The 56480-nt window shown below is 53.5% G+C and carries 61 protein-coding genes (1 of these 61 only partly in view); 22 read left to right on the top strand and 39 right to left on the bottom strand.

Features of this window, described 5'->3' with window-relative positions:
- The 4 genes in view from mrdA to ychF are tightly spaced (at most 12 nt apart) and all read left to right on the top strand, a layout consistent with a single transcriptional unit that may run on beyond the window.
- Positions 1-1428: the 3' portion of a penicillin-binding protein 2 gene (gene mrdA, locus BLW97_RS03500; RefSeq protein ID WP_075322332.1), read on the top strand. 513 nt of this gene lie to the left of the window's left edge; only the last 1428 of its 1941 coding nucleotides appear in the window; its start codon lies off the left edge, out of view; its stop codon occupies positions 1426-1428.
- Positions 1429-1440: 12 nt separating this feature from the next.
- Entirely contained in the window at positions 1441-2049 is a 609-nt protein-coding gene (locus BLW97_RS03495) for a 50S ribosomal protein L25/general stress protein Ctc (protein ID WP_010636923.1), read from the top strand.
- A gap of 6 nt (positions 2050-2055) precedes the next feature.
- Complete coding sequence (pth, locus tag BLW97_RS03490) at positions 2056-2625, top strand: aminoacyl-tRNA hydrolase (RefSeq protein WP_010636924.1); 570 nt, start codon at positions 2056-2058, stop codon at positions 2623-2625.
- A 9-nt stretch (positions 2626-2634) separates the two neighbouring features.
- The gene (ychF, locus tag BLW97_RS03485; protein ID WP_075322331.1) at positions 2635-3726 is read left to right on the top strand and encodes a redox-regulated ATPase YchF; all 1092 of its coding nucleotides are present in this window, start codon (positions 2635-2637) and stop codon (positions 3724-3726) included.
- 25 nt (positions 3727-3751) lie between these two features.
- On the opposite strand, the gene BLW97_RS03480 is transcribed toward ychF, so the two are convergent.
- The 3 genes from BLW97_RS03480 to BLW97_RS03470 are packed head-to-tail and all read right to left on the bottom strand — an operon-like array spanning position 3752 to position 5488.
- Positions 3752-4273 (bottom strand): RNA pyrophosphohydrolase, encoded by a 522-nt coding sequence (locus BLW97_RS03480; RefSeq protein WP_024894112.1) that lies wholly within the window; start codon positions 4271-4273, stop codon positions 3752-3754.
- Between the two features lie 55 nt (positions 4274-4328).
- Positions 4329-4778 carry an NUDIX hydrolase gene (locus BLW97_RS03475; RefSeq protein ID WP_075322330.1) on the bottom strand — a complete coding sequence of 150 codons (450 nt, stop codon included), beginning with the start codon at positions 4776-4778 and terminating at the stop codon, positions 4329-4331.
- A 2-nt stretch (positions 4779-4780) separates the two neighbouring features.
- A complete protein-coding gene (locus tag BLW97_RS03470) occupies positions 4781-5488 on the bottom strand; it encodes a pseudouridine synthase (RefSeq protein ID WP_075322329.1) in 708 nt (235 codons plus the stop codon).
- Between the two features lie 84 nt (positions 5489-5572).
- Here BLW97_RS03470 and BLW97_RS03465 point away from each other — a divergent pair, with 84 nt between their 5' ends.
- Positions 5573-6604 carry an agmatine deiminase family protein gene (locus BLW97_RS03465; protein ID WP_075322328.1) on the top strand — a complete coding sequence of 344 codons (1032 nt, stop codon included), beginning with the start codon at positions 5573-5575 and terminating at the stop codon, positions 6602-6604.
- Positions 6605-6659: 55 nt separating this feature from the next.
- On the opposite strand, the gene BLW97_RS03460 is transcribed toward BLW97_RS03465, so the two are convergent.
- The 10 genes from BLW97_RS03460 to BLW97_RS03415 form a co-directional block, all read right to left on the bottom strand.
- Positions 6660-7364: a hypothetical protein gene (locus tag BLW97_RS03460; RefSeq protein WP_143214832.1), complete on the bottom strand. Its 705-nt coding sequence runs from the start codon at positions 7362-7364 to the stop codon at positions 6660-6662.
- A 309-nt stretch (positions 7365-7673) separates the two neighbouring features.
- On the bottom strand, positions 7674-8903 hold the full coding sequence (locus BLW97_RS03455; protein ID WP_075322326.1) for a pesticin C-terminus-like muramidase: 1230 nt from the start codon (positions 8901-8903) through the stop codon (positions 7674-7676).
- A gap of 158 nt (positions 8904-9061) precedes the next feature.
- Positions 9062-9463, bottom strand: coding sequence for a lysozyme inhibitor LprI family protein (locus tag BLW97_RS03450; RefSeq protein WP_075322325.1), 402 nt, complete (start codon positions 9461-9463; stop codon positions 9062-9064).
- 159 nt (positions 9464-9622) lie between these two features.
- Entirely contained in the window at positions 9623-10048 is a 426-nt protein-coding gene (locus BLW97_RS03445) for a universal stress protein (protein ID WP_075322324.1), read from the bottom strand.
- Positions 10048-11586 (bottom strand): DHA2 family efflux MFS transporter permease subunit, encoded by a 1539-nt coding sequence (locus BLW97_RS03440; protein WP_075322323.1) that lies wholly within the window; start codon positions 11584-11586, stop codon positions 10048-10050. The genes BLW97_RS03445 and BLW97_RS03440 overlap by 1 nt, the downstream gene beginning before the upstream one ends.
- Complete coding sequence (locus BLW97_RS03435) at positions 11583-12026, bottom strand: MarR family winged helix-turn-helix transcriptional regulator (protein WP_075322322.1); 444 nt, start codon at positions 12024-12026, stop codon at positions 11583-11585. The genes BLW97_RS03440 and BLW97_RS03435 overlap by 4 nt, the downstream gene beginning before the upstream one ends.
- 135 nt (positions 12027-12161) lie before the next feature.
- Positions 12162-12836, bottom strand: coding sequence for a YceI family protein (locus tag BLW97_RS03430; protein ID WP_075322321.1), 675 nt, complete (start codon positions 12834-12836; stop codon positions 12162-12164).
- A gap of 90 nt (positions 12837-12926) precedes the next feature.
- Positions 12927-13646 (bottom strand): M48 family metallopeptidase, encoded by a 720-nt coding sequence (locus BLW97_RS03425; RefSeq protein ID WP_226860458.1) that lies wholly within the window; start codon positions 13644-13646, stop codon positions 12927-12929.
- An 8-nt stretch (positions 13647-13654) separates the two neighbouring features.
- Positions 13655-14131, bottom strand: a complete 477-nt coding sequence (locus tag BLW97_RS03420) for a TspO/MBR family protein (RefSeq protein WP_075322320.1) — start codon at positions 14129-14131, stop codon at positions 13655-13657.
- 57 nt (positions 14132-14188) lie between these two features.
- Complete coding sequence (locus tag BLW97_RS03415; RefSeq protein WP_075322319.1) at positions 14189-14935, bottom strand: hypothetical protein; 747 nt, start codon at positions 14933-14935, stop codon at positions 14189-14191.
- Between the two features lie 236 nt (positions 14936-15171).
- Here BLW97_RS03415 and carA point away from each other — a divergent pair, with 236 nt between their 5' ends.
- Genes carA through BLW97_RS03395 form a run of 4 tightly spaced genes read left to right on the top strand, consistent with a single transcriptional unit; the run spans position 15172 to position 20875 of the window.
- Positions 15172-16314, top strand: a complete 1143-nt coding sequence (gene carA / locus BLW97_RS03410) for a glutamine-hydrolyzing carbamoyl-phosphate synthase small subunit (RefSeq protein ID WP_075322318.1) — start codon at positions 15172-15174, stop codon at positions 16312-16314.
- The gene (gene carB / locus BLW97_RS03405) at positions 16307-19525 is read left to right on the top strand and encodes a carbamoyl-phosphate synthase large subunit (protein ID WP_075322317.1); all 3219 of its coding nucleotides are present in this window, start codon (positions 16307-16309) and stop codon (positions 19523-19525) included. The genes carA and carB overlap by 8 nt, the downstream gene beginning before the upstream one ends.
- 18 nt (positions 19526-19543) lie before the next feature.
- Positions 19544-20020 (top strand): transcription elongation factor GreA, encoded by a 477-nt coding sequence (greA, locus tag BLW97_RS03400; protein ID WP_024894126.1) that lies wholly within the window; start codon positions 19544-19546, stop codon positions 20018-20020.
- A 24-nt stretch (positions 20021-20044) separates the two neighbouring features.
- Positions 20045-20875 carry an undecaprenyl-diphosphate phosphatase gene (locus BLW97_RS03395; protein WP_075322316.1) on the top strand — a complete coding sequence of 277 codons (831 nt, stop codon included), beginning with the start codon at positions 20045-20047 and terminating at the stop codon, positions 20873-20875.
- A gap of 31 nt (positions 20876-20906) precedes the next feature.
- On the opposite strand, the gene BLW97_RS03390 is transcribed toward BLW97_RS03395, so the two are convergent.
- The 7 genes from BLW97_RS03390 to BLW97_RS03360 form a co-directional block, all read right to left on the bottom strand.
- Complete coding sequence (locus BLW97_RS03390) at positions 20907-22094, bottom strand: MFS transporter (protein ID WP_075323549.1); 1188 nt, start codon at positions 22092-22094, stop codon at positions 20907-20909.
- 31 nt (positions 22095-22125) lie between these two features.
- The gene (locus BLW97_RS03385) at positions 22126-23106 is read right to left on the bottom strand and encodes a heme o synthase (RefSeq protein WP_075322315.1); all 981 of its coding nucleotides are present in this window, start codon (positions 23104-23106) and stop codon (positions 22126-22128) included.
- A gap of 21 nt (positions 23107-23127) precedes the next feature.
- Positions 23128-24066: a hypothetical protein gene (locus BLW97_RS03380; protein ID WP_024893971.1), complete on the bottom strand. Its 939-nt coding sequence runs from the start codon at positions 24064-24066 to the stop codon at positions 23128-23130.
- A gap of 11 nt (positions 24067-24077) precedes the next feature.
- The gene (locus tag BLW97_RS03375; RefSeq protein WP_075322314.1) at positions 24078-24518 is read right to left on the bottom strand and encodes a cytochrome o ubiquinol oxidase subunit IV; all 441 of its coding nucleotides are present in this window, start codon (positions 24516-24518) and stop codon (positions 24078-24080) included.
- On the bottom strand, positions 24515-25150 hold the full coding sequence (locus BLW97_RS03370) for a cytochrome c oxidase subunit 3 (RefSeq protein ID WP_010636936.1): 636 nt from the start codon (positions 25148-25150) through the stop codon (positions 24515-24517). Before BLW97_RS03370 ends, BLW97_RS03375 begins: the two co-directional genes overlap by 4 nt.
- Positions 25151-25242: 92 nt before the next feature.
- Positions 25243-27351 (bottom strand): cbb3-type cytochrome c oxidase subunit I, encoded by a 2109-nt coding sequence (locus BLW97_RS03365; RefSeq protein ID WP_075322313.1) that lies wholly within the window; start codon positions 27349-27351, stop codon positions 25243-25245.
- Between the two features lie 15 nt (positions 27352-27366).
- Positions 27367-28332, bottom strand: coding sequence for a COX aromatic rich motif-containing protein (locus BLW97_RS03360; RefSeq protein ID WP_010636938.1), 966 nt, complete (start codon positions 28330-28332; stop codon positions 27367-27369).
- Between the two features lie 518 nt (positions 28333-28850).
- On the opposite strand from BLW97_RS03360, the gene BLW97_RS03355 reads away from it, so the two are divergent.
- From BLW97_RS03355 to pdxH, 3 genes are read left to right on the top strand one after another with little or no spacing between them, the layout of a single operon-like run.
- Positions 28851-29612, top strand: coding sequence for a type 1 glutamine amidotransferase domain-containing protein (locus BLW97_RS03355; protein ID WP_226831571.1), 762 nt, complete (start codon positions 28851-28853; stop codon positions 29610-29612).
- Complete coding sequence (gene rpiA, locus BLW97_RS03350; RefSeq protein ID WP_075322311.1) at positions 29609-30268, top strand: ribose-5-phosphate isomerase RpiA; 660 nt, start codon at positions 29609-29611, stop codon at positions 30266-30268. Before BLW97_RS03355 ends, rpiA begins: the two co-directional genes overlap by 4 nt.
- A 24-nt stretch (positions 30269-30292) precedes the next feature.
- Positions 30293-30949, top strand: a complete 657-nt coding sequence (pdxH, locus tag BLW97_RS03345) for a pyridoxamine 5'-phosphate oxidase (RefSeq protein ID WP_075322310.1) — start codon at positions 30293-30295, stop codon at positions 30947-30949.
- A gap of 11 nt (positions 30950-30960) precedes the next feature.
- Here the strand turns inward: pdxH and BLW97_RS03340 are convergent, their stop codons facing one another.
- The 5 genes from BLW97_RS03340 to BLW97_RS03325 are packed head-to-tail and all read right to left on the bottom strand — an operon-like array spanning position 30961 to position 34283.
- Complete coding sequence (locus BLW97_RS03340) at positions 30961-31272, bottom strand: hypothetical protein (RefSeq protein ID WP_010636945.1); 312 nt, start codon at positions 31270-31272, stop codon at positions 30961-30963.
- Positions 31273-31287: 15 nt separating this feature from the next.
- The gene (gene leuD / locus BLW97_RS03335; RefSeq protein ID WP_075322309.1) at positions 31288-31917 is read right to left on the bottom strand and encodes a 3-isopropylmalate dehydratase small subunit; all 630 of its coding nucleotides are present in this window, start codon (positions 31915-31917) and stop codon (positions 31288-31290) included.
- On the bottom strand, positions 31917-32084 hold the full coding sequence (locus BLW97_RS19355; RefSeq protein ID WP_010636949.1) for a hypothetical protein: 168 nt from the start codon (positions 32082-32084) through the stop codon (positions 31917-31919). Before BLW97_RS19355 ends, leuD begins: the two co-directional genes overlap by 1 nt.
- A complete protein-coding gene (gene leuC, locus BLW97_RS03330; protein ID WP_075322308.1) occupies positions 32065-33477 on the bottom strand; it encodes a 3-isopropylmalate dehydratase large subunit in 1413 nt (470 codons plus the stop codon). Before leuC ends, BLW97_RS19355 begins: the two co-directional genes overlap by 20 nt.
- A gap of 44 nt (positions 33478-33521) precedes the next feature.
- On the bottom strand, positions 33522-34283 hold the full coding sequence (locus BLW97_RS03325) for a class I SAM-dependent methyltransferase (RefSeq protein ID WP_075322307.1): 762 nt from the start codon (positions 34281-34283) through the stop codon (positions 33522-33524).
- 120 nt (positions 34284-34403) lie between these two features.
- Here BLW97_RS03325 and BLW97_RS03320 point away from each other — a divergent pair, with 120 nt between their 5' ends.
- The 3 genes from BLW97_RS03320 (at position 34404) to BLW97_RS03310 (ending at position 36791) form a co-directional block, all read left to right on the top strand.
- A complete protein-coding gene (locus BLW97_RS03320) occupies positions 34404-35207 on the top strand; it encodes a helix-turn-helix transcriptional regulator (protein WP_075322306.1) in 804 nt (267 codons plus the stop codon).
- 256 nt (positions 35208-35463) lie between these two features.
- Positions 35464-35910 (top strand): phosphate-starvation-inducible PsiE family protein, encoded by a 447-nt coding sequence (locus BLW97_RS03315; protein WP_024893979.1) that lies wholly within the window; start codon positions 35464-35466, stop codon positions 35908-35910.
- 254 nt (positions 35911-36164) lie between these two features.
- The gene (locus BLW97_RS03310) at positions 36165-36791 is read left to right on the top strand and encodes a trimeric intracellular cation channel family protein (protein WP_010636957.1); all 627 of its coding nucleotides are present in this window, start codon (positions 36165-36167) and stop codon (positions 36789-36791) included.
- A 62-nt stretch (positions 36792-36853) separates the two neighbouring features.
- Here BLW97_RS03310 and BLW97_RS03305 read toward each other — a convergent pair whose 3' ends face one another.
- The 5 genes from BLW97_RS03305 to BLW97_RS03280 all read right to left on the bottom strand — a co-directional run bounded on the left by BLW97_RS03305 (position 36854) and on the right by BLW97_RS03280 (position 41295).
- Entirely contained in the window at positions 36854-37282 is a 429-nt protein-coding gene (locus BLW97_RS03305; protein WP_075322305.1) for a GNAT family N-acetyltransferase, read from the bottom strand.
- A gap of 523 nt (positions 37283-37805) precedes the next feature.
- Positions 37806-38624 carry a metal ABC transporter permease gene (locus tag BLW97_RS03295; RefSeq protein WP_075322304.1) on the bottom strand — a complete coding sequence of 273 codons (819 nt, stop codon included), beginning with the start codon at positions 38622-38624 and terminating at the stop codon, positions 37806-37808.
- A gap of 2 nt (positions 38625-38626) precedes the next feature.
- Complete coding sequence (locus BLW97_RS03290) at positions 38627-39508, bottom strand: metal ABC transporter permease (protein WP_031569033.1); 882 nt, start codon at positions 39506-39508, stop codon at positions 38627-38629.
- Between the two features lie 4 nt (positions 39509-39512).
- Positions 39513-40334: a metal ABC transporter ATP-binding protein gene (locus tag BLW97_RS03285; RefSeq protein WP_010636964.1), complete on the bottom strand. Its 822-nt coding sequence runs from the start codon at positions 40332-40334 to the stop codon at positions 39513-39515.
- A 4-nt stretch (positions 40335-40338) separates the two neighbouring features.
- Positions 40339-41295, bottom strand: a complete 957-nt coding sequence (locus BLW97_RS03280) for a metal ABC transporter solute-binding protein, Zn/Mn family (RefSeq protein ID WP_143214831.1) — start codon at positions 41293-41295, stop codon at positions 40339-40341.
- A gap of 186 nt (positions 41296-41481) precedes the next feature.
- Between BLW97_RS03280 and BLW97_RS03275 the strand changes: the two genes are divergently transcribed.
- Positions 41482-42687: a carbohydrate porin gene (locus tag BLW97_RS03275; RefSeq protein WP_158025104.1), complete on the top strand. Its 1206-nt coding sequence runs from the start codon at positions 41482-41484 to the stop codon at positions 42685-42687.
- Between the two features lie 37 nt (positions 42688-42724).
- On the opposite strand, the gene BLW97_RS03270 is transcribed toward BLW97_RS03275, so the two are convergent.
- On the bottom strand, positions 42725-42916 hold the full coding sequence (locus tag BLW97_RS03270) for a hypothetical protein (protein ID WP_024893984.1): 192 nt from the start codon (positions 42914-42916) through the stop codon (positions 42725-42727).
- Positions 42917-43351: 435 nt separating this feature from the next.
- Positions 43352-43621, bottom strand: coding sequence for a hypothetical protein (locus BLW97_RS03260; protein ID WP_024893985.1), 270 nt, complete (start codon positions 43619-43621; stop codon positions 43352-43354).
- Positions 43622-43891: 270 nt separating this feature from the next.
- Here BLW97_RS03260 and zigA point away from each other — a divergent pair, with 270 nt between their 5' ends.
- Entirely contained in the window at positions 43892-45091 is a 1200-nt protein-coding gene (zigA, locus tag BLW97_RS03255; RefSeq protein ID WP_075322302.1) for a zinc metallochaperone GTPase ZigA, read from the top strand.
- Between the two features lie 39 nt (positions 45092-45130).
- Here zigA and bfr read toward each other — a convergent pair whose 3' ends face one another.
- Positions 45131-45619: a bacterioferritin gene (bfr, locus tag BLW97_RS03250; protein WP_075322301.1), complete on the bottom strand. Its 489-nt coding sequence runs from the start codon at positions 45617-45619 to the stop codon at positions 45131-45133.
- A gap of 49 nt (positions 45620-45668) precedes the next feature.
- A complete protein-coding gene (locus BLW97_RS03245) occupies positions 45669-45896 on the bottom strand; it encodes a bacterioferritin-associated ferredoxin (RefSeq protein ID WP_024893987.1) in 228 nt (75 codons plus the stop codon).
- 365 nt (positions 45897-46261) lie between these two features.
- Between BLW97_RS03245 and pmbA the strand changes: the two genes are divergently transcribed.
- Positions 46262-47608, top strand: coding sequence for a metalloprotease PmbA (pmbA, locus tag BLW97_RS03240; RefSeq protein WP_075322300.1), 1347 nt, complete (start codon positions 46262-46264; stop codon positions 47606-47608).
- Here pmbA and lnt read toward each other — a convergent pair.
- From lnt to miaB, 5 genes are read right to left on the bottom strand one after another with little or no spacing between them, the layout of a single operon-like run.
- The gene (gene lnt / locus BLW97_RS03235) at positions 47577-49097 is read right to left on the bottom strand and encodes an apolipoprotein N-acyltransferase (RefSeq protein ID WP_075322299.1); all 1521 of its coding nucleotides are present in this window, start codon (positions 49095-49097) and stop codon (positions 47577-47579) included. The two genes, pmbA and lnt, sit on opposite strands and share 32 nt — an antisense overlap.
- Positions 49094-49969 carry an HlyC/CorC family transporter gene (locus tag BLW97_RS03230; RefSeq protein ID WP_010641994.1) on the bottom strand — a complete coding sequence of 292 codons (876 nt, stop codon included), beginning with the start codon at positions 49967-49969 and terminating at the stop codon, positions 49094-49096. Before BLW97_RS03230 ends, lnt begins: the two co-directional genes overlap by 4 nt.
- Entirely contained in the window at positions 49962-50459 is a 498-nt protein-coding gene (ybeY, locus tag BLW97_RS03225; RefSeq protein ID WP_075322298.1) for an rRNA maturation RNase YbeY, read from the bottom strand. The genes BLW97_RS03230 and ybeY overlap by 8 nt, the downstream gene beginning before the upstream one ends.
- Positions 50456-51442, bottom strand: coding sequence for a PhoH family protein (locus tag BLW97_RS03220; RefSeq protein WP_077218182.1), 987 nt, complete (start codon positions 51440-51442; stop codon positions 50456-50458). The genes ybeY and BLW97_RS03220 overlap by 4 nt, the downstream gene beginning before the upstream one ends.
- Before the next feature lie 4 nt (positions 51443-51446).
- The gene (gene miaB / locus BLW97_RS03215) at positions 51447-52802 is read right to left on the bottom strand and encodes a tRNA (N6-isopentenyl adenosine(37)-C2)-methylthiotransferase MiaB (protein ID WP_075323546.1); all 1356 of its coding nucleotides are present in this window, start codon (positions 52800-52802) and stop codon (positions 51447-51449) included.
- Between the two features lie 171 nt (positions 52803-52973).
- Between miaB and BLW97_RS03210 the strand changes: the two genes are divergently transcribed.
- The 4 genes from BLW97_RS03210 to priA form a co-directional block, all read left to right on the top strand.
- Positions 52974-53558, top strand: a complete 585-nt coding sequence (locus BLW97_RS03210; RefSeq protein ID WP_024893993.1) for a class I SAM-dependent methyltransferase — start codon at positions 52974-52976, stop codon at positions 53556-53558.
- 1 nt (position 53559) lies between these two features.
- A complete protein-coding gene (locus tag BLW97_RS03205) occupies positions 53560-54084 on the top strand; it encodes a chorismate--pyruvate lyase family protein (RefSeq protein ID WP_242947672.1) in 525 nt (174 codons plus the stop codon).
- Entirely contained in the window at positions 54084-54986 is a 903-nt protein-coding gene (gene ubiA / locus BLW97_RS03200) for a 4-hydroxybenzoate octaprenyltransferase (RefSeq protein ID WP_075322297.1), read from the top strand. Before BLW97_RS03205 ends, ubiA begins: the two co-directional genes overlap by 1 nt.
- A 235-nt stretch (positions 54987-55221) precedes the next feature.
- Positions 55222-56480 (top strand): replication restart helicase PriA (gene priA / locus BLW97_RS19930; RefSeq protein WP_242947669.1); only part of this gene is annotated, 1259 nt, incomplete at its 3' end.

The raw sequence follows: 56480 nt of genomic DNA, 5'->3' as shown, positions 1-56480 counted from the left end.
GTCGGTTATGTCGGACCGATTACCGGGGCTGACCTGAAAGATTTTCATGCCAGTAAATATGTGGGACGCAATTATATCGGTAAAAACGGCCTGGAACGCTATTACGAACGCCAGCTGCGTGGCGTCATGGGTTATGAAATCAAGGATATAAATGCCCGGGGTTTACCAGTAGGCACTCTCCGACAAATTGCCGCTCATCCTGGTAGTAATCTGATGACCCATCTCCGGCTGCGGGTTCAGGAGGCAGGGGCAGAAGCCTTGCAGGGGAAAGGCTATCGCGGTGCGGTTATCGCCATGGACCCCAATAATGGCGGCATTCTTGCCATGGTCACCAGCCCCAGCTTTAACGCCAACTGGTTTGTGGATGGCATCAGTAATGCGCACTGGCAATCACTGCTCAACAATCCGGGCCGACCACTCATGAACCGGGCCGATAATGGCTTGTACCCCCCGGGTTCCTGCGCAAAGCCCTTTTACACCATCCAGGCCGTTCAGGAAGGCGTGATCAGCCCGGATTTCCATACTTACTGCCCCGGCAATTATCAGTTGGGAGGACACACCTACTGGGACTGGAATCGCGGTGGTTTCGGGGAGACCGGCATCACCAAGGCATTGGCCTGGTCAGTGGATGTTTTCTACTACAAGCTGGCCGTGAAAATGGGAATTGATTTGCAGGACAAGACCCTCTGGCGTTTCGGCTTCGGGCAGAAAACACCCATTGATCTGCCCGGTGGTGCAAACGGTCTGGTCCCGACTCCGGCCTGGAAGCGCGCGCATCTTCATGCCCCCTGGTACACCGGTGACTCGGTGATTTTGGGTATTGGTCAGGGCTATTTACTGGAAACGCCGCTACAATTGGTCCGCGCCGTTTCTGCCCTCGCCAATGGCGGCTATCTGGTGCAACCCCAAGTCGCCAAGGCCTTCATTGACCCGCAAAGCGGCAAGACTATTCCTATTCCCAATGCCGCGCCCGTAAATCTGCATATTTCTGCCGAAGCCATGCATGCGGTGCATCTGGGCATGGAAGCCTGCGTCAATACCGGCACCTGCCATACGGTGAGCATTCCCGGTATCAGCATTGCCGGCAAAACCGGTACGGCCCAGGTCCCTATGGGCTATAAAAATGGACGCACCATTTACAACAATGACTCGCTGTTTATTGGCTGGGCACCGGTGGATCATCCCAAAATTGCCGTAGCGGTGGTGGTCGAAAATGGCGGGTACAATGCCTGGCAAGCCCTACCGGTAGCTCGTGCCGTCATTAAGGCGTATTTGCAGCCGGACCAGTCTGCTCCAGCTCCACAAAAATTATCCACAAAAATGCCAGCAAAGGTTGCTCAATCGGCAAGCGCGCATTATGATGCGCCCCTTAGTTATGGGGAGAAAGGTTCTGTCAACCCTCGCCCCGCTCAATCCACAGTACAATAAGGAGTAATGAAAATGACAGATTTTGCAATTGCGGCCATGCCGCGTGAAGAAAATGGTCGGCGTGCCAGCCGCCGCCTGCGCCGTACGGGCATGGTCCCGGCCGTACTTTATGGGGATAACAAGGCAGCAATGGGCCTGAGCATTGAAGCGCGCCTGTTGCGCAAGCTTCTGGCTGACGAACGGGCCTATACGCATGTGATCACCCTGGAATTCCCCAAGGGTAAGGAAACCGCCCTGATCCGTGATCTGCAGATGCATCCCTACAAGGAAGAAGTCCTGCACATGGATTTCATGCGGGTTCATGCCGGTGAAACCGTGCGTCTGCACGTGCCCATCCACTTCCTCCACGAGAACACCTGTGTGGGTATCAAGGCTGGTGGCGTATTGCACCGCGCCCTGACGGACGTGGAAGTGGAAGCACCGGTTGATCGCCTGCCCGAAGCCATCGAAGTGGACATTGCCAATCTGGAAAAAGGCGAGAGCCTGCATCTGTCGCAGATCAGCCTGCCGGCCGGTGTTATCCTGATTCCGCTCCAGCATGAAGATGATAAGGAGATTGTCTCCATTCACAGCCCCCGTACCGGCGCTGAAGCGGAAGAAACCCCCGAAGCCGCCGAGTGAGGTAAAATGGACTGGTTGCTGGCGGGGCTGGGAAATCCCGGGGCAGAATACGCCCGCACCCGTCACAACGCCGGTTTCTGGGCGCTCCAGACCTTTGCAGAAAAGGCTGGAGCGTCTTTACGTTTGGAATCACGCTGGCATTGTCTGGCAGCAACTACGCAAAATTCCGGACAACAACTGGGCTTGTGCCTGCCCCAGGATTTCATGAATCGCAGCGGTGCGCCGGTCCAGGCCATGGCCGCTTTTTACAAGGTGCCGGCGGCGCGTATTTTAGTGATACACGACGAGCTCGATCTACCGCCCGGCACGGCGCGTTTGAAATGGAGTGGCGGACATGGCGGGCATAACGGCCTGCGCGATCTGGATCGGGCGCTGGGTACGCGGGATTACTGGCGCCTGCGCCTTGGCATCGGCCATCCTGGACACAAGGATGCCGTGATTCATTATGTACTGGGCGCGCCTTCGACAATGGATAAATCCGCGATTGATCTGGCAATTGATCGCAGCCTGGCGGTTCTTCCGGAATTTCTTGATGGTCGCAGTGATGCGGCCCAGAAAACCCTGCACAGCGATTAGGAGTTTTTTATGGCTTTGGCCTGTGGCATCGTCGGTCTCCCCAATGTGGGCAAATCCACCCTGTTCAATGCGATCACCAAAGCCGGTATCGCTGCTGAAAATTATCCTTTCTGCACCATTGAACCCAATGTTGGTCTGGTATCCGTGCCGGACCCCCGGCTGCAGGCGCTGATTGAAATCGTCAAGCCCCAAAATGTGGTTCCGGCCACCATGGAGTTTGTGGATATTGCCGGGCTGGTTGCGGGCGCTGCCCAGGGCGAGGGTTTGGGAAACCAGTTTCTGGCCCACATTCGGGAAACGGACGCTATTGCCCTGGTTACGCGTTGCTTTGAAGATCCCAACGTCGTTCATGTCAGCGGTCAGGTGGACCCGGTGGCCGATCTGGATACGGTGTTGACGGAGCTGATTCTGGCGGATATCAGTACGGTCGAAAAAGGTCAGGCGCGGGTTGCCCGCCAGGCCAAGGGTGGCAACAAGGATGCCGTCGCCGAAGCCGCTGCCATGACCCGCCTGCTACCGCATCTCAATAGTGGCAAACCTGCCGCTAGTCTCAGCATGAGTGCTGAAGAAAAAGCCCATTTGCGCGGCCTGTTTTTGCTCACCATGAAACCCATGATGGTCATTGCCAACGTGGCGGAAGATGAAATTCAGGATGGACCCTGGCGCCCGCTTCTGGAAGCCTGGGCGGGCGAACGCCATGCCAGCGTGGTTCCGGTGTGTGCAGCCATTGAATCCGAACTGGCTGAACTGGAAGCTGAAGAGCAAAGCGCCTTTCTGCAGGACCTCGGACTGGAAGAACCGGGGCTGAATCGTATCATCCGCGCCGCCTATGGCCTGCTGGGCCTGCAGACCTATTTTACGGCTGGCGTCAAGGAAGTACGGGCCTGGACCATTCCCATCGGGGCCACTGCCCCCCAGGCAGCTGGCGTCATTCATAGTGATTTCGAGCGGGGTTTCATTCGCGCCCAGACTATCGCCTACGCGGATTTCGTTCAGTACCGGGGCGAGCATGGTGCCAAGGAAGCGGGCAGAATGCGTGCGGAAGGTAAGGATTATGTCGTCCATGATGGCGACGTACTGAATTTTTTGTTTAACGTGTGAGATGGAGACCTGTTGAGCCAGGGGCTTAACCTGCTGAAGGGGAAACTTTTCTCTTAGACTCAGCAGCATCGGCAGGAGGCGGTCCCACATTAATCAGCGGGGCCAATTCCTGCAATGCCTGCCAGTAAACCCGCCGTTTAAAGGCGATGATTTCCCGGGCAGGCATCCAGTAATCCACCCAGCGCCAGGTTTCAAACTCGGGGTGCTGAGTCGTCAAGGTGTTTATTTCCGCCTCATCGCCTTCGAAACGCAGCAAAAACCAGATTTGTTTCTGCCCGCGATAACGACGCCGCTGGGCACGATGCCGGGAACAGGGAACCTCGTAACGCAGCCACCCCTGAGTCCGCCCAAGAATACAGACCTTGGCCGTACCCACTTCCTCTTCGAGCTCACGGAACATGGCTTGTTCTGGTGTTTCCGCATGATCAATTCCACCTTGCGGAAACTGCCAGGCATTCTCACCCCGGCGTTTGGCCCACAACACCTGATTGTGTTCGTTGCAAATAATCATGCCCACATTGGGGCGATAGCCGTCTGCGTCTATCATATTCATCGTCTCTACCGATGCCTTTTGCCCAATATAGCACGAGGCAGAGCCAACGTCAGTCTGTCAGACTGTGTAAAATTTCTAGAGGATAGCGATTCCCGGCCAGATAATCCGCCATACAACGCTGCACCATGACATTTCGCAGGTGTCCGCTCTGCGCCTGTATTTCTGCCGGAGTCATCCACACCGGACCAATAATTCCGGTATCCAGCGTGTAGTCTGGACTCTGGTCACCCAACTTCCCGCCAAAAGCAAAACGCAGGTAGGTCAAATCTTTGGCGGGGTGTTCCCAATGATAAATGCCCGTGAGATATTCGGGCTCAAAGGCATAGGCCGTTTCTTCCAGGGTTTCTCGTACGACTGCGTCAAGCAGGGTTTCACCAGGGTCCCAGTGACCCGCAGGCTGATTGAAACATCGGCGTCCTTCCACCATTTCTTCGACCAGCAAAAAACGCCCGTCTTGCTCCACAATTGCAGCAACCGTCACATGCGGCTTCCAGACCATGATTATGACTCCCTTTGCCGTTCGATTTCGCTGAGTTCCCGCCACTGTCCTGGAGCCAGATCATCCAAAGTGAAAGGTCCGAATGCCTCCCGATGCAGGCTCAATACCAAATTATCCAGAGCTGCAAACATACGCCGCACCTCGTGATAACGTCCTTCATGGAGGGTCAATTGTAGTTCAGTCGTGCCGAGCGGGATCATTTCTGCCGCTTTGCACGAGCTGTGCTCTCCCTCCAGTAGCAAGGTGCCCGAAGCCAGTATGCCGGCTTCATGGCCTTGCAAAGGATTTTGCAAAGTCACTTGATATTGGCGCGGAATTTCATAGCGGGGACTGGTCCAACGATGCAGCCAGTCTCCATCATCGGTCAGCAACAACACGCCGCTGGTTTCCCGATCCAGACGTCCGACACTGCTGAAGCTGGGCCGCCGGTAACGCCATCGCGGTGGAAAATCCTGATAAATGGCACGAGGATCATCATGCGCGCAGACCTTGCCGAGGGGTTTGTGATACAGCACATAAAGGGGATAGGGATGATCCAGAGGCTCTTCATCGATTTGCACAGTAGCTGGATCTACCTTGGTAGCGGCCTTGCGCAGCGGCATTCCATCCACTGACACGCGCCCTTCGCGCAGTAAATCACGCACTTCCGAACGGCTACAATAACCCAGTCGGGAAAGCAGATGATCTAAACGTTCGCTGGAATGCGCCATGCGGACAGTTTAGCCTGCCTGCATGGCTGACGGAAACCCCCGAATTGCCTATGATGTAGGCATCGCCTCTGGAAGGAATTCACTATGCAGACCAACTATACGCTCCCCGCCGAATGGGCTACGCAGTGGGGTGTACAACTGACCTGGCCCCATCCAGAAAGTGACTGGGCACGCCGGCTGGATGAGGTCCTTCCGGTTTTTGTACAGATTGCCAGGGAAATCAGTCTGCGCGAGCATCTGCTGGTGGCCTGCCATGACCGCGAAAGTTTACGGGATTGTGAACGGCGCCTGGAGAATGTCCACGCCAACATGTCCCACTGCCATCTGTATCTGGTGCCTAGCAATGACTCCTGGGCGCGTGATCACGGACCACTCACCCTTAAGAATTCAGCAGGGGACCGCAAATTGCTGGATTTTGGCTTTAATGCCTGGGGCCTCAAGTTTCGCGCCGACCTGGACAATCAGATTACGCGTCATCTCCATGCCCATCAGGCTTTTGGCAAATGTTCCCTGGAAATTTCGGGAATGGTGCTGGAAGGCGGCAGTATTGAAAGTGATGGTCATGGCACTTTGCTGACGACCAGCGCCTGCCTGCTTTCCGCCAATCGCAATCCACAATGGTCAGCTGCGGAAATTGAAAGCGCCTTATGCCAGCAGCTTGGCATGCAGCGCGTACTCTGGCTGCACAGTGGGCATCTGGAAGGCGATGATACCGATGCACACATCGATACTCTGGCGCGCTTTTGCAATCCGCATACCATCGCTTATCAAAGTTGTGATGATCCCAACGACAGTCACTTTGCGGCTTTGCAGCAAATGGCTGCGGAACTCAGCGCCCTGCGCAGTCATGATGGGCAGGCTTACCATCTGATTCCCCTCCCCTGGGCACAGGCGCAATGGGATGAGGAGGACAACCGCTTGCCTCTGACTTATGCCAATTTTTTGATCCTCAATGGAGCCGTCTTACTCCCCGTCTATGATGATCCTGCGGATCATATTGCCGTCCAGCGTCTTCAAACGGCTTTCCCGGACCGTCAGATTGTGTCTATCCCCTGTCTGGAACTTGCCCGCCAACATGGCAGCCTGCACTGCGTAACCATGCAGCTGCCGGAGTAAGGTTTGAGCAAAGTCATCTGGGTTTACTCAATCAAATAGGCTCAGAAGACATGCATCATTGCCAGAATAAGCCTGGAGAAACATCGTTTTTTACGGAGGGCAATGGCAAGGTACAATAATCCACCAAGATGTTCCCCTGAGGTTTGACCTTACAGTTCAGATTGTATGCCTTGATGGGTAGTGTCTGCGCCATGGCAGCCTGACAAGCCTGTTGATCCTTGCCGGGACAAGTCTGATTAAAACCCAGTAGACTCGCCGCTGCCCAGGCATGAATGGCAGGAAGATTTTCGCTGAGAGCTGCCGGATTCCTGACTAAAAGTGATAGTCGAGCTTCGGGGTCCAAGCCAGCAGGGGCCTGCCCGCCAGACATACCAAGATAAAGGTTATCGACCAGACCCATGACCTGCACATCGCCCTGATGATTAAGAATCATCAGGGACTGCACTTGTGCATTATGCGGCTGGAAACCCCAGATTAACTCGTTGCCATTTTTCAATGCGAGTCGGGGCAGAGGAAATAAATCCATCCCTTGCTTCAGCCGTTCCAGCAGAGGAACCGTTTTAGACCCATCCTGAATATATGCCTTACCCGCAAACTGCTGCAGACTGGACATTTTGATAGGTACGCGCAGGGATTTTTCTATTTGTGCCAGATCCCAGGACCAGTTGCGCATCACCTGAAGCACACAGTTGCCGTTAGCACCACATTGCCGCAAGGCGACCTGATAGGCTTTATGCCCATTGACCAACTGCCTACACACGGGTGTACCAACACCCGCTGATCGCAGATCACGAACGTAACTAACCCCTACCGTACTATCCAATAGTGGCAGATTGTCTGTCCATTTTTTAGGCTTATATTCACAAATTGCCTTTTGAGTAGGACCAAGAGAACCTTTGCATGTAGTTGTGATGCTATCAGATGTTCCTGCCGCAATTGCTGGGCAATTCAATGAATTGTCAGCGGCATGAGCCACACCACCGAAACTGAGAAGCAAAGCTGTAAATTGTGCTATAAAAGAGGTTATTTTCATCTATTGCGATCTCCAGATTAGTACAAATTCAAAGTGCTATGCCCAGTCCAGGTATCGTAACACACGTTGCAAGACAGGATTTTCATTATAGGCCAGAGGCACTTTGGCTGGTGCACAAGGATCACCCTGCGATGGTAAATAATGATAATTGATAGCATCTCGTAGCATTTGTGCCCGCGCAAGAAAACGACTTTTATATTTTGCATATCGACCAACAGCGAGATTTTCAAGTTCTTTTGCTGCACCCAACCAGTCAGCCTGATAAAAAAGATGCGCAACACTGGATATGTAGGAATGAAACTTCATGTCCGTCAGCATAGTTTGTACAGAAGTAGGCATGGACCAAAAATTCATATTTGAAAGAGAGTTCTTCTTGAACAATGCTGCGGCATCCTCAGCGTAACCATGCCTCACCGCTGAAGAAATAAATTTGGCATTTTCTTCGCTCATATAAGGATATTTACCATTATCTCTGTAATAGTCATTCAATAACGATATCGCCGAATTTTTTGTTTTACCAATAAATGACCTGACTTTATCTAATATTAATTCAATATCTACATCATCAGGCTTACCATATTTCTTTTGCTCAATCTCCATATAACGTCTCAACCCTTCAATAGTCTGCTGTCCCAGGTCTACACCTTCACCTACCGTAACACCACTATTGGCTATGGCTTTCTGGATTTTTTCTCCTGTTATTTTATCTTTCTTGTATCGCGGTCCAAGATTCTCTCCTGTCTCCACATTGGTCCCAAACGCCCCGGGCACATAAAAATCATACATCATGCCTTCGGACTTTTGAATAAAATGATAATCCACTCGGTCCATTGGGGTACAGTCAGCAACTGCAGCCACTGCAATGGCTTTGTCACTTCTGTAGCAATAATTCAACTCAGCCAGTCGTTTGCCATAGGCATCCGTTAGGCAAAAAACATCACCTTTACACTGGAGAGTTTCTTCCTTCCATTTAGACTGGGTTGTAGTCACATTATTTAAAGATTGATGATAATTTCCTTCTTTCTCCATTCTATTCGTCAATTGATTATAATCATGGGATACCTGTCGATCCATTTTTGCCAACTGCGCATCCTGGCAAACCGCTTTTTCAGTTTCAGTTTTTGCTGTTTTACAGTTGTAAGAAGTGGTATATTGAGTTGCATGTGCAAGCTGGGAGAAAAAAATACTTATCAGCAATACCCCACGCAAATGTTGCCGATATTTACAGAAAAATTCCTGCTTGTCTTTATAGACTCCATATCTCATGAATTGTATTCCTCAGATCTGAGCGCAATATTTCACAAGGCCCATGGAATATCAAAAGTGGCCAAACAAAGCGCCACTGATGATCCTCAAGGTGCAAAATCTATAGTTCTAATGATAACAGGCGCCCAGCTCGGCTAAACGTTTCCCGTAAGCATCTGTTATACAGAAACTATCACCTTTGCACTGGATCTTCTCTTTTTTCCATTTTTCCTGAGAGACAAGGAGATAACTGAGATTTTTTTATGATTTCCACTTTTTTTCATATTGTTTACTAATTCATTATATTCCTGAGACAATTGCAGATCCAGGCTTGCCAATTTTTGATCCTTGCAAATCACCTGTTCTGTTACGGTATTTGCAGTCGCACAGTCGAATGAAGTAGCATATTGCGTGGCCATTGATCCTTGAGAAAAAAATAAACCCATCAGCAAATAACTGCTTAACCATAATCGATGTTTAATTTTAAGTTTTTCTGATGTACGTTTTTCTGCCGACATTAAATGACGGTCATAATTTTTCATCCTATTATTCGTTTCAAGCGATTCTTTCTGCAGGATCATACGCTTTGTTTCCTTATTCAGTAGTCAACGGAATCATGGCCAATGCTTGCTTTAATGCATGCAAGCATTTCTTGCCATTGATTTTAACCACTTACCAAACAAAATGTTAGATGTTCTTTAATCACATAAAGGATCATCCATTTGGATGTTTTATCAGATCTATTTTGCGACCAGAATACTGCAGGGCAAACTTCTCAGGAGGGCTTTGGCAACAGATCCTTCCAGCCAGTGACCAAAGGAAAATTGGGGAATATGACCAATCACCAGTAAATCAGCGTGGATTTGTCGGGCATATTGGGCAATGGCCTCAGCGGGACTCCCCTCAACCGCTTGAGTATACACGCACAGGCCATTCTCACGGAGTTTTGTAGCGACCTCGTCCAGCCGGGTACGTATAGCCTCCCCTTCCCTACCCAGCATGTCTTCGGCACCTGCAGCTTGTGCCATCGCCATACCGCCCGTACTCACAATGACGCCAAACAAATGCAGTTCAGCCTGTGTGAGACCTGCAATATCTGTCGCCTGCTGCAGAGCGACACCACCTGAAGCACTCCCATCGTAAGCGACCATCACTTTCAGGAACATCAGCTTCTCCTTGCCGCCGCTTCCCGCTTTGGTGTACGAATAATCAACAACAAAGGGAAAATCGCCAGCGTCATCACCATCATCAACCAGAAGTTATCAATATAGCCAATCATACTGGCCTGCCGGGTAATTTCATTATTGAGCAACATTTGCCCCATACTTGAATGAGGATTATACAGTTCTGCGACAGCAGGGTTTCCATAACCCGGATTGCGGCCATCAATATGCGCTGCCAGCGTAGCATGCGCAATTTGGGTGTTGCGGGTCAGCAGGGTTTCCACCAAGGAAATCCCCAGGCTGCTGCCGACATTGCGTACCAGACTATATATGGCCGTACCATTGGCGCGCATCTGGGGACTGAGCGTGGCGAAAGTAGCCGTGCTCAATGGCACGAACACCAGACCAATACCCAGGCCCTGCCAGACACCGGGCCAGATCACATCACCCTGACTGATCATCAGGCTGTAACCCTGCATTTCCCAGAGAGAAAAGGCCGTTATGCCAAAGCCAATAGCCAGCAACAGGCGCAAATCCACCTTACCCACCAACCGACCTACAATGAGCATGGCGAGCATGGTGCCTAAACCACTGGGGGCCGTTACCCACCCGGCAGCCTCGGCCGTGTAACCCATCAGATCCTGGAGCATGGTGGGAATCAGGGCACGCGAGGCAAAAAGCACCACCCCTACGATAAAAATGAATAGTAATCCGGTCACATAATTGCGATTCAAAATCAGACGATAATCAAAAAAAGAGTGCTCGGGTGGAGTGCGCCAGGTATGCCAGATAAAATAAATGGCTGCGAAACCGGCCAGATAGGCTTCCACCCAGATTTCCACCGAACTGAACCAGTTCAGTTGCTGCCCCCGATCCAGCAATAATTGCAGACCGCCAATGGCCACACTGAGACTGACAAAGCCAGCCATATCAAAGCGCATGCTGCGTCCCGGCGTATCGGCAGGAAACGATTTCCAGATACCCCAAAGTGCCAGGATACCTACTGGAACATTGATGAAAAATACCCAGCGCCAGCCCATGCTGTCAGTCAGCCAGCCACCCAGAGTCGGGCCGACAATCGGACCCACCATGACCCCCATACCCCACAATGCCATGGCCGAGCCCTGTTTTTCCCGGGGATTGATATCCAGCAAGGTGGTTTGTGAAAGCGGCACCAGGGCAGCGCCAAATACGCCCTGAAAAACCCGGGCAATGACAATTTCGAACAAGGAGGTGGAAATACCACACCACATGGAGGCCAGGGTAAAACCGGCCACTGAGGCCAGGAAAATATTGCGCTTACCAAAGCGGTCTACCAGCCAGCCGGTCAAGGGTGTGGCGATGGCGGTGGCGACAATATAGGATGTCAGCACCCAGCCAATCTGATTGAGCGAAACTGACAAGCTGCCCTGCATATGGGGCAGAGCCACATTGGCGATGGTGCTGTCCAGCGTCTGCATGATGGTGGCGAGCATGATGGCCAGGGTAATCAGCGGACGGTTCAGCCCTGCAGCATCCATGGGGACAGATGTCGAGATCATGGAATGGGATCTTCCAACGTCCTTTGCAGTTGCTGAAGGACTTCTGTTATCTGGCGTAGTACCTCAACGTCCAGTTCTTTGAGTTTTTCATGGCGGAAGTCCATCGCCACGCGCCGAACTTCTGCATACACCTCAATACCCTCTGGCGTGAGCAGTACGCGGCGGATACGACGATCATGGGCGTCTATTTCCCGGCGCAGCAGTCCCGCGCGCTGCAGACGGTCGAGCATGGCCACCACGGTTGGTTGTTCTACCGACAAGCAGTGGGCCAACTCGGTTTGAGTCATTGGTGCGGGTGATTTCGCCAGATAAGCAATGCTCAACCAGCTGGCCTGGCTCAGACCCAACCCTTTCAGGCGGCGATCCAAAGCGTGTCGCCAGGCTCGCGCAGTGTCATGGAGCGCCAGAGCAAAATCCTGCTGTATCTGTTCTTCTGACATGGCCGCTCCTGGCTTGTTGGTTATATAGTTCGCAACCTTATACTTAGCTATCTAAGTAATTGCAAGAAAAAAATCGGCAGTGCGCGTAGCCGCATTACAGCGACTTTGCTCTACGCCGATTTCTATTTGGATCCGTCAGGCGATTTTTTTACCTTCAATTTCTACCCGAATATGGACTTTGTTGGAGAGTCCTTCGGGAAGATAGGCTTTCATGCCGTAATTACTGCGCTGAATGGTAGTAACGGCGACAAATCCGGACAAATACCCTCCCCAAGGCTTGGGAAGATATTTCACATCGCCAGCGCCGGTTTCCCTGACCCGAAACATTATCGCCCGGGTAACACCATGCAGGGTCAACTTGCCATAGAGATCGCCCGTCGTTTTGCTGATCGGCTGATAACGGGTGCTGACAAAAGTCACGTCAGGATATTTTTTGACATCAAAAAAGGTCGGACTGCGGAGATATTTATCGCGAGGGGCGAAGTTTGTAAAAATGCTGGCCGCCGGGATGACAATTTTGGCCGTGTCTTTGGCCGGATCCTGAGTGTTGACGGTATAAGTACCGGAAATCTTGTTGAAACGTCCGCTAAAGGGGCCAATACCCACATGACCAATGGTAAAATAAGCAGCGGAATGCTCTGGATCAATCTGATAGGTGCCACTCGGGTTACCCGTCAGCGCGTGGTAGTGCCCCACCGCAGCTGTGGCCGGCGCCGTTGTCGCCGCTTGGGCCGCTTCCTGCATCATCCCCAAACCCAGACCCAAGCTGATGGAAATGATGAGTAATCGTTTTGAACGCTTGTTTTGCATGATTTTACCCTCTTGCTAATTACCTGAGCCACCATAATTCTGGTAGTTCAAGAATTATAGTATTTATCACAGAGTAAGCATCAAGAGTTTTCAGCAAAAAGGGGCGGAACCAGAGCGGAGTTGATTTTTCACCCGACGCCAGTCTGGCATGGCCGCATCGAGGATGCTCCTGAAACGATCATTGTGCAGGCGCTCCAGCAAATGAGCCATTTCATGTAACACCACATATTCCAGACAAATTTCTGCGTAGCGGGCAAGCTCCAGGCCAAGCCAGATGCGCCGCGCGCGGATGTTGCAGGTACCCCAGCGAGTGCGCATGCGTTTAACGCCCCACTCAGCCACCTGCACACCCAGAATCGGTTCATAGCGGGCAACAATTTCCGGAATGCGGTCTTTCAGTGACTGACGATAATACTTGTGGAGCAAGGCCTGTCGTTCAGCTTGTGCCGCTTCGGGCGGACAGTACATCTCCATAAAGGCAGCGTCGCGCAATTCAATACGGCCGCGACCAGCCACTGCATGCACCCGGAGTATATAGTCCTGTCCCAAATAGGAATGGGTTTCGCCGGATTGATATTCCAGAACCGGTGACGGAGTCTGATGCTGAAATTGCTGCTGGTGCTGCCTGATCCAGGACAAACGGGCCAGAATGGCCGCACGAATGTCTCCATCTGTCATCGCCCAGGGCGCACTGACTCTTACCTCCCCGTCAGGGGGATAAACCATAATGCGCAAATTCTTGACCGCCTTGCGCGTCAGCTGCAGGTTCAGATCAGCCACCTGAACCATGGTTTTTTCCGGATTGCGCATGAGCCACATCAGGGGAAACGATTCAGGCGGTAGGTCGAGGCATTCAGATACAGCGCCACGCAAAGCCAGAGTAAATAAGGCACCAACAACCAAGCGGCCAGCGTCGTGATCCATATAAAAACCAGGAAACAAGCCAATACCAGGAGCAGGAGCAAAACCAGGTCTGCCAGGGCCCAAAGCACCTGATGCCGCCCGAAAAACAGCCATGACCATGCGGCATTACAGAGCAACTGCAGGCCATACAAAGACAAACCCACTGTTCGTAATGGACTGGCCGGGCTGACATAAATCAACGATGCCGAAAAAGCCATGATAATATACAACAGCGTCCAGACTACTGGAAAAATCCAGGGTGGAGGCGTGCCCTTGGGCTTTTGGAGGCGCGTATACCAGGCGTCCGGCCGAAACAGTGACCCCGTTGTTGCTACCGCCAGGGTAATAGCCAGACTAATCAGGGAAACCAGTGCAAAGTGATCCATGTCCATTTAAGTCGTCGCCCCGCCAAGAAAACGGAATGGCAGATTTTCAGAAGTCTGCAAATTTTATTGCCCGGTAGTGGTTCCGGGAATGCCCACTGAAGCCTTCCACTGCTGCATCTTGCTGATCAGCGGTGACTCCGCGCAAGACTGGGCACTGAGAGAACTACAGGCACTGGCCCATTCACCAGTTACACCGAAAAACTTGGCGGCAGATTGCATTTGCTGTGCCTGAGCACCAGTCGCCGTGGCGCTCATGCTCTGATACTGCGTAGCCCGCGTTTTTGCCCAAGTTGACACATTCTGCCAGCAGTCACTTTGCGCTGTCGAACTCAAAGCAGCACATTTTGCGCTGTCCTGTCGAGCTTTGACCATATCCTGCTGCCACTTTCCAGAAAAGGAAGACGTTGCCGTATTGAGCTGCTGCTGCACTGCGCCTTGGGCACTACTGACTGCCTGATTCGCAGAATTTTTGGCATTTTCCACCGTCCGGGTGACGGGTAGGGTGACAGATTGCGCGGCGCTGGATATGGCGGGGGTAGAAGATGCCAGAGGCGTCAAGGGTAAAGTCGTAGACGAATAATTCACGCTGGGGGCCGAAGGAGCGGGTAAAGTTTTTGGCTGCGACAGAGGCTGGGCAGGGACCTGCAAGGTAGGCGCGGGTGCACTGTAGCTGGATGGCGTGCTAATAGCCGAGGGCACAGGATAAGTATTTTCGGCCTGCGGACCCAAGCCATTATTAGTCGCTGAACCACAGCCAGACAGGGCCAACACGACTCCAGCAAACAACAACGAACTCTGAATGCGACGCATACGGAACCACTCCTTTTGGAATTATGAACAGCTGATCATGGTCACAAGCTTAACATCACTTTCCACACACTCAAGCACTTATCGTTGTGTAATGCTTACCGCCGCCACTTTTTTCGGAATGAATGTGCCGACAACTGCGTTGACCAGTGCCCGGCATATCCCTAGAATATGGACAATCTATGCGGGAGGGGACACCCTCCCTTTTTTGCATCTTCCATGGTAGACGAGGTGAGAAAGTGCAGGCGGTCCTGGCATTGGCAGACGGCAGTATCTACCGGGGTACAGGCTTTGGCAGCAAGGGTCTGGCCGTCGGTGAAATCTGTTTTAATACAGCGATGACGGGTTACCAGGAAATCTTGACGGATCCTTCCTATCGCGGCCAAATCGTGACCTTGACCTATCCGCATATTGGCAACACCGGGATCAACCCCGAAGACATGGAAGGATCAAAAATATTCTGCTCGGCTCTGGTACTGCGTAATTTACCTCGTACCCCCAGTAACTGGCGCAGTAACCAGACGCTCCCCGATTTTCTGACCCAGCAGGGTATTCCCGCCATTGCCGGTATCGATACCCGCGCACTCACCCGCCGCCTGCGCAATGGCGGCGCTCAGAATGCGGCTTTGCTGGTTGGCGCTGAGGTGAATGAAAGCGAAACCCTGGCTGCCGCGCGCGGATTTCCCGGCTTGCTGGGTCGGGATCTGGTGCAGGACGTGGCAGCGCAAAAATCTTCGGAATGGCTTTTGGCCAGTGGCCAGCCCGAACAGGGTTATCAGGCGCGGCCCGTCAGCCATCCGCAATATCATGTAGTGGTTTACGATTTCGGCAAAAAGAATAATATATTGCGTCTGCTCGCCGACCGCGCCTGCCGGATTACCCTGGTGCCTGCCAAAACACCGGCAGCTGAAGTCGTCGCCCTGCGCCCGGATGGGGTGCTGTTCTCCAATGGGCCGGGAGATCCCGAGGCCCTCGATTATGCCCAGCAAGCCATGCGCGACATCATTGCGGCACGAATACCCACTTTTGGGCTCTGTCTGGGACATCAGCTACTCGGCATCGCCTTGGGTGCCAAAACCATCAAAATGAAATTCGGGCATCATGGTGCCAATCATCCGGTCAAAGACCTGCGCAGTGGCAGGGTATTAATTACCAGTCAAAACCACGGTTTTGCAGTAGACGCCCAAAGCTTGCCGGACTGCGTGCGTATTACGCATACCTCCCTGTTTGATGGCAGTTTACAGGGTATGGCCCATAACAGCCTCCCGGTTTTTTCCTTTCAGGGACATCCGGAAGCAGGACCCGGCCCCCACGATGCCAGCATCATTTTTGATGATTTCGTAGCTGCCATGCATCAATACGGAGCCCAAACCCATGCCTAAGCATCAAGACATTCACAGCGTCCTGCTGATTGGCGCCGGCCCCATTGTCATTGGCCAAGCCTGCGAATTTGATTACTCGGGAGTTCAAGCCTGCAAGGCATTGCGCGAGGAAGGCTGCCGCGTCATTCTGGTCAATTCCAATCCGGCGACCATCATGACCGACGCGCAAACGGCTGATGCAACCTATATTGAGCCCGTGGAATGGCAGACAGTAGCGCGCATCATCGAAATGGAGCGCCCGGATGCCATTTTGCCGACGATGGGTGGCCAGACTGCTCTGAATTGTGCGCTGGATCTGCACCGTGAAGGTATTCTGGAAAAGTTCGGGGTACGCCTGATCGGGGCCTCGGTAGAAGCCATTCGCGAAGCCGAGGATCGGGGCCTGTTCAAAAAAGCCATGCAGGAGATTGGCCTGGAAGTGGCGCGTTCAGCTTTTGGGCACGATATGGACGGAGCCCGCCAAATTGCCGAAGATATTGGTTTTCCGGTCATTATTCGACCTTCGTTCACTCTGGGCGGCACGGGTGGCGGCATTGCCTACAATCGCGAGGAGTTTGAGGATATTGCCTCGCGGGGTCTGGAGGCCAGCCCTACCCACGAAATTCTCATTGAAGAATCCATAATTGGCTGGAAAGAATTTGAAATGGAGGTGGTCCGGGATCAAGCAGATAATTGTATTATTGTCTGCTCTATCGAAAACATCGACCCCATGGGGATTCATACCGGTGACTCTATTACCGTAGCTCCCGCCCAGACCCTGACTGACCGTGAATATCAGCGGATGCGTGACGCTTCCATAGCTGTCCTGCGCCGCATTGGCGTGGACACCGGCGGTTCCAATGTCCAGTTTGCGGTGAATCCGGTGGATGGTCGCCTGATTATCATCGAAATGAATCCGCGCGTTTCCCGCTCCTCCGCCCTGGCATCCAAGGCTACCGGCTTCCCCATTGCCAAAATTGCGGCCAAGCTGGCCCTAGGATACACCCTGGACGAATTGCGCAATGATATCACCCAGGCCACTCCTGCCAGTTTTGAACCGACCATCGACTATGTAGTCACCAAAATACCCCGCTTTGCTTTCGAAAAATTCCCGGAAGCCGACGCGCACCTGACCACCCAGATGAAATCTGTGGGGGAAGTGATGGCCATTGGCCGGAGTTTTCAGGAATCCCTGCAAAAAGCCCTGCGCGGCCTCGAAACCGGGGTCGATGGACTGGATGAAAAACTGCCGGGCAATGATCCAGAGACCTTGCAGAAGCTCGAGCAGGAGCTGCGCATAGCCGGTCCGGATCGCCTCTGGTACCTGGCCGACGCCATCCGCCGGGGCTGGGATCAGGACAAAATCCAGCAGATCACACATATAGATCCCTGGTTTCTTGAACAAATTATTGAGCTGGTACGACAGGAAGAAAAACTGCGTGGAATGCCGCTGTCCAGCCTTGATGCACCCCACTTGCGGGCACTCAAGGCCATGGGTTTTTCGGATCGTCGCCTGGCCCGACTGCTGGGCTGCCGTGAATCCCAAATGCGCGAACAGCGCCACAAACTGGGTATTCGCCCCGTTTACAAGCGCGTAGATACCTGTGCGGCAGAATTTCATTCGCCAACGCCCTATCTCTACTCCACGTACGAAATGGAATGTGAGGCGGAGCCTGGAAGCAAACCCAAAATCATGATTTTGGGCGGTGGTCCTAATCGCATTGGTCAGGGTATTGAGTTTGACTATTGTTGCGTCCATGCCAGCATGGCGCTCCATGCCGATGGTTTTGAAACCATTATGGTCAACTGCAATCCGGAAACCGTGTCTACCGATTATGACACTTCCGATCGCCTTTATTTTGAGCCCCTGACCCTGGAAGACGTGCTGGAAATTGTCGCAGTGGAAAAACCTCAGGGCGTCATTGTTCAGTTTGGCGGCCAGACCCCTCTCAAACTGGCCAACGATCTTGAAGCAGCCGGCGTACCCATCATCGGTACGACTCCGGATTCCATTGATCTGGCTGAAGATCGCGAACGCTTTCAGCAACTGCTGCAGCGCCTGGGTCTCCGTCAGCCGGAAAACGCCATTGCCCGCAGTGCCCCGGAAGCATTGAGCAAAGCCAGGGAACTGGGTTATCCGCTGGTTGTTCGTCCCTCTTATGTACTGGGTGGCCGGGCCATGCGTATTGTTTACGCTGAAGCAGACCTGCAGCGTTACATGGAAGAAGCCGTCCGTATTTCCAACGATCAGCCCATTCTCCTGGACCGCTTTCTCAATGATGCTCTGGAAGTGGACATCGATGCCGTTGCCGACCAGGATGGCCAGGTCATTGTTGCGGGGATCATGGAACATATTGAGCAGGCTGGCGTTCATAGCGGCGACTCGGCCTGCTGTTTGCCGCCCTTCTCTCTCCCTGAAAACATCCAGATTGAATTGCGGCGGCAAACCGTGGAACTGGCTCTGGCTTTGGGTGTGGTTGGCCTCATGAACTGCCAGTTTGCGGTGCAGGAAGACCGGATTTACGTCCTTGAGGTCAATCCCCGCGCCTCCCGAACCGTGCCATTTGTCTCGAAGGCCACGGGCTGGCAACTGGCTAAAATTGCCTCACGCTGCATGACCGGCCAGAGCCTGAAAACCCAAGGCATACCCGAAATCCCCAATCCTCCGCATTTCAGCGTCAAGGAAGCCGTATTTCCTTTCATCAAATTCCCTGGCGTCGATATTTTGCTGGGGCCCGAAATGAAATCTACCGGCGAGGTCATGGGCATCGGGGCCAGCTTTGGTGAGGCTTTTCTCAAGGCGCAAATGGGTGCCGGTGAGCATTTTCCATCCTCCGGAACCGTATTTATCAGCGTCCGCGATGCCGACAAAGTGAAACTCACCCCTGCCGCTCGCACCTTGGCCCACCTGGGTTTTCAACTGATCGCCACCAAAGGGACGGCCGAACACCTCCGCCAGCAGGGTCTGGAAGTAAGCACAGTCAACAAGGTGACCGAAGGTCGGCCGCACATTGTAGATGCCATCAAAAATGGTAAAGTACAAATCATCATCAATACCGTGGATGAGCGTCAGTCTGTGCGTGATTCCTTCAGTATCCGCCGGGCTGCTTTACAAATGGGCCTGACCTATTACACCACTCTGGCAGGTGCCATTGCGGGGGCGGAAGCTATTCGTGCCCTGATGCGGGAAGAGCGCAGTGTTCTTCGTCTCCAGGATTTGCAACAAAACTAACCAGTACGAGAGGTTAACATGAGCGATAAAGTCCCCATGACTGTCATCGGCGCACAACGTTTGCGCGAAGAATTACAACGGCTGAAATCCGTAGAACGGCCCGCCGTCATTGAGGCTATTGCCGAAGCCCGTGCCAAGGGCGACCTTTCGGAAAATGCCGAATATGACGCCGCCAAGGAACAGCAGGCGTTTATTGAAGGACGCATTCGTGAGGTGGAGGATTTTCTCGCCCGCGCCCAGGTTATAGACCCCAAGACGCTGAATACCGGTGGAAAAATTGTATTTGCTGCAACTGTCGAGCTGGAAGACGCAGAAGGCAAGGAAGTAACTTATCAGATTGTAGGAGATGCCGAAGCGGACATTAAGGAAAATAAAATTTCCATCAGTTCGCCCATTGCCCGCGCCCTGATTGGTAAACACGAAGGCGATCTGGTAGAAGTGCGCGCCCCTGCAGGTGCCCGCGAGTACACCATTCTCGCCGTACGCTACGAATAAAAACCAGCCTGAGAGCATCCTATCGTGATCCATCATATCTACCTGTTGTTGCTGGCCATGCTGCAAGGGGTTACGGAGCTGTTTCCCATCTCCAGCCTCGGGCACATTATTCTCGTTCCGGCCCTGCTGCACTGGCCCATCAATCGCGACGCGGACTGGTTTTTGCCTTTTGTGGTGGTCCTGCATCTTGCCACCGCCGCCGCTCTCCTGCTGTTTTTCTGGAAAGACTGGGCAGCCCTGATTGGTGGCTTTGTACGGGCGCGGGGCAAGCCCAGCAATCCCCAGTCGCGATTATTGTGGATACTATTCGTTGCTTCCATTCCTGCGGGTCTTCTCGGCCTCCTTCTCGCCCATAAAATCCGCTATCTTTTTGGCGGTTTCACTTTTGCGGCCGTTGCATTGATGGCAAACGGAATCATGCTGATCTGGGGTGACCGATTACGCTCCCGTCATCCCAGTCATTCACTGGATAGCCTAAGCTGGATGCGCGCCATCATTATTGGCTTTGCGCAATCCATGGCGCTGATTCCCGGGTTTTCCCGTTCAGGTGCCACTCTGGTGGCCGGGATTGGCGTAGGACTGGATTATGAAAACTCTGCCCGTTTTTCCTTTTTACTGGCAACACCGATTATTGCGGCGGCCGGTGCGTTGGAAGTACCCAAACTTTTTCACGCCCACATGCAAAGCGGCTTGTTGGGAACCATTTTCCTGGCAGGGGCCCTCGCTGGACTTTGTGCCTGGGGTTCAGTCTGGTTTCTGATGCATTACTTCCACAAACACGAAGTTACCGCCTTGCGCCCCTTCGGAATTTACTGCATCGGTTTCGGGGCGCTGGCATTGCTGATAGGCGGCTAAAAACTGTGCTTGGGAAAGTTCAGGAATGACTTCAGGAATGACTATCCGGAGCAAGTAATAAGGCCATGCGTTTACCATTCCAGCTCTGAATCGCCAGAATAATACCCACTGCGGTGAGAATGTAAAACACGCCTTGGTCTCCCGCGAGGCCAAGACCCCATCCTCCCAACACGCCGCCCACAAAAATACCCAGAAACTGCATCATGGAATACACGCCACTGGAGGCACCACGCTGTTCGGGAAGGGTGCTACGGCTCATCATCGAAGGCAATATCGCCGAAGCAATATTATAGCCGGCAAAGAAAATAACCGCGCCAATGCCTACGGACCAAAAATTTCCGGATTCCAGTCCCATAATCAGGGCTCCAACCGCAATGGCGAGGCCGCTGACAATCAGCATCTGCCCGTGTTGCTTGTTTTTTTCCGCATAAATTACCGGAAACAGCATGAGCAGCACCGAAAGCAGCATGACCGGCAAATACACTTCCCAGATGCCACTTTCGGGAATGTGCATGGCATTGACCAGCTCCGGAGAAAGCACCACAAAGCTCGCACCCAGAACCATCTGCAAAATGAAAATTCCAACACTGGCCGTGAGTACCGGTGGATGGCGGAACATTTTCATGGCATCCGCCCAGCTACCCATACGATTCTGCTGCGCATGCGCAATAGGTGGAATAATTTTCCAGAGCGGATATAGCGCCAGCACTCCCAGTGCCGCCGCAACCAGGAACACCCCGGTCAAACCCCAAAGTCCGTAAAATACCGGACCGATAGCAATACCCAGCACATAGGCAACAGCAATACTGCCACCAATGGCCGCCATGGCTTTGGTACGATGCTGATCGCCGGTCAGGTCTCCAGCTGTAGCCAGAAGCACCGAAGACACGGCACCGGCACCTTGCAGTAACCGCGCCAGAATAATGCCATAAATATTGTGGGTCACTGCGCCCAGCAAGGAGCCCAGAATAAAAAGGATGATGCCGAAAACCAGCACCTTTTTCCGTCCAAAGCGGTCGGAGGCTGCCCCGAAAGGAAATTGCAAAGCAGCCTGGGCAAGCCCGTAAACTCCAACAGCCAGACCCAGCAACAGGGGCGTACTGTATCGTAACTGGTCATTATCGAGGGCCAGCACTGGCATGAGCATAAACAGGCCGAGCATGCGCGCGACATAAATAAAGCTCAGGCCACTGACAGCCCGTTTTTCCTGCGGACTCATGGACGGGCCTTTCACCCGTCCACGGCGTTTTTCAGAAGAAGCCATAACCCATCACTAGTTTACCAAGGATCAGGGCAGTATAAAGCAAAAACAGATAAGAGATGGAATAAGCGAACATGCTGCGGGCGTATTGATCCATTTCCTGGCCTTCGGGCAGGGCTTTCAGGCGTAAGGCCATGCCCACAAACCAGGCCCCCGAAAGCCAGGCAATGCCGCCGTAAATCCAGTCTCCGGTCAGAAATGCCGGGATCATGCTGACCACCCAGGTGAGGATGGCGTAGTTCAGGACTTCCTTGCGGGTCCGGTCGATGCCGTGGGTGCAGGGCAGCATGGGTATGCAGGCTTTGGCGTAGTCGCGCCGGCAGTTGATGGCCAGGGGCCAGAAGTGCGCGGGGGTCCAGACAAACACCAGCAGGACCAGAACCACCGGGAGGGCGGCGATGCTGCCGGTGATGGCGGTCCAGCCAATCAGGGGGGGCAGGGCACCCGCCAGTCCACCCCAGACAATGTTCCAGGGGGTGCTGGGTTTGAGGTAGAGGGTGTAGACCACGCCGTAGCCGACGGTGCCAGCCAGGGTCAGAATCAGGGTCAGGGGGTTGGTGCCCCAGGCGAGAATGGCAATAGCGGCGGTCATGAGCAGAGCGGCGTAGACGATGGCGCCCCGGCGGCTGATGCGCCCTTCGGCCAGCGGTCGGTGCAGGGTGCGGCGCATGTGCTGGTCGAGGTCCGGTTCGACGATCTGGTTGAGCACGCCGCCCGCACCACCGGCCAGGGCAATGCCGAACAGTCCGGCGAGAGCAGACTGCCAGTGGATCAGGGCGTTGGGGGCGAGTATTTCGCCGACGGCGGCGGTGAAGACCAGCAGGGAGACGACCCGGGCTTTGGCCAGGACCCAGAGGTCATGGAGAAAGAGGCCGGGGCGAAAATTCTGGTGGCCGGCGGCTTCTGTCCCGGCGGCAGACAGAAGGCCGTCGGGGTCGCTGGGGGTAGCGGTGATCACGTGACTTTTCATGGGGGTTCCTGTGGCCGTGTCTCAGCGCCAGACCAGGACAATGGCCAGGGCCATGAGCAGTACCATGCTCTGGTGAAAGGCGACCATGATGCCGGGGTCTTTGGGTTTGAGGCTGACGGCGTGAAAAAGTAAAAATCCAACCGCGAACTGCCCGACAGCCAGATAGAAGGCAATCGGGTAGGCGGGCATCATGTAGCCCAGAGTGGCGACCAGAATGAGGCCCGCCGTGATGTGGGCGGCAATGGTCCACTGCGAGGCTTTCCGGGGTTGTACGAAGGCGCCGATCGCAGTGCCGAAGCCGCGTTGTCCGGTGGTCATGCCCCCCAGAAAGACCGCGAGCAGCAGGGCATGGAGCGCGCCCATGGCACCGAGATAAGTCCAGAAATTGAGACCGGGGTAGGCCAGCCCGGTGAGGTAAACCAGGAACACGCCATAAGCCAGCAGGCCATGGGTGCCATGCACAAAAGCCGGGGCCCGACCGGCGAGCACGTAGAGGGTGCCCATACCAAACAGGGCGGTCACCACAATCAGAATCAGACCACTGATGGTGGTGACCGTGGGGGCGAGAATGACCAGTGCCAGGGCAACCAGTCCGACCAGGGTGGCGACGACCCGATGGGCGGCTTCCGGGTCACCCCGGACCATTAGCACAACAATATTGCGGGTGTAGGGCCATTTGGTCCCCAGAGACAGGCCATAACCGAAGCCTTCGACGATGCTGCCGAGCAGGATCAGGACCATGGCAAAGCCGACTTCGCTGGCCTTGAGGCCGTTGACCAGGCCATTCAGCAGTCCGTGACTGCTGAAACCCTGCCACAGGCCTGCCGCCACCGCCAGCAGCAGACCGGCCGTGATGATCCGGCCAATCAGGCGCACCGCCGGCGTCATCTCCCCTTCTATGGCGTGGGGAAGTGTTGTATCCGAAACTACTGCAGGCTTTGCTCCCAGGGACGTAGCCATTCTCGTGCTCCTTAGTTACCTGAATCCGAATGAGCGTTCATACCCGGCATGGCTGTCATTCCGGGAGTGGCTGATGCGTGCACGGCAGGTTGCATGGCCGATGACATCACTGACATATCCATGGTCCGCAGATACAGCTGTGAGAACATCCACCAGGTCAGTCCGATGGTAATCAGGAACAGAGGAATAAACAGGACCAGAGCCACCGTATTCCAGATGTTGTGCTCGGAAATATCGATATGCAGCAGGAAATAAATCTGGGCAATCACGGCAATTCCCGCACACACTGAAATCACCATCAACAAACCGAAAGGTGGAACCGAATGAGAGGTCACCAGAAAAGTTGCCACCAACATCAGGAAAGCCGAAATGGCAAAACCCAGAAAGTAGCCCTTGGAAGTGGACAGTTGCACTTCCGGATGCATGGTCGGATCTGCGGCACCGTGACTCATGATATGTATCCCCACAAGTAGACAAAGATATAAACGAAAACCCAGATCACCGCCTGCAAATGCCAGAACATCCGCAGGGTGAGCAGACGACCCACCGTTTCCTCGGTAAAGCCCTTGGTCATCACCTGAGCAATCATCACCAGAATCCAGATCAAGCCGAAGAAAATATGGGTCGCGTGCACCTGAGTCAGCACCATGAATGCCGACATGCCGCCGCTGCTGGCAAGGGTAATACCCATGGAATACAGATGACTCATGTCATGAATATCCAGAACCAGGAAAACCACACCCAGCACAAAAGCTGCCAGCATACCGTTGATCAAGCCGCTCTTGTTTTTGTGCTTCAGGGCATTCATACCGAAACCATAAGCCAGAACACTCAAAAACAGGGCGATGGTCTGGGCAAAGGTGTACCAGGGTTTGACGAATTCAGCAGGGGTCGGCCCACCGAAATAACTATGTTGATAACTCAGCACCCCATAAGCGGCAAATAATGTCGCGAACAACATACCGTCGCTGAGCAGGTACAAAAAATATCCCAGGGTGCGGGTGGAAATCACATCATGGGAATGATGATGGGTATCCCACAATTCCGCTTTTTTGGGATCAACCGTACTGGCATGTGAACTCATAATTAAAACTCCTCAATTCGTGAGTAGCGCAGACGTCCGTTGTGCTGAATGCCGCCTGCGCACTGAAGCCATTCTGTCGAATTTAGAACCGCTTATTTCGACGAATCGTTGCGCTGATAGGCCATGGCATTACCCACTACCCCACCGCTGACGGGATGGCTGTGATGACTGTCGGCAATTTGCGCCTCACGGCGATAGGCCTCTTCTTCCATCCGCTGCAACTCGGCACCGGTGATGATGTAGCCGGGGTCTCCCCTGAATGAACGGATAATCATCAACCCGATGATGGCCAGCAAAGACACAATACAGAGCCACCAGATCCGCCAGGTCAGTGCGAAACCAAGCACGAAAGTCAGGCCGCCCATAATGATGGCCACACCCGTGTTGTTGGGCATGTGAATGTCGTCATAATGTTCAGGACGGACGTTGTCGATACCATGCTGCCGACGCCATGCCACTTCGTCCCGTTCATTGACGTGAGGCAGAACCGCAAAGTTGTAAAACGGCACGGGAGAATGGGTCAGCCACTCCAAGGAACGTGAGGTTCCCCAGGCGTCCGCGCCCACACGATTTTTCGCATGATCCCGTACGCTGACATAAAGCAGGATGAAAAAGGCCAATACCGACAGGGTATAAACGACAATGCCGAGTTCCATGACGTCCAGATAAGGCTGCCATCCGGTATTGAATACATATTCCAGACGCCGGGTCATGCCCATGAAACCGAGCATGTACATGGGCACGAATACCAGTGCCGTGCCAGCGGAGAACAACCAGAACATGGTTTTCGCCCAGAATTCATCCAGCTTGAAGCCGAATACTTTCGGAAACCAGTACAGGACAGAGCCAAAAATGGCGTAGACAATAACCAGTAACATGGAGTGGAAGTGGGCGACCACAAACACGCTGTTATGGACCATGTAGTTGATGGCAGGAATGGCCAGCATCATGCCGGTCAACCCACCGATCAACAACAAAAACAGCGCACCAATCGCCCAGAGCATGGCGGCATTGAAGGTCAGGCGCCCCCGGTACATGGTAAATGCCCAGTTGAACACTTTCACCCCGGTAGGAATACCTACCAACATGGTGGCCACACTGAAAGCCGAATTGACATAGGGGCCTGCACCCATGGTGAAAAAATGATGTAGCCAGACCAGCCAGGACACCCCGGCAATCGCCATACTGGCCAGCACCATGGTGATATAACCAAACAGGGGTTTTTCAGAGAAAGTCGGGAAAATTTCCGACATCATGCCGAAAGCCGGCAAGATTACGAAATACACTTCCGGGTGTCCCCAGATCCAGAACAGGTTGGTATAGAGCATCAAATTGCCGCCCATACCGGCCGTGAAGAAATGCGCACCCAGATAGCGATCGGCAGCAACCAGAGCCAAGGCAATCTGCAGGGCCGGGAAAGAAGTCAAAGCAATGACGTTGGCCGACAGTGAGGCCCAGACAAAAATCGGCAACTTGCCCCAGGTCATGCCGGGAGCCCGCATTTTAATGATTGTGGCGAGAATGTTGATACCGCCCAGGGTCGTACCCAAAGCCACCAGTTGCAGGGTCCAGATCCAGTAATCCACACCCACGCCCGGACTGTACTGCATTTCAAAAATCGGCGCATATTCAAACCAGCCGTTGTGGGCAAAATCCCCCACAAACAGGGAAATCATGATCAACGCTGCAGCCGCAGCGGTAATCCATAATCCCAGGGCATTCAGGTAGGGATAAGCCATATCCCGGGCACCAACCTGGATCGGCACGATAATGTTCATGAAGCCAACCAGCAACGGGGTTGCTGCCAGCAAAATCATGATCAGACCGTGGGCACTATAAACCTGACCAAAGTGAAAAGGGGTCAGATAACCATGCAGAGATCCGAACACCCCGGAAGAATGTGGACCCACGGCCCAGACCTGCTGGGTACGAATCATCAAACCATCGATGAAGCCTCGGAACAGCATCACCAGACCGATGATGATGTACATGACACCGAGTTTCTTATGATCAACCGTAGTCAACCATTCTTTCCAGAGATAAGTCCATTTACCGTAATAGGTAATCAGACCAATGATGGCAATGGCCCCGATGACCACCGCTACGAAGAGCGGTGCCAGAATCGGATTGGCATAGGGAATCTGCGACCAGGCGAGACGCCCCAGAAGAGGGCTCCAGCCCCCAGGTAAATCTACGAGCATGTGATGATCCTCCGATTAATCGCGATGTTCAGCGGCTTGCTTTTTCATGTAGTCGACCATGTTTTCCGTCATCATCGGCGGGATTGGCCAGGTTTTTCCGCGCATCACTTCAGTCATGACATGATCAAACAGACCCGGCTCCACTGAAGAGAAGTAAACCAAGTGGTGATTGACATTAATGAAAGGCTCCGCGAAACGGTTAAAGCTGGCATAGGTCATGCTGCCAGGGGCCTGCTGCACTTTTTGCACCCATTGCGCAAAGTCTGCCTTGTCAACCATCTTGGTTTTAAAAGTCATCCAGGAAGTACCTGCACCGGCATAGTCAGAAGCAATACCTTGATATTCACCTGCATGATCACTTAACAAAGCATTTTTGGTACGCATACCGGGCATTACGTCAATCATGCCGACCAGCTGGGGAATGAAGAAGGTTGTGGTCACGGCACTGGAGGTCAGACGGAAGAAAACTGGAGTGTGTACCGGCAGGACCAGCTCGTTGGCTACCGCCATGTGATATTGCGGATAAACAAATAACCACTGCCAATCCGTAGCAATGACATCCACTTCCACCGGGTCCCCATTAGGCTTCATATGGTGGGTGATGACCGTCGGATTATAAGGGTTGATTTCGAAAGTTCCCCTGACGGCAAAGTAGGACAGAAATCCGACGGCAATGATTGGGATACCCCAGACAAACACTTCAATAGTGTTGGAATGAGACCAGTGCGGATCATACATGCCCCGGTTCTTGCCTTTCTGATAACGCCACATGAACCAGACCACCAGCAAGGCTGTCAGTCCGACAATCGCACCCATGATCAGTACATCCACGATCATGTAAAACAAATCGGTTTTGGCCATGACCCCCTTGGGATCGAATATCCAGAAAGGGTTATGTGCGCAACCACCCAGCAACAAAACGGGAGCCAACGCCGCAGCGCGCCACCCCTTTTTCAGCCAGTTCCTCCAATTTAAATCCATTATGTATTTCCCCCTGGCGGACAACAAATGATCCGCAATAAAACAAGATAGCGGTTACTATCCAATCAGCTTTGATTAAAACAATACAAACTTATACTTTTTATGCTAATTCGAATCTCGGGTGTAAAAGTAGTGCAGAGAAGCCTGCAAATCAATAGAACATCCCCACAAATATTTTTGGGTTAATAAAAGTCTCATTAGTGCTATGAATATATTTAATTTTTTATTACGAATATAATAATAATCTTATTTTGTTATGTTACAAAAAATCAATAACAATCATTTTGTTATTGCGAAAATTAAAATTTAAAAAACATTACTTCAATGTTTAATGTTGTATTAAACCGCTTATAATTTCTTCTCTCGCATTGAATAGATTTAGAATGTATCAACAAGATAATATAAAAAATAATATATTATTATATTTTTATTAATATTTAAAATGGCCTGATTTACGACTGTATATTATAAAAATACAAGATTAACCTTACATATATTTTTATTGTTTCAGCAGGCTTTTGTGTTACACTTTTCTCATGAACCAGCAGCCCTATATTCTATTTCTGCTCAGTAGCGCCCGGGTTTTGCAACTCCGGGATGGCACCGGGATACCCACTGGCTTCTGGGCCGAAGAATTGGTCGTTCCGTGGAATCTGCTGAAAAACTCTGGCTGGACTTTGTCTATTGGTACGCTAGACGGCAGTATCCCCATAGTAGATCCGGAAAGTCTGGATCCTGCCAATCTCAACCATGACTCGCAAAAAGCCAGCGAACTGGCGAAGCAGATCACCTGCATACCCGAACTGGAGCATCCTGTTTCCCTGCAAAGTCTGCAGGCCGGGCAGCTGGATCTTATGCAGGGATTATTTATTCCGGGCGGGAATGGTCCTCTCATGGATTTGGCAAAGTCTGCCGATGTTGCACGCCTTCTCCAGCACTGCCGTGATCATCACAAGGTATTGGCGACCCTGTGCCACGGGAGCGCTGCCTTATTGGCGACTGCGCACGATCACAGCGACCCGCCCTTTTCCGGCAATCCGGTCACCTGCTTCAGTGCCGCTGAAGAAGCCGCTACTGCGCTGGCCGGCCGCTGGCCTTATACTCTGGAAGAGCACTTGAGAAATGCGGGATTCCTCGTTAGTGTCGGAGAATCCTGGCAAAGCCATGTGGTCGAAGATGCGCAAATTCTGAGTGGTCAGAATCCAGCCTCAGCAGCATCACTGACGGAAGCTTTTATACAACGATTACTTTTTCAGACTAACAAGGAAAACAGACAATGAATGCAGATGCTCTCAAAAAAATGGCGGCCGAAGCCGCCCTCGCCTACATCCAGCCCGGTATGGTGGTGGGCGTAGGTACAGGCTCAACCACCAACTTTTTCATTGACGCCCTGGGTGCTGCAAAAATTCATGTGGATGGCTATGTCGCCTCCAGCATTGCTACCGAAAATCGCCTGAAAGCCCAGGGCTTGAATGTGCTGGACCTCAACAGCACCGGTGACATTCCCGTTTATGTAGACGGTGCCGATGAAGCTGACCCGCATTTCCGGCTGATTAAAGGCGGCGGCGCGGCACTGACCCGGGAAAAAATTGTAGCCAGTGCGGCCAGGCTGTTCGTCTGCATTGCCGACGTCAGCAAGGACAAACCCATGCTGGGCAAATTTCCCCTGCCCGTGGAAGTCATCCCCTTCGCCCGCAGCTTTGTCGCCCGACAACTGGTCAAGCTGGGTGGGACCCCTACCCTACGCAATGGCGTGACCACCGATAATGGCAATGTCATCATTGATGTCACCGGTCTGGATTTTTCTGATCCGGTGAAAATGGAAGCCGCCATCAATCTGATTCCGGGAGTACTGGACAACGGTATTTTTGCCCACCGGCGCGCCGACGTGATGCTTTTCGGTAGCGAAAACGGCGTCATTGAGAAAAAGGCCTGAGCTCTGCTCAAAAGAGAAATGCATATGGAAGGTGAAATAGACCATCGCAGTACCCGGCGGGATTTTACCCACGGGGAGTTGCATCGACTCGATCTGGACAGCAATCCCTTTCAGCAATTGGCCACCTGGCTGGCTGCCGCGACAGAGGCGGGCAATTTTGATGCGACCGCCATGGTGCTGGCTACGGCTGATGCTGACGGGCATCCTGATGCGCGCTATGTACTGCTCAAGCATTTTGATGAACAGGGGCTCTGCTGGTACAGCGACCAGCGCAGCCAGAAGGGTCAGGAACTGGCCGCCAACCCGCATGCAGCACTGGTATTCTACTGGCCGGAAAATGATCGTCAGGTGCGCATCAACGGCCCTGTAGAACCCCTGGATACGGCAGCGGCCGAAAGCTATTTTCAACAACGCCCTAGCCGCAGCCGTTATTCTGCTGCGGCGTCCATCCAGAGTCAGGTCATCGCCAGTCGTGCTGATCTGGAAGCGCGTGTTGCCGAATTACAGCAGCGCTATCCTGAGGACAACGTCCCACGCAACCCGGCATGGGGTGGGTACCGGCTGATTCCCGAACGCTTTGAATTCTGGCAGGGCCGTCGTGACCGCCTGCATGACCGGTTTGTTTATCGGCGTTCTGATGACGCGAGTCATGCCTGGTTGATTGAACGACTCATGCCCTGAGCCGTCATGGCTCAAAACACTTCAATACGCGCCTCGTAATCCACCAGAATCATGCGATAAATATCGTTGCCAAGCTGCACATGGGCAGATTGCGGTGCCCCGATACGAATGCTGTTGCCTCCCGCCATACTCAAACCGGAAGGGCCGAAATGTTCCTGTTCGATCAGGTCATCCAGTAGCGCCTGCAACTCCTGCCTGGGAACCTGACAGGTATTGTCAATGACCTTGCAGGGCTTGCCACGTTTGGTTTTCCCTTCGATGATAACGGCATCGGCACGAACGGGCTGCAAGCCCTCATCTTCTATCGCTGCATCCTGAATCATATTGATCAAATCTCCTTAAATACCATCCCGAAATAACCAGGGCGCTGATTGTCGACGGCCTGCCTCATAAGCGCGAATGGCCCCTTCATGTTGCAGGGTCAATTGAATATCATCCAGACCATTCAATAACTTGTGTTTGTGTCCGGCATCCATGGGGAAACAATAGCGACTATCTCCCATGGTTTGCACCTCCTGGGCCGGAAGATCAATGCGCAAACGATAGCCGGGGTTAGCCGCCACTTCATGAAACAAATGATCTACTTCTTCTGCGGACAGTCGAATCAACAAAATCCCGTTCTGCACACAATTGTTTGCAAAGATGTCGGCAAAGCTGGGGGCAATGATGGCGCGAAAACCATAATCTGCCAGCGCCCAGGGAGCATGTTCACGACTGGAACCACAACCAAAGTTTTCCCGGGCGAGTAAAATCTTTGCATCAGCATATATCGGCTGATTGAGGATGAATTCAGGGTTTTCTACCTGCCTGCCATCCTGTGCCAGATAGCGCCAGGCATCGAAAAGATGCTTGCCCAGGCCCTGTCGCTCAATGGTTTTGAGAAACTGCTTGGGAATGATGGCGTCGGTGTCCACATTGGGACGATCCAGGGGGGCGACAATTGCCTCTAATACGGTAAAAGCTTCCATTATTTCTCCAGTTGTCGCTTGACGAGATACTCCACAGCAGCCACCTCTGCCGAGCAACCCCGCAAGCTTGAAAAAATGCCAATTTCCACCATCCCCAGGCTGCATAAGCCCAGAGCGATGCGCAACACCCAGGAGCGGGCGCGCTTTTTATGGTGCAGACCAGTCACGCACATCCACAAAATGTCCGGCAATCGCGGCGGCGGCTGCCATGGCCGGACTGACCAGATGGGTTCTGCCGCCCGCTCCCTGACGCCCTTCAAAATTCCGGTTACTGGTACTAGCACAGCGTTCTCCAGGCTCCAGACGATCGGCGTTCATAGCCAGACACATAGAACAACCCGGTTCACGCCACTCAAAACCCGCCGCTTTGAAAATACGATCCAGCCCTTCCGCTTCGGCCTGGGCTTTCACCAGTCCCGAGCCGGGAACCACCATGGCCACTTTTACCGAAGCCGCTTTCTGATGCCCCTTGGCAACAGCAGCAGCAGCGCGCAGATCTTCAATGCGCGCATTGGTACAGGAGCCAATAAAAACCTTGTCGAGCGCTATGGCAGACAACGGGGTGTTGGCCTGCAAATCCATATAGGCCAGAGCGTCCGTCCAGCCCTTACGACGCACCATATCGGATTCCTGGGCAGGATCGGGAATGGTGGCGTTAATTTCTGCAACCATCTCGGGGCTGGTTCCCCAGGTGACCTGAGGCGCGATATCTGCTGCATGGAGACGAATTTCCGCATCAAAGAGGGCATCCGCATCCGAATGCAGTTCATTCCAGGCCGCCACAGCCTGATCCCAGATTCTGCCCACCGGGGCATAGGGACGGCCCCGCAAGTAATCAATGGTTATGGCATCGACGCCAACCATACCCGAGCGCGCGCCGGCTTCAATGGCCATATTGCACAAGGTCATGCGCCCTTCTACCGACAAAGCCTGCACGGCTGGTCCGGCAAATTCGATGGCGTAGCCCGTACCGCCCGCCGTACCCATTTTGCCGATAATGGCCAGCACCATATCCTTGGCGGTGACGCCCCGACCCAGTTCGCCATCCACCCATACCCGCATACTTTTGGATTTGCGTGCCCATAGACACTGGGTCGCCAGCACATGCTCCACTTCCGTGGTGCCAATACCAAAGGCCAGCGCACCCAACGCACCATGAGTCGCCGTATGAGAATCGCCGCACACCACGGTCATGCCCGGCAGAGTGAGTCCCTGCTCGGGGGCAATCACATGCACAATGCCCTGGCGCGGATCCAGCATGCCGAATTCTTCAATACCGAATTCCGCACAGTTCTGATCCAGGGTATCCACCTGCAAACGGGAAGTCGGATCGACAATACCCGCCGCCCGATCCGTGGTCGGAACATTGTGGTCGGCCGTGGCGATATTGGCATCAATCCGCCAGGCTTTGCGCCCCGCCGCGCGCAAACCCGAAAAGGCCTGGGGGCTGGTGACTTCATGCAGCAACTGGCGATCAATATAAAGCAATACGGCACCGTCGGCCTCCGTATGCACCACATGGCTTTCCCACAACTTGTCATAAAGCGTTTTTGCTGCCACAAGCTTCTCCTCAAACATCCCTGTCCAAAATTAACCAATGTTGTTCATAAGGGCAATGCCGTCATCCAGCACACATCCAGCGAAAAATCATGATTCGGCTGCAGCGCAAAGTGGTCACAGACCTCGGTTGGAGCCCCGGCCCATACGCTTTTGATCGCTGTTACGCGCTCTTCCGGGCTGCGCATCCGGCTTATCCAACTGGCAAAATCCAGGGACAGCTTCCAGGTATCCTGATCAGGCACCTGCCACCCGGCTGCAGCCAACATCGCCTGCCATTCTGAAACCCGGTAATCCCGCACATGAGAAGGGTCACGTAAAATTTCGACCGTCTGCAGAACCGTATCCAGTAATGGATTTTCGGGTGCACACACGTCAATGATGACACATTTTCCCTGAGGATGGAGTACACGCCGCATTTCCCGAAGAGCCGCATGGACATCCGCCCAATGATGGGCGGAAAAACGCGTCACCACTCCATCAAAATAAGCATCGGCGCAAGGCAATGATTCTGCCGTACTTTTTTCGGTGTGGAGATTAGACAATCTACGCTGTTGCGCCTCGTCAGCTACCACACGCAGCATTTCGCCGGAAAGATCCACCGCGAACACTTCCCCGACAACTTCCGCCAGAGTAAAGCTGGCATGCCCCGCCCCGCAGCCAAGATCCAGCACCCGCATGGCCGGCTGTCCGGTAAACTCCCGACGCAGACGCTGTAAATCTGCACCCTGTGCATGTGCCGGGCTATGGAGATAATCCGTCGCCGCCACACCGAATTGCTTCTCTACCAGTTTTTGCTGATTACTCATGGGTTTTAGGTCTTCCAAAAGAATATACACCTATCATACGAAGACCATCAAACTGGTACAATATGAGCATATATACTGGTATATTAACTACCATGATTGCGCTTTACATGGATTATACCGATGTCCGGAGACAGCTTGGCCTTGGGGGCGTTTATTCGTCGCCACCGCGAAAAAACAACACCGCAGCAGGCTGGCCTGAATGCGCTTGGACGCCGCCGCACTCCCGGGCTGCGCCGCGAAGAACTCGCCATGCTCTCGGGAGTCAGTGGCACCTGGATCACCTGGATTGAGCAGGGGCGGCCGATACAACCTTCCGTGCCCACGCTGGATCGCCTCAGCAAGGTACTGCAACTATCCCATGCTGAACGGCAGCATTTGTTTCATCTTGCGGGCAAGGCTGATCCCCAGCTGGAATCTCCCCCTTCTGCCGTAGCGCCCACCCTGCTCCACCTTCTCAAAATCCTGCAATATCCTGCCTATATCCTGGATCGCTACTGGAATGTACCTGCCTGGAATGCGGCCGCCGCCGCACATTTTGCGGGCTGGTTACCAGCCAGTCCGGTTCCCGAGGAAAAGCCTCCCAATTTGCTGGAATTTCTGTTCCTCGACCCCGGCGCCAGAAACTTCGTCGATGATTGGCATAGCCGTTGCCGACGTCTGGTCGCCGAGTTTCGTGCCGATGTTGGCAAGCACCTGGATGATCCCGAAATGGCCCGGATCATCACCCAACTGCAAAGTCAGAGCCGCACATTTGCCGGGCTCTGGCCTGCCCAGGATGTAGTGGAAAGAGAAGGCGGTCGCCGGGTATTCCAGCACCCAGTGCATGGGCGCGTGGTGTATGAACAAAGCACCTTATTACCAGCGGCACATACGGATATGAAACTGGTGATTTTATTGCCCTATCAGGAAGATGATCTTGTGTAACCATGTGGAAGGGCAATGCTCCGCTAGGGTTATGCGGTAATATACCACTTGATCATCGCTCTTAGCTCGCGAGGGAGACTGGAAACAACATTATCGTGGATTTATGGATTCGCTGAGTTCAGTAGCTTGATTAATTTTTATATTTTTATAATTTATTTATTATTATTTGCCAGACTAAATCAATGGCAGGGTTCCCTCGTTATCATCTATCATGCCCTGCGTCGCCAGGCATGCGCATCCAGCCAAAGGAGTCCTGATGTTGAATGATGGTTTCAACGGCGTTCTACGAATGCTGAATTATACCCTTCACCTGTTTATTGCCGTCGCCCTGGCGGCTGCCAGCGTATTGATCATGATCCAATTCAGTCATGATGTGGTGGACGCTTTCCGGGAGCACATACTGGCAGCTGGCTTTCTCCACGCCTTAGGCACGCTTTTTATTGTCTGGGTCCTGTCAGCCCTGATTTCCGCCGAAATCACCTTCATGCGCAGCGGTATTTTTCATGTCGAGGTGTTTTTTGAAGTCGCCATGATTACGCTGTTGCGACAACTGATTCTGATCCCCGTGAAAGGCGGAGGAGAAACCATCCCGCAGGATGACCTCATATTCTACGCCATGATCAGCGGCGCCCTGTTGGCTACCGGTATCGCTTACTTCCTCGTGGCCCGCAGCCGCTTGGGTACTGACCGGAAAGCGCCATGAAGCGAACAAACGGCACAAGGATCGCTTTCAACAAACCTATGTCGACTATCTTGATCCACTGATAGCTGTCCCAGCTTAAGTCTCTACCGTCCATAAAGCATTTCCACAAACTCCGGTCTCGCGTGGCAATTTATACCGCGCCCAGTTGTTCCAAGGCCTCAAAGGATGGATGACTTCCACCTGATTTACTGACCATATAGTATCGCCCGGGGCTCAATGTACGGACGCATAAAAAAACCAAACAAATGGAGACCATGCAGTTGACTCATTCTACCACAACATTCTTCTTGAACCTGATCAACCTGTTAGGGATATTCGCCTTTGCCATCAGCGGAGCAATGCGCGGGGTGCGCAGTCAAATGGATATTTTTGGTATTGTCGTTTTGGGCGTTGTTACTGCGGTTTCAGGGGGCATCTTACGGGATTTGCTGATCGGTGCCATTCCCCCGGAGGCCATTGCCAACTGGCATATCATGGCGTTGGCGGTTCTCGCAGGGGTCGGTGTATTTTTCTTTCATCACCTTTTTGATCATTTGCGCCATCCTGTACTGCTTTTTGATGCTGCCGGCCTGGGTGTTTTTGCTGCTACGGGGGCACAAAAGGCTTTGACATATGGCTTGTCTCCGGTCATGGCAGCAGTTTTGGGAATGATCAGTGGCATTGGCGGCGGCATGGTACGCGATATTTTAACCGCCGAGATTCCTGTGGTATTGCGTGCGGAAATCTATGCATCTGCGGCGTTGTTGGGGGCAGCAGTTACTCTGCTTGGCGATTATGCGCATTTACCCGCCATCGAAAGTACTCTGGCTGGCGCATCACTGTCCTTTATTCTGCGCATGATGGCCTTGTACCGACACTGGAGTTTACCCAGACCGCGCTAACCGCCTGAAATGCTAAAGTTACCATACAGCGCATGCCAAAATATGTCAATTTTCACCTTTGATCACAATGACTTGACAAAATGATGGCCAAGCACCTGATAACCCATTCGCTCATAAAACCGGCGTGCCGAATGGTTGGTGACGTACGCATCCAACACCATGATTTCGCAGCCTTGCTGACGGGCATATTGTTCAACCCAGTCCATAAGCTGCCGTCCTATCCCGGAACTGCGATATGCAGGATCCACGACCACGTTGTCTACATCCAGATAACGACCGCACCAAAAGCGCGTTCCCTGCCAAATCCCCGCCACCCCGACACAATCATCATCCAAAAAGGCGGCAACACATTGATACCCTTGCCCCATCATATCCTCAAGCCGCTGCGCGAGCAGATCGGGCATCACATCAGGATTAAGGACCTGTACCAAGGGCAAAATGATTGTCAGCTCCTGCTTCGCCAACAATCGAATCAATAAACGACGATCCATTCTTATCTCCTACTCTGAGCCTGGGTCATTGTCCTGGAAGATTCTTTTTTGAGTGTGCAAGCAGATTCTCCCTTTCTCTGCATAAAATTTGGTTATTGAGCCGAATCTTATTCAAAACCTTTTCAGCCGCATCCATAGTACTATATTCACCACGCGACCGACTCTTGTCATCAAAATCAAGGCCGGTGAATAATCGTGCCAGACGACATCAACTCAACCGATCATCACTCATGCCAATGCCCAAGCCGTATGACTCGCCGCTAGCTTTGAATTGACAACAGCTATACGCCACTCTACCGTTTGTATATCTATTGCGTTTCATGAGGAGACTGTCATGCGCGCTACCGCCATCAACTTGCGGGCTTTGCCGGAGCAACGTGATCTTATTGACCACAACGCCCACCTGCTGGGTAAAAACCGTTCTGAGCGATGAGCAACCAGCTCAGAGGGGCCAGCAGGAGTTTTGTGCTTGTCGTTGATGCTGCGCCTGAGTACCGTCAACGCCTGATTACTGCATAAAGATTCACAAGCCAGAAACCTGCACGACCGGGCGTTGTCGCTGACTCCAGTGACGATAACTGCGGGCCAGGGTAAAAAGTCCGGCGCCCAGCATGCCTACAAAAAAACCGATGGGCCAGTTGGTCCAATAAGACAGCGCAATGGCTGACCAGATGCTGCTCTCGGCAAAAATTACTGCCAGGAGCAGGCTGCGCAGCGGGTGAATACTCAGCGACTGGGCAGCAGCAGGTGGCCCCACCAACAAGGTAAAAACCAGAAAGGCACCGACGACTGGCAGGGCTGAAGCCGTCACCAGCGCCAGCAGACTTAAAAAAATCAGATCCATGCGTGCTGCAGAAATCCCCTGTAAAGCAGCCAGATCAGGAAAACTGGAATCCAGCAGCAAGGGGCGAAAAATGGTGATCATAATCACCGTGACCAGGGCGGAAATCACCAGTATGGGCCACAAATCCGCATCGCTGACACCCAGCATCTCACCAAAAAGCAGCGAAAATACCTCAGGGGCGTATTCACTGGTCATACTGAGAAACAGCGCACCGACGCCCAGAAAGAGCACCAGCAGCAGTCCGGTTCCCACGTCACGCCGCCCTATACGGGCCAATTGACGCAAGAGCAGCACCCCCATTCCCACAAAAACCAGGAGGCCAACAAAAGGATTCACTCCGAGCAGATTAGCCGCTGCCGCCCCCGGAAAGGCTCCCAACGGCAAGGCATGGGCTGCAAAGGCCGAATGGCGAATTACCACAAAATAACCGACCAGTGCGGCCACCAGCGCAATGGCGGTACCCGCAATCCAGGTGTTGATCATAAAACTGGAAAACACGGCTAAGGCTCCTGAAGGCGGCGCAGGGACGCAATGCCCCGGCGCTGGTATTTCTGGCTCCACGAAGAACCGAACATAGCCAGTAGATAAAACAGAAAAATCAGGACCACCACAAAAAAACTGACGGGCCAGGCATTACCGGAAAACCAGTAATAACTTTCGTAGGCCATCCAGATTCCCAACCAGACCGCCGTCAGGGCAATAATCATCGCCCAGAAAATAGCCTGGGCAGGTCGTCGACTGAGACGAATCGCCGCTCCGGCAGGGCCGATCAGGAGCGCCGTCGCCAGTACCGCGCCAATCGCCAGAGCACAAACCGCAACGGCCAGTCCCAGCACCAGAAGTTGTAGCAAACCCATCCAGCGTGGGGAAACACCCCGCAAAGTCGCCAAATCCGGGTCCACCGCTGTCAGAATCAGCGGCCGATAAAACAAGCCGACCAGCAAAAACACCGCCAGTACCGCCAGGATGGCCGGCCAGATCAAGCCTTGCGAAATGGCGAATAAAGACCCGAACATCACCGATACAGCGGCACCGGTGGTACTGGTGGTAGTGACATCCAAATACAAAAATAGCGCCGAAAGTCCCAGACCGGCACCCAGCACAATCCCGGTCGCCAGATCTCTTTCCCGCGCCTTGCGGACCCCCAGAAATTCCATCCCGAATGCAGCAATCCAGGCCATGCCGAGAAAACCCAGCAAGGGGCTGATACCCCATAAAAACGAAGCGGCTCCTCCGGCACTGCTGACATCAGCTAGGGCATGACCGGCGAAAGCATTTCCACGCAACACAGTAAACACCCCAATCAGGGCACTGACCAACGCCGCGCAGCTGCCCACAATAAGCGCAGTCTGTACCGGCTGACTGCTTAAAAAAGCAAACATCCGCTCACACTCCGTGACCTGCACAACGATTCATATTGGCCACATCGGCATTTTCGGGGGCATCGGGCAGCACCAGAATCCGCCCGCCATGGTGCAGAACCGAAACGGGATAACCGTAAAGCTTGCTGAGCACCTCCGCCTGCACGACCTCGGCAACCGTGCCGGTGGCGGCGCGCCCGTCTACCAGATACACCAGACGGTCCATCACCGGAATCAGCGGGTTCATGTCGTGGGCGGTCACCAGTACCGTCATTTGCTGCTGGACAATCAAACGCCCCAGCAAATCCACCAGTGCATTGGCGCTACCAAAATCGAGATTTGCCAGCGGTTCATCCAGAATCAGCAGACGCGGCTTGCGAACCAAAGCATGGGCGATGACGGCACGCTGCTGCTGCCCCCCCGATAATTCCCCAACCCGCTGATCGGCAAATTCTTCCGCGCCCACGGCTTGCAGCGCCTGATCCACCGCATGGCGGGTGCGTCCATTAAAAAACGGCAACCCCAAACGCTGACCATCCAGCCCCAAACGCACCAGATCCCGGGTGCGCAAGGGCAGATCCGGATCAAAATTGATTTTCTGGGGAACATAGCCCACCAGCTCGCGATGTTCACGAGCCGGCGCAGCGCCGATCCGCACCGTGCCGGCACGCTGGGTAATCAGGCCCAGCAAGGTGCGTAACAGGGTGGTTTTACCTGCCCCATTTTCACCAATCAGGGCGCAGAGCTGCCCGGGATACAGATCAAAACTGACATCCCGTAAAATACTGCGGCCGCCCAGATCCACAGAAAGATCGGCGACCGCAAGAATCGGACTCTGATTGGTCAAGATATTATTTCAACACCGTCGTAGAGGTACCATGTTCTACGGCTGCGCGCAGGGCATCCACTTCTGCGAGCATCCAGGATTGATAAGTGTACCCGGTTGGCATGGTTTCATAAACGCCCACCACCGGAATATGCGCCGCCTTGGCATTATTCAGGAAAGACGCGGTCAGGGAGTCAGTGACCTGCTGGTTATACAGAAACACCTTGACCTGATGATTTTTGAACAGATGATTCTGGATGCTGACATCCTGGGGTGCCGGATCGGTCCCATTCATGATTGCCGCCTGGAGATTCCAGGGCGTTTTCAGATCGCAGCCTGCCGCCTGCAACATGTAATCTGCTACGGGTTCGGTAACCGCTACCGGAGTATGGGGATATTGCGCTTTGAAACTGGCAATGGCGGCATACCACGGCTTCAGCGAAGCATCAAACTTTTGAACATTGGCCTTGAAAAAAGCCGCATGGGCAGGATCCAGCTTGCTCAGGCTCGCCGCAACCGCCTTGACAACCGCCGGCATGGTTTCCGGTTTGTACCAGAGATGCGGGTTTTTGGTGCTGTCGGGTAAATGTAACAGATCCTGAACCACAATCACCTGCCGCTTTGAATTAGGATCAGCCGCCAGAATTTTTTTGGCCCAACTGTCATAACCCACGCCGTTACGGACCACCAACTGGGCCGCCGCAATTTCTCTGGCCACAGCCGGGCTCGCCTCAAACGTATGGGGATCGGTATTGGGATTACTCTCAATGGCACTCACCTGAACATATTTTCCACCAATCTGGCTGATGACATTGGCATATTCATTTTCTACGCCTACGGCATGAATGGTGTCTGCTGCAGCCATTTGTGCAGCACCCAGACCCAGCAACAAGGACAGCAAAGGCAGAAAACGCCGCCCGGCGCCAGTATGCCGCCTGAACAGTTTAGATGGCGATAACTCATTGGATTCAGCGCGATACATAGTAATTCTCCTAACGTGGTGTTGATAACGGCATGTTTGTGCGTCATATTATATGCAACTCGGTTGCACATTAAAGGGGACTGTGAGGACTGTCAAGTGGTCTTTCTCAACAGAGACAAACAATTTTTGCAGTTGATGGTAATAATAATTTCATTACCATCCGATCTATTCATTAAGGGAGAATTCATGCTTCGCCAGCAAAACCGTTACCGCAACATCCTCTTGAGTAGCATTCTTTTCTGCGCATCCACTGCCCCCGCCTGGGCTGCCAGTACGGGGCAGTCCATCCCCGAAGCAGCGCACCAAAACTGGTGGCGAGGAATTTCCCTGGTCTTGCATGGCCAGATAGAAGGCGTTTCCAATCTGAGTGGTGGCATCAGTACCGGCAGCACCGCAACCGGGCTCTGGAAAGGCGGACTAGCCCTGCATACCGGTAAGGCCGGTTGGTGGCAGGGGGGTCTTTTTGTAGTCGAAGGTCTTGCTGCGGACAGCAGCAACCCCGACAGTTTGTACATTGGTGATCTACAGAGCGTCTCCAATCTCACTACGCCCTATCAACACATGGCCCATCTTTATAAGGCTTATTATCGACAAAAATTCGGCGACTATACCTTGCGCCTCGGCTTGCTCAATCCTAACGATTATTTCGATGATACCGGAGTAGCAGGCGAACTGTTCAATGCCTCTTATGGTATTTATCCCATCATTTCGGCCAACATTCCCTTCACGCCCACTTATCCTTACTCCAGTCTCGGAGCCATGGCTGCAGCGAGCTGGGGCAATACCACGCTAATGGCAGGCGCATTTAGTGCGGATGGCGTCCATCCCTTCCGTGCGCCCTGGGGCAGTGACGGAATGATTTATTATGGTGAAGTCGACCAAAGTATTCCCATTGGTCCGGGCACGGCGATGCTCAAGGCCGGAGGCTATTACAATCACGTTTATGGGCCTTACCTCACGCAAAATATTGGCATCGGTTCTTCTACCAGTCAGGGCGGATTTTACGGTACCGCCGAGTATCGCTGGAAAGCCGATCAGATGACCTGGGGGGTCTTCCTGCAAGGTGGCGGAGCCCCCAATGCTGCAGCCGTTTCGCCGGTGAATGCCTATGTGGGCGCAGGATTGCGGCTGCGACATTTCATTCCGGATTCACCCGGCTCTACCCTGAGCCTGGGCATGGCCCGCGCCTGGCAACGCCAATCCGGTTCGAATACGGGGGCTGCAGAAACCAGTCTGGAAGTGAACTTCAAACAGCCCGTTTTCAAGGATTTTTATATCCAACCCGACCTGCAATATATCATCAACCCCGGCGCCAATGGGCCCGGGTACACCCTCCCAAATGCCTTCGTCGCCATTATCCGACTGGGTTGGCACTATCATTTGCACGCTTGAAAACCAAACAGCAGGTTTCTAAATAGCATCATCGCTTTTAGTGCTTGCTTGCCTCTTGTGCTTCTTTTTTTGCCTCGGCACGCGCAGCGCGCATGAACAGCGCTGCAGCCAACCCAAAAAAAGCAAAGGCAATCAAACCCGTCACTATGATCCCCGCAGCGGTTTGCCCATCAGAAATATAATGCATGCTGTTGGTCATCGCCTGCATGCTCATTGAATGCATATCCATTATCGATCTCCTGTGTCGATTAACACATCATTAATCTTAATTCTTTGCAAGACCAGTAACAAAATAGAAATTCAGTTAGCTCGCTACAATTTTAATTATACCCTAACCTTACTATTGGCTTTAATGCCACACGGAGCAGCACACCAGCGCTTTTTGTGGAAAATTGCCCATTGATGGCCACCATACGCTCCGACCAGGAAAACCTAAGATAAAACCCGTTACACTCGCAGACCATAAAAAAGGTAGCCTCATTCAGGCTACCAATCGCCATATGCTGGCGCGTCGTGAAGAAAAAGTCATTGTTCAGGTCAGGTTTCCCATGATTCCTGACCAACATAATTGATGCTTGACTGTGCCTTCGGAGCAGGCAAACAGTCTGCGGAAAAACCAACACCCACAAAAAATGTCATAAGGCCCATAAAAAACAGGCTCTGTTCAGGAATGCAACATCACGGACTGGCTGTATTCCAGGCTGGCCTTATCCACAGCCGAACAAAAAAAGCAGATGCGAGAGGGTTTATTGCCGCCTTCCCGACAACGGCCACTTTCTGCACAGCCGGTTTCCATCGCCAACAACTGCCCATTTTTGGTGAGTTTAGCCAGCAATGCGGACATGTACTCCGCATCGGCAGCATGTAAATCCATCAACGATTCCAGAGTGATGCCCGGATATTGGCGCACATGGGCGAGTACTTCTTTCAGCATATTCGTCTCCTTGAAAGTCTTATAGACAAAACAGCACAACCACTGGTTAATAGTGTAAACGATTATCATTTGTGTAGTCAATACCATTAATATCCACGCCTCTGCAAATGGAACCCAGCCGGCTGTCAGCCCGGAGGCCTGCCGCGACTTTGGCAACAAAAGGGGCGCTTTGTGTTCTCCTCACTTGACCTGCACAGGATTCCCGTGTTGTTATATGCAACTAAGTTGCATATAAAGTATGCCATTTCAGTGATCTTGTGAGGATTTACCATGTCCCAGCTCTCCACCACTCCCCTTCCCGTCACCGTGTTGTCGGGTTTTCTCGGTGCCGGCAAAACCACGCTCCTCAACCATATCCTGCACAACCGGGAAGACCGGCGTGTCGCAGTAATTGTCAATGACATGAGTGAAATCAATATTGATGCCGCCCTGGTCCGTGAAGGGGGCGCGCAACTATCACGCACGGAAGAAAAAGTCGTTGAAATGTCCAATGGCTGCATCTGCTGCACGCTCCGGGAAGATTTGCTTGAGGAGGTGGCCTTATTGGCAAAAGAAGGGCGTTTTGACCAATTGGTAATTGAATCCACGGGGATTTCTGAGCCTTTGCCCGTCGCCGAAACCTTCACGTTTGAGGACGAACAAGGCAGCTCACTGTCACAGTTGGCGCGCCTGGATACCATGGTGACGGTCGTGGATGCCTATAACTTTCTACGGGAATATGCCGACGCTCAATTATTGCGCGATAGTGGAGAGTCACTGGGCGCAGAAGATGAGCGCACCATTACCGACCTCCTGATTGAGCAGATTGAATTCTGCAATGTGCTGGTGCTGAACAAGGTGGACCTCATCAGCTCGGAAGAACAGCAGAGCTTGATGGCTATTTTGAATGCGCTCAATCCTCGGGCGCGCATTGAAATTTCCGAGTTTGGTCGGGTTCCTGTCAGTCGCGTACTGCAAACCGGTCTTTTTGACTTTGAAGAAGCCAGCCAGGCCCCCGGATGGTTGATGGAAATGCGCGGGGAACATATTCCGGAAAGTACGGAATACGGGATTGGCAGTTTTCATTTTGCCGCTCGCCGCCCCTTTCATCCGCAGCGCTTCTGGGACTTGATGCATCAGAATTGGGACAGCGTATTACGCAGCAAGGGATTTTTCTGGTTAGCGAGCCGGCCGGATGTCGCAGGACTCTGGTCTCAGGCCGGGGGAATTTTCCGACATCAGGCGGCCGGACAATGGTGGGCCGCCACCCCCAAAAAGTACTGGCCCAAAGATCCCGAAGAACGCCAGGCTATCGAGAAACATTTTCAGGGAGAATGGGGCGACCGCCGCCAGGAGCTGGTTTTTATCGGACAAAACATGGATGAAGACAAGATCCGTCAATCTCTGAGCGATTGCTTGCTTACCGATGCAGAGTGGCAGCAGGGTCCGTCGGCATGGAATGGTTTTGTTGACCCATTTCCGGAATGGTAAAACTTGCGCCTGGGCAAACATATATCAAGCGCATTTGTATTATTCCTCTCCACCGCCCAAAGGACCCGAGGCCGTTTGCATAAAGTTGGGTAAACCCATTTTGTCGATCAGATCAATGTGGGTTTCCAGCCAGTCAATATGCTCTTCAGTCTGCTCCTGAATTTCGACGAGAATGTCACGCGAGACGTAGTCTTTGACCGATTCACAATAATGGATGGCCTCAACATAATGGGCACGGCCAGCTTCTTCCAGTTTCAAGTCACAAGCCAAGCATTCAGCGACATTTTCACCGATGAGTAATTTATTCAGGTCCTGCAGATTGGGTAGGCCTTCCAGAAACAGAATACGTTCGATGAGTTTGTCGGCATGCTGCATTTCTTCAATGGATTCCGCATATTCATGCTTACCCAAAGCAAAAAGTCCCCAGTTTTTGTACATGCGGGCATGCAGAAAATATTGATTAATGGCCGTCAGCTCAATGGCCAGTGCCTTGTTCAACAACTGAATAACTTTTTTATCCCCTTTCATGACGCGCTCCTGGTTGAATAGTTAATTTAATGGACTAGAAAATGAGTGTTTAGACCGCACGCTTGAGTGTAGACCGGGAATGCTGATGCATGGGATATTGCATGGCTTTGGCATGCTGCGTTTCCTGATCCAGAATCGCTTTGGCACAAGTCGCACAACGCCCGCACTGGGAGGCCACACCTAACTGTTGGCGTAGATCCCGCATGGAACAGGCACCTTCACATACTGCCTGATGAATGTCTTTTTCGGTGACAGCGTTACATAGGCATATATACATAGCTATTCTCATCAAAAGCTCTTACACAGCATTCAAACGCAAATGATAATGCATGTCAATAACATTACCCCTAAAAAATGGCCGTTGGGTCTGCAGGCTTTGCAGCGACTTTTGTTTCGAGCCGTTGTTGTTCTTGGCGAAATCCTGCGCCCGTCAGGAGAGCTGTCTGAGCCCGCAGGGCGAGTTCTCTCCTGACAGCAGGATGAGCCGTAGAACAACAGGCAAGGAACAATGGAGCAAAAAGCCTGCAGACCCAACGGCCATTTTTTAGGTTCAACAGTCATTCATCAGTCATTTTCTTTCTACATCGGATGCCTTGGGAGTAAGATGTCGGGATTCTTTCATTCACAGCGAGACCCAAGCCCATGAGCCAAGCCCCCCATTCCACCCTGAATGCCGAAACTCTTTGCCAGATCAGCGAGGACATTCTGGTTCTCGCCCGCAAACAGGGGGCAACTGCAGCAGAAGCGGCAGCGAGTACGGGCAAGGGACTTTCTGTGACCGTCCGCCTCGGTGAAGTGGAATCCATTGAGTACAATCAGGATAAAGGGATGGGTGTGACGGTCTACCTGGGGCAGTCCAAAGGTAGTGCCTCCACCTCGGATTTTTCACGCAAGGCCATTGCCGAAACCGTGGAAGCCGCGCTCACCATTGCCCGTCACACCTCCGCAGACCCCTTTTCGGGCCTGGCTGATCCGGAGCTTTTTGCCCGCGAGTTCCCTGATCTGGATCTTTATCATCCCTGGTCAATAGACGCTGATTTGGCCGCAGAGTTGGCACGCCGTTGCGAGGCTGCTGCCCGTGATAGTGATCCACGTATTCACAATTCTGAAGGGGGAAGCCTGGGCACCAGCGAAGGCCTTTCTGTTTACGCCAACAGTCTGGGTTTTGTGGGGAAAAGACAATCGTCCCAGCATAGCCTGTCCTGCTCAGTCATTGCCGAAGACCTGAAAGGCGGAATGCAAAGGGACTACTGGTATGATGTAGCCCGCAATGCCAGCGCATTGGCCAGCCCGGAAAGTATCGGCAAAATAGCCGCTGAACGGGCGGTGCGGCGTCTGGATGCCCGTAAGCTACCCACCACCAGGGCACCGGTGATTTTTGAAAATCAGGTGGCTTCTAGCATCCTTGGACACCTGGCCAGTGCCATCAGTGGTGGCAGTCTATATCGTAAAAGTTCCTTTCTGTTAGACAGCCTGGGCAAGACCCTGTTTCCGGAACATATTCGCATTTATGAAGAACCTTTGCGCCCCAAGGGGCTGGGCAGTGCCAGCTTTGACTCGGAAGGCGTAGCCACCTGCAATCGCGACATTATTTCCGAAGGGATTCTGCAGGGATACATCCTCGACAGTTACAGTGGCCGCAAGTTGCAGATGCCGACCACCGGAAATGCCGGAGGTGTCCACAATCTGACCCTGGAGCCCGGCAGCCGATCGCTGCAGGAAATGATCCGGGAAATGGGACGGGGTTTACTGGTCACCGAACTAATCGGTTTTGGGATCAATATGGTCACCGGCGACTATTCACGCGGTGCCGCCGGCTTCTGGATAGAAAATGGCGAGATTCAATATCCGGTTGAGGAGATCACCATTGCGGGGAGCCTGCAGGCCATGTTCAAGGGTATGCAGATGGTCGGCAACGACCTGCTTATCCATGGCAACACCGGCTGTTCTTCCATTCTCATTGACGAGATGATGATTGCCGGCGAGTAACCCCTATGGCCAAAAGCATGAGCAAAGCACTCAGTAGCAGGTAGGGCAGACTCCCCCAACGACCATAGGGAGTCTCTCCGGCCATGGGCTGCACCGAGCCGTTCAGCGTGCCCACCACAAATTGCGGAAGCTGGGTGCGGATTTCGCCCTGGGGAGAAATCAGCGTGGTGATACCGGTATTGGTATCGCGCACATCCGGTTTCTGCTCCTGACGGGACTGCATGGCGGCCATCTGCATACTCTGGGCGGCCGCAATACTATGCCCATACCAGGCGTAATCACTGATATTGAGTAAAAAGGTCGCCCCTTCTCTGACCCCCTTACGGACATCACGGGAAAAAGATTCTTCATAACAAATGGTCATGCCAGCCTTTTGTCCGTCTACAGGCAGGGCATAAGGACCATGCCCAAAGGAAAAACTCCCCAGACCCGGTAAAAAGTGGTGGACCAAAGGACCCAGCAGGCGCGGCAAGGGAATATATTCACCAAAAGGCACCAGATGTTCTTTCTGGTACCAGCGCAGGGGGGCGTTCCCGTCAATTTCCATGGCAGCGTTGTAGTATTTGCCATCTGCTAACTCGGGAATGCCGATAATCAGAATCTTGTGATTCCGCGCCGACCATTCCTGTAACTGACTAATCAGTTCAGGAATTTCCGTCTGAAAAATGGGAAAGGCGGTTTCCGGCAAAACCACCAGCTGGCTATTTTTGGGCGTCTGCAAAATCAGTTGTACGTAATGGTGCAGTATCTGGCTGATGGCTGCAGTATTCCATTTTTCGGTGATGGGAATATTACCCTGCACCAGGCTGACCCGGAGCTTGTGCCCGACGGGATGGGTGAAGCTGACTGACCCTGCCGCCAGAGCCACTCCGGAAAGTACCAGCAAGGCAGAAACGCCGCCGAGCAGTGCCCGTCTGGAGTGGGATTCGCGCAACATCCATAACAAAATAGTGGCAAAACCGGCGGTGGCGAGCCCGACCCCATACTGCCCCAGCCAGGCGGAGAAACCACCCAGAAAAACATGGGTCTGCGTATATCCTGTGGCCAGCCAGGGGAAGCCCGTGAAGAACCGGGCTCGACACCATTCCGCAAATATCCACAACACCGGTAAGGCGACAAGACGCGCATTTCCCCGAAAAAAACGGATAGCCAGCCATAGGGCCAAAGCTGGATAAATGGCGCAATAAGCCGCCAGCAGCGCCACCGCCCCACCCGCAAGTAGCCAGTCCATATGGGCAAAATTGTGCAGGGTGACGGATATCCAGCTGACTCCGCTACAAAATGCCCCGAAACCAAAAGCGTACCCCAAAGCGGCAGCCCGCCGGGGACGTTCAGCTGTGGTAGCCAACCAGAACAGCGCAAATAGCAGAATGATAGCGAGAAACCAGGCATTAAAAGGGGCAAAAGCCAAAGGCCAGAGCACACCCAAAATTAATGCGGCCAGAAGCCGCAAAGGAAACACCCATGTTTTGATGGAATCCTGAATCATGCACTATCCTGATCGGGCGATTCGGGCAGCGCTGCACTGCGCGGAGGAGACACCCGGACAATTTGTACCCGGCGTCGATCGGCTCTTAACACTTCCAGTCGCAAATTACCCTCCTCAATCACTTCGCCCACCCTCGGCACATGCCCGAGACGCGTAGCCACCCAGCCACCCAGGGTGTCCGCGTGTTCATCTGCCAGATGCGCCACAAAATGTTCATTGAAATCCTCCAGGGGAATCAGCGCATTCACCAGAAAGTCACCATCTTCCCGTGAGGCTATCATGACATCTTCGTCAATGTCATATTCGTCTTCAATTTCCCCGACGATGATTTCCAGCACATCCTCAATGGTAATAAGGCCGGCCACCCCGCCATATTCATCAACCACCACCGCCATGTGGTGGCGACCGGTGCGAAACTCATAGAGCAGATGATCCAGATGTTTGCTTTCAGGAATAAACGTCGCCGGTCGTAACAATTCTCCCAAGCGCGGCAAGGACATGCCCGAACGACAGGCCTGGAGCAAATCCTTGGCCAGCAGGATGCCGCGCACGTCGTCGCGATCCTCTCCCACCACCGGAAAACGCGAGTGCCCGACTTCCGAAACCCTGGCGATGATTTCCGGCAATGGCATATCCATCTCAATCACTTCCATCTGAGCGCGGGGAATCATCACGTCACGGACGGTCAATTCGCCCATCCGGAAAATCCCATCCACCATGCGTGCCGCTTCGGCATCAATCACCTGACGCTCGCCAGCCTCCCGGATCAGATCCAGCAAACTGTCCTGATCTTCCACATTGCCGCGCAGGGACTGGGTAAAACGCGCCCACCAACTCCGTGGGCGCTCCTGGGTACTTCGATCTTCACTCATGTATTTGGTTCAGGTAAGGGTCGGCCACACCCATTTCAGCCAGCAATCGGGTTTCCAGTTGTTCCATGATCTGTGCTTCGTGGTCTTCGACATGGTCATAGCCCAACAAATGCAAGGTACTGTGAATCAGCAAGTGACGATAATGATTCAACAAAGTTTTCCCCTGCTCGGCCGCTTCCTGAAGCACCACGGCCGGGGCTATCACAATATCGCCCAACAGGTCGCGGCGGAACACTGGAGGCAGGGGATCCTGGGGAAAAGACAGACAATTGGTCGGTTTTTCCTGCTGCCGATAGTGAGCGTTCAATCGGGTGATTTCGGCATTACTCACAAAGGCGAGGGAGATTTCGGCCATGCGCCCTGCGTCCGGGGATCGCGGAGTCGCAACCGTCAGCGCCTGAAGAATGGCAGTCCTGGCCTGGTTGCGGGAAGGAATAGAAGCTGGCTCCACGGAATCATCCGCAGATAGACGCAGATAAAGTCCGCTCATGCCTTATCCCCAAAGCGATCATAAGCCTGGATAATGCGGGCCACGAGCGGATGCCGGACCACATCGGCACTTTCAAAAAAGACCATTTCCACGCCCGGCATGGCATCCAGCACATCCAGCACCTGGACCAGACCGGAAAGCTGGCCACGCGGAAGGTCAATCTGGGTGACGTCGCCAGTGACGACTACTTTTGCACCGAAACCCATACGGGTCAAAAACATTTTCATCTGCTCCGGCGTCGTATTCTGGGCCTCGTCGAGAATGATAAAGGCGTCGTTGAGCGTCCGACCGCGCATGTAAGCCAGCGGAGCCACTTCAATGATTTGCCGCTCGATGAGTTTTGCCACCTTCTCGTAACCGATCATTTCATGCAGGGCGTCGTAGAGGGGGCGCAAATAGGGATCCACTTTTTCACTTAAAGACCCGGGCAGGAAACCCAGCCGTTCACCGGCTTCGACGGCGGGACGCACCAACACCAGGCGGCGTACCTGATTGCGTTCGATCTGCTCGACGGCCGCTGCGACGGCCAGATAGGTTTTTCCCGTACCGGCCGGACCGATGCCAAAAGTCAGGTCATTATGGCGGATGGAATCCAGATAGCGGCGTTGACGCAATCCTCGACCCCGAATGGTCCCTTTGAGGGTTTGCACCCCTGGGGATTCCGAGACTTCATGAGTTTCAGACTCGGCTTCCACCTGAACACGCTGAATACATTGATGCACCCAGTGGCTGGAAAGCTTCCGGCCCTGAACAACCTGAGCATGGAGCTCTGCCAGAACGGTTTTTGCGGCCTGCACCGCCGCTTGTGGACCGGTAATATGGAAACGTTCCCCACGCGGGAGAATGACGACACCCAGCCGGGATTCCAGTTGCCGCAGATGACTGTCCAGTTCGCCGGCCATTTCCGACAAGTCAGCGGCGCTAGCCTGCTCAGCGATAAAATCACCATGACAGATGGCGGGATTCTTACTGGGAGGCTCCATGGGATTATACGGCAAGACGATGTGCCGCAGGATTGGACTGCGTCAGACGACCACGCAGACTATTCGGCAAAGCGGCCGTAATTTCTATATCCATCATTTGTCCTGCCCAGTCAGGGTTGCCGGGCAGATTGACCGAGCGGTTGCAGGCGGTTTTTCCGGTCACTTCACGCGGATCACGGCGCGAAGGGCCGGTAATCAATACCGCCTGACGTGTCCCCACCAGACTCTGGGCGTAGGCTTGGGCCAAGCCGTTGATACGTGTCTGCAAAATGGCGAGACGGGCATCTTTTTCGGCTTCGGGGACACTGTCCTTGAGTTTCAGGGCGGGGGTATTGGGCCGCTGACTGTATTTGAAGGAGTAGGACTGGTCGAAACGCACGGCCTCAATCAAGTCCATGGTGGCCGCAAAATCTGCCTCGCTTTCACCCGGAAATCCGACGATGAAATCTGATGAAATCTGTATACCCGGACGCGCCGCCCGCAGGCGAGCAATTTTTTCCAGATATTGCCCGACACTATGCTTGCGGTGCATGCGCCGCAAAATCCGGTCTGAGCCGCTCTGCACCGGTAAATGTAAGTGCGGAGCCAGTTTTTCGATAGAACCGTGAGCGGCAATCAGGTCATCATCCAGATTACTGGGATGAGAAGTGGTGTAACGCAGGCGCAGCAAACCCGGAATACGGGCAAGCCTTTCCAGCAATTCGGCAAGGCCGCCCTCACCAATCAGGCCCGTCGCGCCGCGATACGCGTTGACGTTTTGCCCCAACAAGGTGATTTCACGCACCCCCTGATCGACCAGACTGCGTGCCTCACGGATAATATCGGGCATGGGACGGCTGTATTCCCGTCCCCGGGTATGGGGTACCACACAAAATGTACAAAACTTGTCGCAGCCTTCCTGAATGGTCAGGAAAGCCGTGGCACCATCGCGACCGGGACGCTGGGGCAGGCGGTCAAATTTTTCGAGAACCGGAAAATCCACATCCACCTGAGGATGACGTTCAGCCACACAGGCATCGAGCAGATCGGGCAGACGGTGCAGGGTCTGAGGACCAAACACCAGATCGACGTAAGGGGCACGACGACGCAATTTTGCGCCCTCCTGACTGGCTACACAGCCTCCCACGCCAATAATCACTTCCGGACGTTTTTCCTTGAACGGACGCCAGAATCCCAATTGGGTGAATACTTTATCTTCAGCTTTTTCGCGAATGGAACAGGTATTGAGCAAAAGCACATCAGCCTGCTGGGGATCGTCTACCAATTTCAGTCCATGACTCTGCGCCAGCAGATCCGCCATGCGCTCGGAGTCATATTCATTCATCTGACAACCGTAGGTTTTAATAAACAGATTTTGCAATGCAGTTCCGGAAAAAGCGGCCTTGTCACGATGATAGGGCCAGCAACCCGGATTGACAAGGGCCCTGTTTCGCTCAGTTTCGCTCTGCATGCCGCCCATGCTAGAGTATTGACCTTTCATATGGGTTCTGCGCAAATCCGTGCATTGCCCTTTATCCGGTGGAGAAAATCCATGTCCAGATCTTCCGGGCCGGCATCCCAGGCTTGGCACTTTACCCGCGAGTTTTTACGCGACCCCCAGGCCATAGGCGCGGTACTGCCCAGCTCTCCTTTTCTCGCCAGACGCATGGCCGCCATGGTCCCAGACGGACCGGGACTGGTGATTGAACTCGGACCCGGTATGGGGCCGGTCACCAAGGCTCTGCTCGCCCGGGGTATAGATGCCAGTGATCTGGTGTTGGTGGAACAGGCGCCAACGATGGTCCGCCATCTGCGCCACCAGTTTCCGCAACTGGAAGTCATCGAAGGCGATGCTGCCCGACTCCAGGAAATGATTGCCCATCGTGGCAAGGTCCGGGCTATTGTTTCCAGCCTGCCGCTGCGCACCATTCCCCGGGAAATCGTCGATCGTATTTTTCAGCAACTGCCGGCAGTCAGCCAGCAGGGCACGGTATTTATTCAGTTCACCTATCATTTCCGCAGTTCCTGCCAGGGCTTGCCCACTGAATTCCGGCGCGGACGCCCCGCCATGGTGCTGCGCAATTTACCTCCCGCCCGCATTGATCAGTTTATTTTTCACGGCAAAGGTTCGGTCTGATTTGCCCCGAATCATGGCTTACAAAACCGCAGCACTGAATCATGCGCCCAGGCATTTATGGCCCTGGTTGGCGCTCCCGGCATCGCTGACTGCAGCACTGCAGCGCGCCTATGGTCATACCCATCGGGTCACTGCGCTGCTTATAGGGAGTGGACGCCGGAAACCGACTTATAGTGAACAGCGGCTCTTGCATTTAAAGCGGGGCGAGCGAATTTTCTGGCGGGAAGTCCTTCTCCACGCTGGAGATCCAGATCGGCCCGCCATATGGGCTATGACCACCATACCGCTTTGTGGACTGCGCCATGGTCTGCTGCCCCTGGCGCGCCACGGTTCCCGTCCCATCGGCAACACCCTGTTTCGGCATCGCCGCTTGCGCCGTTCCTCCATCACCATGGAGGCCTTGCCGCGCTTCGGCCAACGCGCCTGGCGGCGGCGCTCCATTTTACGCCGGGGTCATACTGAAGTGTTGGTTGAAGAACATTTCCTGCCGGACTTACCCCCTTGGGCGGGTCGAGGTCGACGCTGATGAATGATTTCATCCCGTTTCGTCAGCGTTTTTCCGCCTATCTGGCGCTGATGCGCATGGACCGCCCCATTGGTACGCTGTTATTGCTCTGGCCAACTTATTGGGGACTCTGGCTGGCGGCCAAAGGGACGCCTTCCCTGCGCCTGTTTGTGATTTTTACCCTGGGAACATGGCTTATGCGCTCGGCAGGCTGTGTCATCAATGATTATTTTGATCGGGATTTTGATAAACAGGTAGCACGCACCCAGCACCGGCCACTGGCAGCAGGACTTATCAGTCCCGCTTCAGCTTTACGTCTTTTTGTATTGCTCTGCCTGATGGCTGCTGCTTTATTGCCCTTTTTGAATCTGCTCAGTCTGGCTTTGGCAGGTGGCGCGGTATTCATTACCATTACCTATCCCCTGTTCAAACGCTTCACCCATCTTCCCCAGGCTTATCTGGGCATTGCCTTTTCCTTTGGTATTCCCATGGCCTTTGCGGCAAGCACAGGGACCGTTCCGGCTATTGGCTGGTGGCTGATGCTCGCCAATGCCTGCTGGGTGGTCGCCTATGATACGGCCTATGCCATGGCGGATCGTCCGGATGATCTAAAGGCCGGTATCAAATCTACGGCCATTTTGTTTGGCCGCTGGGATCGTCATATCATCGCCGGTCTGCAACTGACCATGCTATGCATATTTGTCGGCATTGGCGTCAGCACGCAAATGCACTGGCCCTTTTGGATTGCCTTGCTCCTTGTGCTGCTTCTCGGCATTTATGAACAGAGCTTGCTGGGGGGAGACAGAGATCTGGCTTTTCGTGCTTTTCTGCACAACAACTGGATTGGGCTGGTGCTGTTTTGGGGAATAGTGGCCGGTTTAGCGCCATCAAGCAGCTTGCCCATACCGGGAGCCTGGGGCTGAAACGGAGCATCTTGTGCGTTTTTGAAAAACTTATACACAGTTTACTCATAAACCGACAAAAGCCAGAGCAGCACCGTTAAGTTGTTGTTGAAAGTCATCATCTAATTGTTTTCATTTATTATTTATCCTTGCCACTTTTTTGGGCAAGCCGGCTAAGGTCTTGAAGCACTAGGCATATGCGAGTTTTCCTGAGGTCCATGCACAGACTTATCCACAGAACTTGTGGGCAACTTTAATGCCCGCTGCGACGGCCTGCCTGCAAGTGGCTGTTTTGGGGCATCTGCCCCGGATATTTTCCTATGCCCTGCCGGAAAACCCGGAACGCCTGCCTCCCGGCGTACGCCTGCGTGTCCCTTTTGGTCAAAAAAGCCGTATTGGTATTCTGGTGGGATATGACCACTGTCCACCGGAAATCACCCTGAAACCCATCGAGGCTGTTCTCGATACGCGGCCCCTGCTGCCGGAATCTCTGCAGCAGCTTCTGAATTTTGGTGCGCATTATTACCAGCATCCCCTGGGCGATGTCTGGGCTGCCGCCCTCCCAGCGCTACTCCGTCAGGGTCGGCCTTTGCCAAGGCCCGCAGCACAGGCTTATCAACTCACCCGGCATGAACAGACGCCTGCCCGTCCCGGCAAACTGCAGGAAGCCCTGATAACCGTGCTCAGCACCTCAAGCCCTACTGCTGAAACAGAAGTACCAGCACGTTTACGTCCGGTCCTTCGCCAGGCACTTCACAACGGCTGGGTAGAAGCCCTCACTCTTCCCGCTCCCCGGGTAACTGTGCAACCGCTTCCCTACCCTCTGAATGCAGAGCAGCGCATTGCCATCACCCAATTACGGGCTACCCAAGGCTTTACGTGCTGGCTGCTGGATGGCGTTACCGGAAGCGGCAAAACCGAAGTCTACTTCGAAACAATCCGTCCCCATCTGGAAGCCGGTCGGCAGGTGCTTATTCTCGTCCCGGAAATCGGTCTTACCCCACAGCTGCTGGCACGCTGTCAGGCCCGCTTTGGCAAGGCAGCGGTCGCCGCACTGCATTCCGCCCAGACCGACACCGAACGTTTGCGCATCTGGGCATTGGCGGCCATGGGGCATATTCAACTGCTCATCGGCACCCGCTCCACTCTTTTTGTGCCCATGCCGCAGCTGGCCTGTATTGTCATTGACGAAGAACACGACCCCTCTTTCAAGCAACACCGGGGCTGGCACTATTCCGCCCGGGACTTGGCCATTCAGCGGGCCAAACTGGAGAATATTCCGGTCATTCTCGGTTCGGCCACGCCCTCTCTGGAAAGTCTCTACAATGTCCAGCAGGGACGTTATCAAAGTCTGCAATTACGGCAACGCGCTACCAACGCGCCCCTGCCGGGCATCACGATTGTTGCTCTTCGCCGCCAATATCTTCAGGGGGGGCTCTCCAGTGATCTTCTGAACGCCTGCTCAGAAACGCTCGCGGCGGGAAATCAGGTCCTGCTGTTTTTGAACCGGCGGGG

Origin of the sequence: Acidithiobacillus albertensis, assembly GCF_001931655.1 — a bacterium.
Lineage (GTDB): Bacteria > Pseudomonadota > Gammaproteobacteria > Acidithiobacillales > Acidithiobacillaceae > Acidithiobacillus > Acidithiobacillus thiooxidans.
This window is presented reverse-complemented; position numbering and strand designations above follow the sequence as displayed.

Excerpts from the sequence above, each read along its gene's own strand:
- BLW97_RS03495 (WP_010636923.1), top strand. The coding sequence starts at position 1,441 with ATGACAGATTTTGCAATTGCGGCCATGCCGCGTGAAGAAAATGGTCGG.
- pth (WP_010636924.1), top strand. The coding sequence starts at position 2,056 with ATGGACTGGTTGCTGGCGGGGCTGGGAAATCCCGGGGCAGAATACGCC.
- ychF (WP_075322331.1), top strand. The coding sequence starts at position 2,635 with ATGGCTTTGGCCTGTGGCATCGTCGGTCTCCCCAATGTGGGCAAATCC.
- BLW97_RS03480 (WP_024894112.1), bottom strand. The coding sequence starts at position 4,273 with ATGATAGACGCAGACGGCTATCGCCCCAATGTGGGCATGATTATTTGC.
- BLW97_RS03475 (WP_075322330.1), bottom strand. The coding sequence starts at position 4,778 with ATGGTCTGGAAGCCGCATGTGACGGTTGCTGCAATTGTGGAGCAAGAC.
- BLW97_RS03470 (WP_075322329.1), bottom strand. The coding sequence starts at position 5,488 with ATGGCGCATTCCAGCGAACGTTTAGATCATCTGCTTTCCCGACTGGGT.
- BLW97_RS03465 (WP_075322328.1), top strand. The coding sequence starts at position 5,573 with ATGCAGACCAACTATACGCTCCCCGCCGAATGGGCTACGCAGTGGGGT.
- BLW97_RS03455 (WP_075322326.1), bottom strand. The coding sequence starts at position 8,903 with ATGAGATATGGAGTCTATAAAGACAAGCAGGAATTTTTCTGTAAATAT.
- BLW97_RS03450 (WP_075322325.1), bottom strand. The coding sequence starts at position 9,463 with ATGATCCTGCAGAAAGAATCGCTTGAAACGAATAATAGGATGAAAAAT.
- BLW97_RS03445 (WP_075322324.1), bottom strand. The coding sequence starts at position 10,048 with ATGTTCCTGAAAGTGATGGTCGCTTACGATGGGAGTGCTTCAGGTGGT.
- BLW97_RS03440 (WP_075322323.1), bottom strand. The coding sequence starts at position 11,586 with ATGATCTCGACATCTGTCCCCATGGATGCTGCAGGGCTGAACCGTCCG.
- BLW97_RS03435 (WP_075322322.1), bottom strand. The coding sequence starts at position 12,026 with ATGTCAGAAGAACAGATACAGCAGGATTTTGCTCTGGCGCTCCATGAC.
- BLW97_RS03430 (WP_075322321.1), bottom strand. The coding sequence starts at position 12,836 with ATGCAAAACAAGCGTTCAAAACGATTACTCATCATTTCCATCAGCTTG.
- BLW97_RS03425 (WP_226860458.1), bottom strand. The coding sequence starts at position 13,646 with ATGCGCAATCCGGAAAAAACCATGGTTCAGGTGGCTGATCTGAACCTG.
- BLW97_RS03420 (WP_075322320.1), bottom strand. The coding sequence starts at position 14,131 with ATGGACATGGATCACTTTGCACTGGTTTCCCTGATTAGTCTGGCTATT.
- BLW97_RS03415 (WP_075322319.1), bottom strand. The coding sequence starts at position 14,935 with ATGCGTCGCATTCAGAGTTCGTTGTTGTTTGCTGGAGTCGTGTTGGCC.
- carB (WP_075322317.1), top strand. The coding sequence starts at position 16,307 with ATGCCTAAGCATCAAGACATTCACAGCGTCCTGCTGATTGGCGCCGGC.
- greA (WP_024894126.1), top strand. The coding sequence starts at position 19,544 with ATGAGCGATAAAGTCCCCATGACTGTCATCGGCGCACAACGTTTGCGC.
- BLW97_RS03390 (WP_075323549.1), bottom strand. The coding sequence starts at position 22,094 with ATGAGTCCGCAGGAAAAACGGGCTGTCAGTGGCCTGAGCTTTATTTAT.
- BLW97_RS03385 (WP_075322315.1), bottom strand. The coding sequence starts at position 23,106 with ATGAAAAGTCACGTGATCACCGCTACCCCCAGCGACCCCGACGGCCTT.
- BLW97_RS03380 (WP_024893971.1), bottom strand. The coding sequence starts at position 24,066 with ATGGCTACGTCCCTGGGAGCAAAGCCTGCAGTAGTTTCGGATACAACA.
- BLW97_RS03375 (WP_075322314.1), bottom strand. The coding sequence starts at position 24,518 with ATGAGTCACGGTGCCGCAGATCCGACCATGCATCCGGAAGTGCAACTG.
- BLW97_RS03370 (WP_010636936.1), bottom strand. The coding sequence starts at position 25,150 with ATGAGTTCACATGCCAGTACGGTTGATCCCAAAAAAGCGGAATTGTGG.
- BLW97_RS03365 (WP_075322313.1), bottom strand. The coding sequence starts at position 27,351 with ATGCTCGTAGATTTACCTGGGGGCTGGAGCCCTCTTCTGGGGCGTCTC.
- BLW97_RS03360 (WP_010636938.1), bottom strand. The coding sequence starts at position 28,332 with ATGGATTTAAATTGGAGGAACTGGCTGAAAAAGGGGTGGCGCGCTGCG.
- rpiA (WP_075322311.1), top strand. The coding sequence starts at position 29,609 with ATGAATGCAGATGCTCTCAAAAAAATGGCGGCCGAAGCCGCCCTCGCC.
- pdxH (WP_075322310.1), top strand. The coding sequence starts at position 30,293 with ATGGAAGGTGAAATAGACCATCGCAGTACCCGGCGGGATTTTACCCAC.
- BLW97_RS03340 (WP_010636945.1), bottom strand. The coding sequence starts at position 31,272 with ATGATTCAGGATGCAGCGATAGAAGATGAGGGCTTGCAGCCCGTTCGT.
- leuD (WP_075322309.1), bottom strand. The coding sequence starts at position 31,917 with ATGGAAGCTTTTACCGTATTAGAGGCAATTGTCGCCCCCCTGGATCGT.
- BLW97_RS03325 (WP_075322307.1), bottom strand. The coding sequence starts at position 34,283 with ATGAGTAATCAGCAAAAACTGGTAGAGAAGCAATTCGGTGTGGCGGCG.
- BLW97_RS03320 (WP_075322306.1), top strand. The coding sequence starts at position 34,404 with ATGTCCGGAGACAGCTTGGCCTTGGGGGCGTTTATTCGTCGCCACCGC.
- BLW97_RS03315 (WP_024893979.1), top strand. The coding sequence starts at position 35,464 with ATGTTGAATGATGGTTTCAACGGCGTTCTACGAATGCTGAATTATACC.
- BLW97_RS03310 (WP_010636957.1), top strand. The coding sequence starts at position 36,165 with ATGCAGTTGACTCATTCTACCACAACATTCTTCTTGAACCTGATCAAC.
- BLW97_RS03305 (WP_075322305.1), bottom strand. The coding sequence starts at position 37,282 with ATGGATCGTCGTTTATTGATTCGATTGTTGGCGAAGCAGGAGCTGACA.
- BLW97_RS03290 (WP_031569033.1), bottom strand. The coding sequence starts at position 39,508 with ATGTTTGCTTTTTTAAGCAGTCAGCCGGTACAGACTGCGCTTATTGTG.
- BLW97_RS03280 (WP_143214831.1), bottom strand. The coding sequence starts at position 41,295 with ATGTATCGCGCTGAATCCAATGAGTTATCGCCATCTAAACTGTTCAGG.
- BLW97_RS03275 (WP_158025104.1), top strand. The coding sequence starts at position 41,482 with ATGCTTCGCCAGCAAAACCGTTACCGCAACATCCTCTTGAGTAGCATT.
- BLW97_RS03270 (WP_024893984.1), bottom strand. The coding sequence starts at position 42,916 with ATGGATATGCATTCAATGAGCATGCAGGCGATGACCAACAGCATGCAT.
- BLW97_RS03260 (WP_024893985.1), bottom strand. The coding sequence starts at position 43,621 with ATGCTGAAAGAAGTACTCGCCCATGTGCGCCAATATCCGGGCATCACT.
- zigA (WP_075322302.1), top strand. The coding sequence starts at position 43,892 with ATGTCCCAGCTCTCCACCACTCCCCTTCCCGTCACCGTGTTGTCGGGT.
- bfr (WP_075322301.1), bottom strand. The coding sequence starts at position 45,619 with ATGAAAGGGGATAAAAAAGTTATTCAGTTGTTGAACAAGGCACTGGCC.
- BLW97_RS03245 (WP_024893987.1), bottom strand. The coding sequence starts at position 45,896 with ATGTATATATGCCTATGTAACGCTGTCACCGAAAAAGACATTCATCAG.
- pmbA (WP_075322300.1), top strand. The coding sequence starts at position 46,262 with ATGAGCCAAGCCCCCCATTCCACCCTGAATGCCGAAACTCTTTGCCAG.
- lnt (WP_075322299.1), bottom strand. The coding sequence starts at position 49,097 with ATGATTCAGGATTCCATCAAAACATGGGTGTTTCCTTTGCGGCTTCTG.
- BLW97_RS03230 (WP_010641994.1), bottom strand. The coding sequence starts at position 49,969 with ATGAGTGAAGATCGAAGTACCCAGGAGCGCCCACGGAGTTGGTGGGCG.
- ybeY (WP_075322298.1), bottom strand. The coding sequence starts at position 50,459 with ATGAGCGGACTTTATCTGCGTCTATCTGCGGATGATTCCGTGGAGCCA.
- BLW97_RS03220 (WP_077218182.1), bottom strand. The coding sequence starts at position 51,442 with ATGGAGCCTCCCAGTAAGAATCCCGCCATCTGTCATGGTGATTTTATC.
- BLW97_RS03210 (WP_024893993.1), top strand. The coding sequence starts at position 52,974 with ATGTCCAGATCTTCCGGGCCGGCATCCCAGGCTTGGCACTTTACCCGC.
- ubiA (WP_075322297.1), top strand. The coding sequence starts at position 54,084 with ATGAATGATTTCATCCCGTTTCGTCAGCGTTTTTCCGCCTATCTGGCG.